55 protein-coding genes and 2 pseudogenes (1 of these 57 only partly in view) are annotated in these 56,754 nt (G+C 59.3%); 29 read left to right on the top strand and 28 right to left on the bottom strand.

Annotated elements, in window-relative coordinates; translation table 11 throughout:
* The 7 genes from IFT60_RS17190 to IFT60_RS17160 form a co-directional block, all read right to left on the bottom strand.
* Positions 1-248 carry the 5' portion of a type II restriction enzyme NmeDI-related protein gene (locus tag IFT60_RS17190; RefSeq protein ID WP_192053741.1) on the bottom strand. The gene continues 1,042 nt to the left of window position 1, outside the view, so the window shows 248 of its 1,290 coding nt (coding positions 1-248); the start codon lies at positions 246-248; the stop codon falls past the left edge of the window.
* Positions 249-1,161: 913 nt separating this feature from the next.
* On the bottom strand, positions 1,162-1,605 hold the full coding sequence (locus IFT60_RS17185) for a YybH family protein (protein ID WP_192053739.1): 444 nt from the start codon (positions 1,603-1,605) through the stop codon (positions 1,162-1,164).
* Positions 1,606-1,771: 166 nt separating this feature from the next.
* Positions 1,772-2,116, bottom strand: a complete 345-nt coding sequence (locus IFT60_RS17180; protein WP_192053737.1) for a copper-binding protein — start codon at positions 2,114-2,116, stop codon at positions 1,772-1,774.
* Between the two features lie 27 nt (positions 2,117-2,143).
* A complete protein-coding gene (locus tag IFT60_RS17175; RefSeq protein WP_192053735.1) occupies positions 2,144-2,587 on the bottom strand; it encodes a DUF411 domain-containing protein in 444 nt (147 codons plus the stop codon).
* Positions 2,588-2,612: 25 nt separating this feature from the next.
* Positions 2,613-4,007, bottom strand: coding sequence for a multicopper oxidase family protein (locus tag IFT60_RS17170; protein ID WP_192053734.1), 1,395 nt, complete (start codon positions 4,005-4,007; stop codon positions 2,613-2,615).
* Between the two features lie 14 nt (positions 4,008-4,021).
* Entirely contained in the window at positions 4,022-5,437 is a 1,416-nt protein-coding gene (locus IFT60_RS17165) for a TolC family protein (protein WP_192053732.1), read from the bottom strand.
* Positions 5,438-5,918: 481 nt separating this feature from the next.
* Positions 5,919-6,428 carry a hypothetical protein gene (locus tag IFT60_RS17160; protein WP_192053730.1) on the bottom strand — a complete coding sequence of 170 codons (510 nt, stop codon included), beginning with the start codon at positions 6,426-6,428 and terminating at the stop codon, positions 5,919-5,921.
* Positions 6,429-6,571: 143 nt separating this feature from the next.
* On the opposite strand from IFT60_RS17160, the gene IFT60_RS17155 reads away from it, so the two are divergent.
* From IFT60_RS17155 to cueR, 4 genes are all read left to right on the top strand, one after another.
* Positions 6,572-6,970, top strand: a complete 399-nt coding sequence (locus IFT60_RS17155; protein ID WP_192053728.1) for a DUF305 domain-containing protein — start codon at positions 6,572-6,574, stop codon at positions 6,968-6,970.
* Between the two features lie 403 nt (positions 6,971-7,373).
* The gene (locus tag IFT60_RS17150) at positions 7,374-7,580 is read left to right on the top strand and encodes a heavy-metal-associated domain-containing protein (protein WP_136222681.1); all 207 of its coding nucleotides are present in this window, start codon (positions 7,374-7,376) and stop codon (positions 7,578-7,580) included.
* A gap of 343 nt (positions 7,581-7,923) precedes the next feature.
* A complete protein-coding gene (locus IFT60_RS17145) occupies positions 7,924-10,416 on the top strand; it encodes a heavy metal translocating P-type ATPase (RefSeq protein WP_192053726.1) in 2,493 nt (830 codons plus the stop codon).
* Positions 10,417-10,977 (top strand): Cu(I)-responsive transcriptional regulator, encoded by a 561-nt coding sequence (gene cueR / locus IFT60_RS17140; protein ID WP_524537868.1) that lies wholly within the window; start codon positions 10,417-10,419, stop codon positions 10,975-10,977.
* A 19-nt stretch (positions 10,978-10,996) separates the two neighbouring features.
* Here cueR and IFT60_RS17135 read toward each other — a convergent pair whose 3' ends face one another.
* On the bottom strand, positions 10,997-11,866 hold the full coding sequence (locus IFT60_RS17135) for a hypothetical protein (RefSeq protein WP_192053724.1): 870 nt from the start codon (positions 11,864-11,866) through the stop codon (positions 10,997-10,999).
* A 795-nt stretch (positions 11,867-12,661) separates the two neighbouring features.
* Here IFT60_RS17135 and IFT60_RS17130 point away from each other — a divergent pair.
* The 9 genes and pseudogenes from IFT60_RS17130 (at position 12,662) to IFT60_RS17095 (ending at position 21,972) form a co-directional block, all read left to right on the top strand.
* Complete coding sequence (locus IFT60_RS17130; protein ID WP_192053722.1) at positions 12,662-13,315, top strand: PEP-CTERM sorting domain-containing protein; 654 nt, start codon at positions 12,662-12,664, stop codon at positions 13,313-13,315.
* A gap of 42 nt (positions 13,316-13,357) precedes the next feature.
* The gene (locus tag IFT60_RS17125) at positions 13,358-14,080 is read left to right on the top strand and encodes a DUF305 domain-containing protein (RefSeq protein WP_192053719.1); all 723 of its coding nucleotides are present in this window, start codon (positions 13,358-13,360) and stop codon (positions 14,078-14,080) included.
* A 107-nt stretch (positions 14,081-14,187) separates the two neighbouring features.
* Positions 14,188-14,360: pseudogene (locus tag IFT60_RS27090) on the top strand (IS3 family transposase); the annotation flags it as partial.
* Between the two features lie 160 nt (positions 14,361-14,520).
* Positions 14,521-14,931, top strand: a complete 411-nt coding sequence (locus IFT60_RS26360) for a hypothetical protein (protein WP_192088017.1) — start codon at positions 14,521-14,523, stop codon at positions 14,929-14,931.
* 75 nt (positions 14,932-15,006) lie between these two features.
* Positions 15,007-16,314 (top strand): TolC family protein, encoded by a 1,308-nt coding sequence (locus IFT60_RS17115; RefSeq protein ID WP_229510949.1) that lies wholly within the window; start codon positions 15,007-15,009, stop codon positions 16,312-16,314.
* A gap of 25 nt (positions 16,315-16,339) precedes the next feature.
* The gene (locus IFT60_RS17110) at positions 16,340-17,896 is read left to right on the top strand and encodes an efflux RND transporter periplasmic adaptor subunit (RefSeq protein ID WP_192053715.1); all 1,557 of its coding nucleotides are present in this window, start codon (positions 16,340-16,342) and stop codon (positions 17,894-17,896) included.
* Positions 17,893-21,069 (top strand): efflux RND transporter permease subunit, encoded by a 3,177-nt coding sequence (locus tag IFT60_RS17105; protein ID WP_192053713.1) that lies wholly within the window; start codon positions 17,893-17,895, stop codon positions 21,067-21,069. The genes IFT60_RS17110 and IFT60_RS17105 overlap by 4 nt, the downstream gene beginning before the upstream one ends.
* Before the next feature lie 122 nt (positions 21,070-21,191).
* The gene (locus tag IFT60_RS17100) at positions 21,192-21,437 is read left to right on the top strand and encodes a hypothetical protein (RefSeq protein WP_192053711.1); all 246 of its coding nucleotides are present in this window, start codon (positions 21,192-21,194) and stop codon (positions 21,435-21,437) included.
* 85 nt (positions 21,438-21,522) lie between these two features.
* Positions 21,523-21,972, top strand: a complete 450-nt coding sequence (locus IFT60_RS17095; protein WP_192053709.1) for a copper-binding protein — start codon at positions 21,523-21,525, stop codon at positions 21,970-21,972.
* A gap of 245 nt (positions 21,973-22,217) precedes the next feature.
* Here IFT60_RS17095 and IFT60_RS17090 read toward each other — a convergent pair whose 3' ends face one another.
* Together IFT60_RS17090 and cadR are read right to left on the bottom strand one after the other, a co-directional pair.
* A complete protein-coding gene (locus IFT60_RS17090; RefSeq protein WP_192053707.1) occupies positions 22,218-24,146 on the bottom strand; it encodes a cytochrome c/FTR1 family iron permease in 1,929 nt (642 codons plus the stop codon).
* 115 nt (positions 24,147-24,261) lie between these two features.
* Positions 24,262-24,690 carry a Cd(II)/Pb(II)-responsive transcriptional regulator gene (gene cadR, locus IFT60_RS17085; RefSeq protein ID WP_192053705.1) on the bottom strand — a complete coding sequence of 143 codons (429 nt, stop codon included), beginning with the start codon at positions 24,688-24,690 and terminating at the stop codon, positions 24,262-24,264.
* Between the two features lie 93 nt (positions 24,691-24,783).
* On the opposite strand from cadR, the gene IFT60_RS17080 reads away from it, so the two are divergent.
* Complete coding sequence (locus IFT60_RS17080; protein WP_192053703.1) at positions 24,784-27,219, top strand: heavy metal translocating P-type ATPase; 2,436 nt, start codon at positions 24,784-24,786, stop codon at positions 27,217-27,219.
* 63 nt (positions 27,220-27,282) lie between these two features.
* On the opposite strand, the gene IFT60_RS26610 is transcribed toward IFT60_RS17080, so the two are convergent.
* Genes IFT60_RS26610 through IFT60_RS17070 form a run of 3 tightly spaced genes read right to left on the bottom strand, consistent with a single transcriptional unit; the run spans position 27,283 to position 28,132 of the window.
* Positions 27,283-27,495, bottom strand: coding sequence for a GDCCVxC domain-containing (seleno)protein (locus IFT60_RS26610; RefSeq protein WP_229510947.1), 213 nt, complete (start codon positions 27,493-27,495; stop codon positions 27,283-27,285).
* A 4-nt stretch (positions 27,496-27,499) separates the two neighbouring features.
* Entirely contained in the window at positions 27,500-27,775 is a 276-nt protein-coding gene (locus IFT60_RS17075; protein WP_192053701.1) for a heavy-metal-associated domain-containing protein, read from the bottom strand.
* Positions 27,776-27,787: 12 nt separating this feature from the next.
* Positions 27,788-28,132 carry a mercuric transporter MerT family protein gene (locus IFT60_RS17070; protein ID WP_192053699.1) on the bottom strand — a complete coding sequence of 115 codons (345 nt, stop codon included), beginning with the start codon at positions 28,130-28,132 and terminating at the stop codon, positions 27,788-27,790.
* 63 nt (positions 28,133-28,195) lie between these two features.
* On the opposite strand from IFT60_RS17070, the gene merR reads away from it, so the two are divergent.
* Positions 28,196-28,618 (top strand): mercury resistance transcriptional regulator MerR, encoded by a 423-nt coding sequence (gene merR / locus IFT60_RS17065; RefSeq protein WP_192053697.1) that lies wholly within the window; start codon positions 28,196-28,198, stop codon positions 28,616-28,618.
* A 166-nt stretch (positions 28,619-28,784) separates the two neighbouring features.
* Here the strand turns inward: merR and IFT60_RS27200 are convergent, their stop codons facing one another.
* The gene (locus IFT60_RS27200; RefSeq protein WP_524537867.1) at positions 28,785-28,913 is read right to left on the bottom strand and encodes a hypothetical protein; all 129 of its coding nucleotides are present in this window, start codon (positions 28,911-28,913) and stop codon (positions 28,785-28,787) included.
* Between the two features lie 355 nt (positions 28,914-29,268).
* On the opposite strand from IFT60_RS27200, the pseudogene IFT60_RS17060 reads away from it, so the two are divergent.
* The 6 genes and pseudogenes from IFT60_RS17060 (at position 29,269) to IFT60_RS27195 (ending at position 35,113) form a co-directional block, all read left to right on the top strand.
* Positions 29,269-31,951, top strand: a pseudogene (locus tag IFT60_RS17060) (heavy metal translocating P-type ATPase).
* Entirely contained in the window at positions 31,948-32,667 is a 720-nt protein-coding gene (locus IFT60_RS17055; protein ID WP_192053695.1) for a ZIP family metal transporter, read from the top strand. The pseudogene IFT60_RS17060 and the gene IFT60_RS17055 overlap by 4 nt, the downstream one beginning before the upstream one ends.
* A gap of 103 nt (positions 32,668-32,770) precedes the next feature.
* Positions 32,771-33,613 (top strand): 3-deoxy-8-phosphooctulonate synthase, encoded by an 843-nt coding sequence (kdsA, locus tag IFT60_RS17050; protein ID WP_192053693.1) that lies wholly within the window; start codon positions 32,771-32,773, stop codon positions 33,611-33,613.
* A 44-nt stretch (positions 33,614-33,657) separates the two neighbouring features.
* Positions 33,658-33,900, top strand: coding sequence for a hypothetical protein (locus IFT60_RS17045; RefSeq protein ID WP_192053691.1), 243 nt, complete (start codon positions 33,658-33,660; stop codon positions 33,898-33,900).
* Positions 33,901-34,182: 282 nt separating this feature from the next.
* Complete coding sequence (locus IFT60_RS27085) at positions 34,183-34,461, top strand: hypothetical protein (protein WP_192053689.1); 279 nt, start codon at positions 34,183-34,185, stop codon at positions 34,459-34,461.
* A gap of 298 nt (positions 34,462-34,759) precedes the next feature.
* Entirely contained in the window at positions 34,760-35,113 is a 354-nt protein-coding gene (locus tag IFT60_RS27195) for a four-helix bundle copper-binding protein (RefSeq protein WP_192088014.1), read from the top strand.
* A gap of 171 nt (positions 35,114-35,284) precedes the next feature.
* Here the strand turns inward: IFT60_RS27195 and IFT60_RS17035 are convergent, their stop codons facing one another.
* The 7 genes from IFT60_RS17035 to IFT60_RS17005 all read right to left on the bottom strand — a co-directional run bounded on the left by IFT60_RS17035 (position 35,285) and on the right by IFT60_RS17005 (position 43,567).
* The gene (locus IFT60_RS17035; protein ID WP_192053686.1) at positions 35,285-35,881 is read right to left on the bottom strand and encodes an SIS domain-containing protein; all 597 of its coding nucleotides are present in this window, start codon (positions 35,879-35,881) and stop codon (positions 35,285-35,287) included.
* Positions 35,878-36,864: a cation diffusion facilitator family transporter gene (locus IFT60_RS17030; RefSeq protein WP_192053684.1), complete on the bottom strand. Its 987-nt coding sequence runs from the start codon at positions 36,862-36,864 to the stop codon at positions 35,878-35,880. Before IFT60_RS17030 ends, IFT60_RS17035 begins: the two co-directional genes overlap by 4 nt.
* 129 nt (positions 36,865-36,993) lie before the next feature.
* Positions 36,994-37,176: a hypothetical protein gene (locus IFT60_RS17025; protein ID WP_192053682.1), complete on the bottom strand. Its 183-nt coding sequence runs from the start codon at positions 37,174-37,176 to the stop codon at positions 36,994-36,996.
* A 22-nt stretch (positions 37,177-37,198) separates the two neighbouring features.
* Complete coding sequence (locus IFT60_RS17020) at positions 37,199-37,528, bottom strand: hypothetical protein (RefSeq protein WP_192053680.1); 330 nt, start codon at positions 37,526-37,528, stop codon at positions 37,199-37,201.
* A 303-nt stretch (positions 37,529-37,831) separates the two neighbouring features.
* On the bottom strand, positions 37,832-40,996 hold the full coding sequence (locus IFT60_RS17015) for a CusA/CzcA family heavy metal efflux RND transporter (RefSeq protein WP_192053678.1): 3,165 nt from the start codon (positions 40,994-40,996) through the stop codon (positions 37,832-37,834).
* Between the two features lie 13 nt (positions 40,997-41,009).
* On the bottom strand, positions 41,010-42,272 hold the full coding sequence (locus IFT60_RS17010; RefSeq protein ID WP_192053676.1) for an efflux RND transporter periplasmic adaptor subunit: 1,263 nt from the start codon (positions 42,270-42,272) through the stop codon (positions 41,010-41,012).
* Complete coding sequence (locus IFT60_RS17005; RefSeq protein ID WP_192053674.1) at positions 42,269-43,567, bottom strand: TolC family protein; 1,299 nt, start codon at positions 43,565-43,567, stop codon at positions 42,269-42,271. The genes IFT60_RS17010 and IFT60_RS17005 overlap by 4 nt, the downstream gene beginning before the upstream one ends.
* A gap of 616 nt (positions 43,568-44,183) precedes the next feature.
* Here IFT60_RS17005 and IFT60_RS17000 point away from each other — a divergent pair.
* Positions 44,184-44,528 carry a YnfA family protein gene (locus tag IFT60_RS17000; RefSeq protein WP_197986375.1) on the top strand — a complete coding sequence of 115 codons (345 nt, stop codon included), beginning with the start codon at positions 44,184-44,186 and terminating at the stop codon, positions 44,526-44,528.
* Between the two features lie 53 nt (positions 44,529-44,581).
* Here the strand turns inward: IFT60_RS17000 and arsH are convergent, their stop codons facing one another.
* The 5 genes from arsH to IFT60_RS16975 all read right to left on the bottom strand — a co-directional run bounded on the left by arsH (position 44,582) and on the right by IFT60_RS16975 (position 47,959).
* A complete protein-coding gene (arsH, locus tag IFT60_RS16995) occupies positions 44,582-45,298 on the bottom strand; it encodes an arsenical resistance protein ArsH (RefSeq protein ID WP_192053672.1) in 717 nt (238 codons plus the stop codon).
* A complete protein-coding gene (gene arsC, locus IFT60_RS16990) occupies positions 45,295-45,717 on the bottom strand; it encodes an arsenate reductase (glutaredoxin) (RefSeq protein ID WP_192053670.1) in 423 nt (140 codons plus the stop codon). The genes arsH and arsC overlap by 4 nt, the downstream gene beginning before the upstream one ends.
* A gap of 16 nt (positions 45,718-45,733) precedes the next feature.
* Positions 45,734-47,014 carry an arsenic transporter gene (arsB, locus tag IFT60_RS16985; RefSeq protein ID WP_192053668.1) on the bottom strand — a complete coding sequence of 427 codons (1,281 nt, stop codon included), beginning with the start codon at positions 47,012-47,014 and terminating at the stop codon, positions 45,734-45,736.
* An 87-nt stretch (positions 47,015-47,101) separates the two neighbouring features.
* Complete coding sequence (locus IFT60_RS16980; RefSeq protein WP_192053666.1) at positions 47,102-47,581, bottom strand: arsenate reductase ArsC; 480 nt, start codon at positions 47,579-47,581, stop codon at positions 47,102-47,104.
* 51 nt (positions 47,582-47,632) lie between these two features.
* On the bottom strand, positions 47,633-47,959 hold the full coding sequence (locus IFT60_RS16975) for an ArsR/SmtB family transcription factor (protein ID WP_192053664.1): 327 nt from the start codon (positions 47,957-47,959) through the stop codon (positions 47,633-47,635).
* Positions 47,960-48,090: 131 nt separating this feature from the next.
* Between IFT60_RS16975 and IFT60_RS16970 the strand changes: the two genes are divergently transcribed.
* From IFT60_RS16970 to IFT60_RS26605, 6 genes are all read left to right on the top strand, one after another.
* Complete coding sequence (locus tag IFT60_RS16970; RefSeq protein WP_229510945.1) at positions 48,091-48,408, top strand: ArsR/SmtB family transcription factor; 318 nt, start codon at positions 48,091-48,093, stop codon at positions 48,406-48,408.
* Between the two features lie 87 nt (positions 48,409-48,495).
* Entirely contained in the window at positions 48,496-49,923 is a 1,428-nt protein-coding gene (locus IFT60_RS16965; protein ID WP_192053661.1) for an FAD-dependent oxidoreductase, read from the top strand.
* Between the two features lie 52 nt (positions 49,924-49,975).
* The gene (locus IFT60_RS16960; protein ID WP_192053659.1) at positions 49,976-51,172 is read left to right on the top strand and encodes an MFS transporter; all 1,197 of its coding nucleotides are present in this window, start codon (positions 49,976-49,978) and stop codon (positions 51,170-51,172) included.
* Positions 51,173-51,677: 505 nt separating this feature from the next.
* Complete coding sequence (locus IFT60_RS16955; protein WP_192053657.1) at positions 51,678-51,875, top strand: hypothetical protein; 198 nt, start codon at positions 51,678-51,680, stop codon at positions 51,873-51,875.
* Between the two features lie 87 nt (positions 51,876-51,962).
* Positions 51,963-52,418 (top strand): hypothetical protein, encoded by a 456-nt coding sequence (locus IFT60_RS16950; protein WP_192053655.1) that lies wholly within the window; start codon positions 51,963-51,965, stop codon positions 52,416-52,418.
* Positions 52,419-52,824: 406 nt separating this feature from the next.
* Entirely contained in the window at positions 52,825-53,295 is a 471-nt protein-coding gene (locus IFT60_RS26605) for a hypothetical protein (protein ID WP_229510943.1), read from the top strand.
* A 343-nt stretch (positions 53,296-53,638) separates the two neighbouring features.
* On the opposite strand, the gene IFT60_RS16940 is transcribed toward IFT60_RS26605, so the two are convergent.
* Complete coding sequence (locus IFT60_RS16940) at positions 53,639-53,878, bottom strand: hypothetical protein (protein WP_192053653.1); 240 nt, start codon at positions 53,876-53,878, stop codon at positions 53,639-53,641.
* A 495-nt stretch (positions 53,879-54,373) separates the two neighbouring features.
* Here IFT60_RS16940 and IFT60_RS16935 point away from each other — a divergent pair, with 495 nt between their 5' ends.
* Entirely contained in the window at positions 54,374-54,613 is a 240-nt protein-coding gene (locus IFT60_RS16935; RefSeq protein WP_192053651.1) for a hypothetical protein, read from the top strand.
* 139 nt (positions 54,614-54,752) lie between these two features.
* Here the strand turns inward: IFT60_RS16935 and IFT60_RS16930 are convergent, their stop codons facing one another.
* Entirely contained in the window at positions 54,753-55,157 is a 405-nt protein-coding gene (locus IFT60_RS16930) for a M48 family metalloprotease (RefSeq protein ID WP_192053649.1), read from the bottom strand.
* Between the last annotated feature and the right edge of the window lie 1,597 nt (positions 55,158-56,754).

Genomic DNA, 56,754 nt, shown 5'->3' with positions numbered 1-56,754 from the left:
AATATCTGGCGCTGTTCAGCAATCGAATGGACGACGGTTTCGAGCGATGAGCCCCGGTAGGCTACGCCAAAGGTATTCTCGCGTATTTCCTTTACAACGACCTGGAGGCCCCTCCGAATCGATCGGAAGTTCTTCAGGCGTTCGTCCCACATGAACCAGGTCTGGTAGGAACCGCCATTGTCTGCCCGCCATTGCTCGATTAACCGCTGCTGTTGGTGTACGGTTGGGGCACCTGTGTCGAGACTCAAAAATGACTCCGGTCGTTCGGTAAATAAAATACATTGTAACGCCGAGCAATGGAAAATGGGGCCGTCAGAGCCTGGACGGTATGGCGCACCGCTCGATTGCCATGAAAATGACATTCACCATTTGTGCGAAAAGCTGGGTAGTCCGCATGCCGCAGGAGCTTCGCTCTCTTGAACGTCCACTTTTTAAGCCAGGGCTGTGCCTTCTCCGCACCTCACTTGCGTTTCTTCCTGCGCCCCGAAGCGGTCCGGATTTCGCGCTGTGCTGGTTGCGAGGACTTGGCTGCTTTCAATATCCTGCGTCTGGTACGCCTTGTATAGACACTGTACACGACGAAACCAGTTACAACGATGGCCAAAATGCCGGCTGCCATGGCAAGCAGCTCCATAACGGAATCCGGAACAATAAGCGTTTCCACTGTTTACCTCTAATATGTTGTGGCGCGAACAGCTATTTTTGCACGCGCATTTCAACTGCGATATCCGTTGCAACGGTTAGCACCTTCTGTCGCCGGGGTAGCAGTAAGTGTTTCGCTGCGGTGGACTGAAAAACGGCCAGGCGTTCAACCCTGCGGGCCCTCACCAAATGTCGAGGAAATGCAAGCGTTCGCCGAACAGCACGCCAACTTCCAATGGCACCTGCTCTTGGTCCGAGGAACCAGCGCAACCTGGCATGTGCAGCGGGCTCGTACATGAAGCAGTGCGGAAAGGGCTGCTGCGCACCTAACCGGATATCGGTGCACTCGAGTTCTACGTGTGCGGTCCGCCGGGGATGCTGTCGGCTACCCGGACGATGCTGCATTCTCTCGGGGTGGACGACGCCAATGTAGCGTACGACGACTTCAAGATATAGGTGCGTCAGTGCCCGGGGCGCTCCCGATCGGTCCCGAGGGGCACGATCGGGGCATGGCCCGCTTTACTTTGCTTTTCGGGAGGACCAGTGCACATGGACGATCGACCATGCGCCGTCCTTTTTCTGTAGAACGGCCGTTTCAGTCCCGAGCATGCGGATAGCCGTACCGCGCAGGTTGCCAGTCGTCTCGGTTTCTTGCCACACGATCGCTGTGTTGCCGTCGACGCGCTCGCTTTGCTTGAGTACCTTGCGCGTCGAGTTCTTCGCAAACTCCATGTCGCCCCCGAGGTGGTGGCCCGCGTACTCCTCGCGGGAGCGTTCTACATGACCGGCCTCGTAGATGGCGATGTCGGCTGCCAGCAGGCCGGTAGCCCGGGCCTTGTCTCCTGCGACGAGGGCATCATGGAAGGCCGCAAGCGCCTCGGTGGGCGAGGCGGCAAGGGTGCCTGCCGATGCACCCGTCATCGCGGCGGCCAGAAAGAGTCCTGTTGTCGTTTTTTTAATCATTTTCGTTCCTTGTAGTGAGGAGACGGCTCGACGCCGTTGGCGTCGAAACCGGACCGGGGGGGTTGCGGCCACCCGCACCGCAACCAGCCTGAAGCCTCCGTCCGCAGGCACGCGTGCGGAATGCTCCGCACTTCCGCCTGCTCGGCCGTTGGCCCTGCCTCGTCGATTACTGCGCTTTCTGCAGCTGGACAATCGTGAACGCCCCATTGACGCGCTCAGCTGCGAAGGTGACCTTGTCGCCGGCCTTTACCTGGTCCAGCATCGCCGCGTCCTTCGTGCGAAATGCCATGGTCATACCCGGCATGTTCAGGTTCGTGATGTCACCGTGACGAAGCGTGATTTTTCCCGCCTCCTTGTCGACCTTTTTCACTTCAGCGTCCACCAGCGTCGGCGCTGCCGCCTGCTGGCCGGCATGGGCCTCGTGGCCGCCGTGCGCGTGTTCCTGCGCGGAGGCGGCTGCTGCGCCAGCTGCCATGACGAGAGCGATTGCGAGTTTGGAAATTGCGTTCATGTCGATTCCTTTCGTGGTTGGGTTTGGTCAGTTGTAATGCTTGTATACAGACGTACGGCCGCCGGCCTGCACCAGCAGAACGTCGTACGGATCCTTGCGCGAACCTTCCATGCCGGGCGAGCCAAGCGGCATCGCGGGTACCGCCAATCCTTTGGCTTTTGGTTTTTCCGCGAGCAGCCGTTTGATCTCGGACGCCGGCACATGGCCTTCGATGGCATAGCCGCCCACCATTCCGGTATGGCAGGAACCAAGCGCGTCCGGAATGCCGCCGCGCTCGCGGTAGTCCGAAGGATTCGCAACGTTGGCCACACGGGTCTTGATGCCGTTCGCTTCGAGGTGCTTGACCCATTCCTCGCAGCAGCCGCAGTACTCGCTCTTGTAGACGTCGATGACAGGGGCCGCCGCCATGGCGGCCGCCGGGATGCACAAGGCCGCAGCCAGTGCGGCGCGGTTAAGGATTCGTCGAATCATCGGATTGCTCCTTTTCGTGATGTGATCAGTGGTGTCCCTGGTGGCCGGCCGGCTTGCGCACGGTCACCTCGACCTCCGGCCCCTTGCCCGCGGCGGGCATTGCCTGGCCGCCGGCCGAGCCGCTACGCACTACGGCCGGTGCCTCGCCTTTCCATTCGTAGGCCACGGTGCCTGCCGGATGCTTGTACCAGCCGGGGTCCTTGTAATCGCCCGGCTTCTGGTCCTTGCGAACCTTGAGCACTGTGAACATGCCGCCCATCTCGACACCGCCGAAAGGCCCTTGGCCAGTCATCATCGGCAGTGTGTTGTCCGGAATCGGCATTTCCATTTCGCCCATCGATCCCCCCTTGTCGCCCATGACCATGTAGTCCGGCACGAGCTTCGAAATCTTTTCCGCGACGCCGCGATGGTCCACACCGATCATGTTCGGCACGCTGTGTCCCATCGCGTTCATCGTGTGGTGCGACTTGTGGCAGTGGAAGGCCCAGTCCCCCAAGTCGGTTGCGACGAATTCGATCGCGCGCATCTGCCCGACCGCGATATCGGTGGTGACCTCGGGCCAGCGCGACTCCGGCCGGGTCCAGCCGCCATCGGTGCCCGTCACCTCGAACTCGTGGCCGTGCAGGTGGATCGGGTGGTTCGTCATCGTCAGATTGCCTGCGCGGATGCGCACGCGATCTCCCTGGCGCACGTTCATCGTGTCGACGCCGGGAAAGGCGCGACTGTTGATCGTCCATAGGTTGAAGTCCGTCATCTCATTGACCCGCGGCGTGTAGCTGCCCGGCTCGATGTCATACGCGTTAAGCAGGAAGACGAAGTCGCGGTCGACCGCATGCTGGCGCGGATCCTTGGGGTGTGTGACCCAGAACCCCATCATTCCCATTGCCATCTGCACCATTTCATCGGCGTGCGGGTGGTACATGAAGGTGCCGGGCCGGCGGGCGACGAACTCATAAACGAAGGTTTTACCTGGCTGAATGCCTGGCTGATTCAACCCGGTGACACCGTCCATGCCGTTTGGCAGCCGCTGTCCGTGCCAGTGGATGCTGGTGTGCTCGGGCAGGCGGTTGGTCACGAAAATACGTACCCGGTCGCCCTCGACCACTTCGATGGTCGGACCCGGGCTCTGGCCGTTGTAGCCCCACAGGTTCGCTTTCATGCCGGGGGCAATTTCGCGCACCACCGGCTCGGCGATGAGGTGGAACTCCTTGACACCGTTATTCATACGCCAGGGCAGGGTCCAGCCGTTCAGGGTGACGACCGGGTTGTAGGGGCGTCCGTTTGGCGGCACCAGCGGCGGCTGGGTCGCCGCACTGCTCATGCTTGGCGCTTCCGGCAGCGTGGCGGCGCCGGCGCGGGTTACGAGGCCGGCACCAACCAGTGCTGCGGCGCCGCTGAAGAAATCTCGACGAGAACTCATTTGCTAATCCTTGTTTAATGTTCGGGTGCGGCTTCGGCGGCGCTCGATGCGCCGAGCGATACCGACGCCCCGCCGCTGCCGTTGATGGCTGCTTGCAGGTCGGTCTCGGCAAGCCAATAATCGCGCTGGGCCTGGATCGCTGCATTCACGCCCGTGACCTGGGTACGGGCATCGGCCAGCAGCTCGAACACGCTCGCGAGCATGCCGTTGTAGCGAAGCAGGGTCTCCTCCGAGATTTTTTTCTGCAGGGGGACGACCTCGTCGCGGTACTGCTTGCTCAGGTCATAGGTGGTCCGGTAGGCCGAATAGGCTTCCCGCACCTGCGAGCGTGCCACCGTTGCGGTATGCGCTGTGCGGTGTACGGCCTGCATGTACAGCGATTGCGCCTTGGCGACACGTGCGCCGCCCCAGTCGAAGATCGGCAGCACGAGCTCGACCTCATAGCCGTTCTCGCGCGGGGAACCCGATTTGCTGGTGTTGGCATAACCGGCGTCGAGCACGTTGATAAAGCCCGTTGCTTTCGTCAGACCGAGCGCGCGGGCAGTCGATTCGGTGTCGAGTCTGGACAGGCGCACGTCGAGGCGTTGCTCCATGGCCAGCGATTCGATATTGGCGGCTTCGCGGGGAGCCGCAGGCAGATCCGGCAGGCGCTCGGGTAACTGGAATGCCGTATGCTCGCCCCATACCCCCATGAGGCGGGCAAGCTGTTCGCGCGCGGCGGTCGCATTGTGCCGCGCCCGTGCAAGTTGAGCCGTCGCCTCGGCCGAGAAGGCCTGTTCGCGTGCCTGGTCCAGCGCACTCAGGTTGCCAACCCTGGCCATGCGCTGGGCCAGTTCGGCGCTTGCCTGCGCAGCCTCGCGTACCTGGTCGGCATAGCGTGCCGACTGGCTTGCCGCGACTGCCGTGAACCAGGCCTTGCGCGTGTCCGCGGCCAGGTTAACGGCATCAAGGGCGGCGACCAGCTTGGCACCTTCGAAGCGGCGGGCCTCTATATCGCGGCGGATCGGGATGGTCACCAGGCCGACGAGATCGAACATCACACTGCGTTCGATCTCGGTTTCCCCGCCACCCGACATGCGACTGAAGCTGAAACTCGGATTGCTCATCCGGCCAGCCTGGACCAGATCGGCCTCGGCCACACCCAGTCCGGCGAGCGACGCGCGCAGGCCGCGGTTGTTAAGCAGCGCGATGCGCACCGCATCGTCTGCAGAAAGAGGAGACTTCATGAGCCGGGCGAGTTCTTCTCGCGCCGGATCGGCGTTCCCGGTGGCTTTCGGCAAGCGCACATCTTGCCCCGTGCGTTCCTTGGTAAGGGCGGATACTGAATCGAGGCCGCCGTCCTGCGAGAACGTTGCGCAACCGCTCAAGACCAGTACCAGGGCGCTCGCAGCGATGGCGCGGAGTGGGGGAAGAGAGGACTGTTTTGTCATTATTGTCGCCTTCGCTTAATGGTGTTTGCTGTGATCGACAGGCGCTGGCTGGGGGGGCGGGCCATCCGGCGAGCCGGCGTGCACAGGCGCAGTTGCGGCGCCTTTGTCCCCGGACTGTTCTGCCTGCGGCGCGCCATGTCCGGCATGCCCGGACGGAGCCGCCAGGGCGTCGTTCGCCGCACGCCATGCCTTGTCAGGCGTTGGTTGTGCGTCCTGGGTCGGCTGCGCCGGGCGGGCGATTGCCGACTCGTACGCGATCGCTGGCGCGGCCGCATGCGGATCGGAAGGGTCAGGCGCAGGGAGGGATTGCTGGGCCAGCGCACCAAGGGGCGCAGCCAGCAGGACGCCAAAAGCGGCGGCCAAAAGTTTCTGATTCATTGTCAGTCCTCAAAATCGGCAACTGGGGCGTGCGTGTGCACGCGTGTACGCGCAAGATGCATGACCGGCGCCAATGGGATGGCGCGGCCAGCTCTTGTTTCGATTAAGCGGATTGACGCCGGGGAGGGCGTTGAGGACCGTCCGGGATAAATCCCGGGACCATCGCCATTGGCGACGCGAGGAAGACATCGGAGCCGTCGAAGCCAGGGACGGCGAGGAGGGCCGACGGCGGCGCTACCGCGCCGGCACAGAGCGCAGAGCATGCGCTGCAGGATGAATGAGCCTGCTTCTCGAACTTCGCAGGCTGAGCGTGCGTATCCGATCCGCTGTCGCCACTCGCATGGGCGCCGTGATGGGCGTGCATCTCAATGCCTGCGCCAGGGTGGGCAGCATCGATGCGCTCGACCTTATGGCTGACCTGGCTGGAATCCGGCGCGCATGACATCCCGACGCTGGCAGCAACTGCATGCAGCGGGAGTATGGCCATCAGGAGCCAAATCAGGAATGTCTTGAGCGAGCGGTTCATGGATGTGCCGAGTATAGCACGGCTGTTTTTGCCCGGAAACGGCTTAAGCCTGGCTAAAGTTTTCTGCTGATATTGAACTGAAGACATCGCTCCTGCGAACGGATCCCCATCATTGTTCGTCAACGCACGGTGTGACTTGCAGCATCTACCCACAATGAACGGATACCAGTTTCAAATGCCGGTATGGAAGAGTCATCATTCTTAAGGAGAACTATATGAAACAGTCTAAGTTGAGCACTTCCCTGTTCTCGGGCGTCTTCGCCGTCCTTATCGGGGTGTCGGGTAGCGCGCTTGCGCAAACGGGAGAGCATGCGCAGCATGGCACCGCGACCTCGGGAGCGGCTGCCGGGGCCCAGCAACACGAAATGGCCGGTCACGAAATGATGCAGACGATGCAGGAGATGCATCAGAAAATGTCGGCGATGCAAATGACGGGCGACCCTGACCACAACTTCGCAATGATGATGCGCGCGCACCACCAGGCCGGCGTCGACATGGCAAACGCCGAGATCAAGAACGGCAAGGACAAGCAAATGCTGCAGGCAGCAAAGAAGGTCGTTGCCGACCAAACCAAGGAAATCAAGAAGCTTGATCAGTGGATGGAAAAGCATAAAGCGTCGGGCAAGTAAGCGCAGGCACGCGGCCTGTCAGTCGACGGGCCGCCGCTAGCGCGGAGGCATCAGCGATCAATCGGTGCACCTTTGACATGCCGCTACGACCGGTATAAGGCCGGGCGTCCTGAGAAGCGGAACCCGGGATCGGCACAGAGACTGCAAGCGTGCGCTACGTCATCTCCAGTTTCGTAGTGTTCCGCCGCACAGGCAGCATGAACGCCGTATGCATCTCGAACATACACCTTGAGCTCGTCCAAATTGTCCGCACCTGGATGTGGAGGGCTGTTGTCGTCTTCCGGGTCCAAACCTTCCCGCCAGCACGGCAGAACACCATTCATAAAACGCCAAAGAATGTACTTGACCTTCCAACCATGGGAAGGATTAAAGTGGACCTGCAGTTAACCAATGGAGGTATCAAATGTACGAATTGCAAGTTGAAGGCATGACCTGTGGCGGTTGCGCCAATAGCGTCAAGAAGTCGGTGCAAGCAGTCGACAGCGCTGCAAAGGTGGAAGTTGACCTGGGCAGCAAAAAGGTCCGGATCGACACCACGCTCGGTATCGATCAGGTCAAGGCGGCCGTGGTGCAGGCGGGGTATCCCGTGACTGCGAGCACAACCGCATAACGCAAGAAGGGAGATAGCGATTCCGGCACGCCCAGTCCGTGCCGGATCCTGCTCCAAGGACCAATTTCGGCAGATCGTGGCGCAGCCATATGCCGTTATTGTTCTATGCACGGCACCTGCGCCTAGCGAGTCCGGAGCAGGCTTGCCTGCATTGGTTCAGCTGGGAGACCGCGCCGCTACCGGCAGCACGAGACACTGCGTTCGTCCGGCCATATAGCCTAGTGTACTGACACTGGATCAGCCCCGAAGCCACACTCAAAAAATCTTACGGAGTCTACTTGACCTTCCCATGATGGTAAGGGGCATCGTGTCTTCATGTTGAGGAAAAGGTAGAGGACCACACATGGACATTTCGAACAAAACGGTGCTTGGCACGAACATATCACCCATCAGTTTGCCAATCGAGGGGATGACGTGCGCATCCTGTGTTGGCCGCGTCGAGGCAGCCCTCCGAAAGGTGCACGGTGTCGGCAGCGTCGCCGTTAACCTCGCTACCGAACGGGCGGAGGTACGGCCGAGCGGACACGGTTCAGTCGACCGTGCTGCTCTTGTGCAGGCAATCGAAAAGGCCGGATACGATGTTCCTGCGCAGACAATCGAGCTGTCCGTCGAGGGTATGACTTGCGCATCGTGCGTGGGGCGAGTCGAGCGTGCACTGCAGGCTGTGCCAGGCGTCAGCCAGGCCACGGTCAATCTGGCCACCGAGCGTGCCACGGTGCGCGGCGTCGCGGCGACCGAAGCGCTGCTGGCCGCAATCGGCAAGGCTGGCTATGAAGCCAGGAACCTCGATTCCGGTACCGTTTCCGGCGATGACAACGCCGAAGCGAGGAAAGATGCTGAACGAGTGGCGCTCAAGCGCGACCTGCTGATCGCCTCCGCCCTGGCACTGCCGGTCTTCATCCTTGAGATGGGCTCGCACTTGCTACCGTCCATGCACCACTGGGTGATGGAGAACGTCGGACAAGGATTGAGCTGGCAACTGCAGTTCGTGCTGACGACGCTGGTATTGCTCGTGCCCGGCCGCCGCTTCTATGCCAAGGGGCTCCCCGCACTGCTGCGGCTGGCACCAGACATGAATTCGCTCGTGGCGGTCGGCACACTGGCCGCGTATGCGTATTCGGTTGTCGCCACTTTCATGCCACACCTGCTGCCGGCAGGTACGGTGAACGTGTATTACGAAGCGGCGGCCGTGATCGTGGCACTCATCCTGCTGGGAAGATTCCTGGAGGCGCAGGCAAAGGGGCGCACTTCGCAGGCCATCCAGAGGTTGGTTGGCTTGCAGGCAAAAGTGGCCCACGTCGTACGCGGCGGCCGCGCCACCGACATACCTGTCGCGGAAGTTGTCGTCGGCGATGTGCTCGAGGTACGCCCGGGAGAACGGATTCCGGTCGATGGCGAAGTCGTCGAGGGCGTCAGCTATGTCGACGAATCCATGATCACAGGCGAACCGGTCCCGGTAAAGAAAGCGCGCGGCGATGGGGTCGTGGGTGGCACCGTCAACCAGAAGGGCGCCCTGTCCCTGCGCGCCACCGCAGTCGGTGGACAAACTGTACTCGCTCAAATCATTCGCCTGGTGGAACAGGCGCAGGCCTCGAAGTTGCCAATCCAGGCGGTCGTCGACAAGGTAACCATGTGGTTCGTGCCGGCAGTGATGGCTGCCGCCTTGACCACCTTCCTGGTCTGGCTAGCGTTCGGCCCATCTCCAGCGCTGAGCTTCGCCCTGGTGAACGCCGTGGCGGTCCTGATTATTGCCTGCCCTTGCGCGATGGGATTGGCAACGCCGACCTCGATCATGGTCGGTACCGGGCGCGGGGCAGAGCTGGGCGTCCTGTTTCGAAAGGGAGAGGCATTGCAGATTCTGAAAGACGCCAGGGTAGTGGCGCTGGACAAGACCGGGACGTTGACCGAAGGGCGGCCGGCCCTGACGGATCTGGAGGTTGGCGCCGGCTTTGAGCGCACTCATGTGCTGGCACGCATCGCCGCGGTCGAGTCGCGCTCGGAACATCCGATTGCCCGTGCAATCGTCGAGGCGACTGAGAAAGAGGGGATCGACATCCCGGCCATTACGCAGTTCGAATCCATCACAGGCATGGGAGTGCGGGCGCTGGTGGATGGCATTCGCGTAGAAGTGGGTGCCGACCGCTACATGCGCTTGCTTGGCCTGGACGTGGAAAGCATCGAGCAAACGGCCCAGAGGCTGGGGGCGGAAGGAAAGTCACCACTGTATGCTGCAATCGATGGTCGCCTGGCCGCGATTGTCGCCGTGGCCGATCCAATCAAGCCGGGCACCCCCATCGCCATCGCTGCCTTGCACCAATTGGGCCTGAAGGTCGCCATGGTCACCGGAGATAACAGGCGCACCGCCAACGCAATCGCGGCGCGCCTGGGCATTGACGAGGTTGTCGCAGAAGTGCTGCCTGCCGGGAAGGTCGAGGCGATTCAGAGACTCAGGGACGCATATGGTCCCGTCGCGTTCGTAGGTGATGGCATCAACGATGCACCGGCTCTGGCCGAAGCCGACGTCGGCCTGGCAATTGGAACCGGTACCGATGTCGCGGTAGAAGCAGCGGACGTAGTACTCATGTCAGGCAGTCTGCAGGGCGTCCCCAATGCGATCGCCCTGTCAAAAGCAACGATCGGCAACATCCGCCAAAACCTGTTCTGGGCCTTTGCCTACAACACCGCCCTTGTCCCGGTTGCGGCAGGTATCCTGTACCCGGCATACGGCGTACTCCTGTCACCCGTGTTTGCCGCCGGCGCGATGGCCTTGTCCAGCGTATTCGTTCTCGGTAACGCGTTGCGGCTGCGCGGCTTCAAGCCGCCATTACACGAATGAATGAAATGGGAGAAATACATGAATATCGGTGAGGCATCGAACGCATCCAGGGTTTCAGCCAAGATGATCCGCTACTACGAAGAGATCAAACTGATTCCGCATCCGGCACGCACCGACTCTGGCTACCGGGCTTATACCTCGGTCGACGTGCATCGCCTGCGTTTTATTCGGCGTGCACGGGACCTCGGCTTCCCGGTAACGGAAATCGTGGAACTGCTCAGCTTGTGGGACGACCGATCGCGCAAAAGCGCTGACGTCAAGCGCCTTGCGCAAGGACATATCGCTGACCTTGAAGAGCGGATCAGAAATTTACGTCTGATGGCCGATACCTTGCAGACCCTGAGCGACTGTTGCGCAGGCGACGAGCGGCCGGATTGTCCGATCCTCGCCACCTTGGGGGACAGGGCCGAAGAGCAGGGGCCTGCGGCAAGCCTCGCGCGGACGCCCGCTGGGAAGGACCTGGTTCAGACACAAGGGCGCCGGAATTGCTGCCCCGGCCGCACCCACGGCAGGGAAAGGAATAAAAAAAGCGAGGCAGAATCGCCTCGCTCAACCCTTTAGTTACAGGCTTCCCGGAGAATCAATGGCTGTCCCAGTACTGGCGGCGGTGGTCGCAGCTCGGGCAGCTGGCCACCGCCTCGTTGGTCCAGAACACGTGGGTAAGCGTGACGGAGCCGTCGTCATTGTGGCGCTGATACGTGGAGGCGCGGCCGTTGGCGGACTGCTTCATCAATGCACCCCAGCTGTTCGGATCGTCGCTGATGTCAACGTTAGCGCCGCCTTTCGCCGCCGGACCGACCGTCCCTGGTGTCGCGGCGACCGTGCTGGTCGAGTCGAGGTGCGAGTAAATGCTGTTCAGCAAGGAAAAGTCGTGCGCGTTAGGCTTCGTGCTCACGGTGCTGGTGGCATACGCTCCGGTATTGGAGAAATAGTCCATGCACGAGTTCTGCGAACTGCCGTCCTCCGACTGGTGCCCCAGGCCAAAGGTGTGGGCCACCTCCTGACACATCACGTGCTCGCGTTCGTTGACGTTGTTGTACGTGGCCGCGTTGAAGTACGTATCGTTCATCTTGGCCGTGCCTTGCGTGATGTGGTCGCCGTTGATGTTGATCGACGCCAGGCCAAGCCAGCCGTTGTTCCCGTAGCTGGCATTGCAGACCTGGGTGGTGCCGGGCACCATTTTGCAGGTTCTGGCTGAAGTGCCGCCGGCTACGATGGCAGTGAGGACTGGAGTGTTGCCCGCATTCCAGTCGTTGGACGACTGATTCAGGCGCGCCGTCCAGGCGGACGTCGTCAGGTTATTACCGAGCTTCAGGGTGAACTGAGGCGTTGAGCGTGCCCAGTGGTAGCTGCCCCATGCATGGTTAGCGAGGGCGACATGACTCGCCGATACGCCTGCAGCGCCGATAGCAATTGCGAGTGCCAGGCGCTTGAATATCTTTTTCCGCATTACAATTTCCTCTCATTTTTATGGACGAATTGAAAATACATACATCAAGATACTGCTCAGGCAGAATATCCATCTAGAAGCAGATATTCAAACGGCACTTGAGATATTTGTTTTTTTGCCACATTTCCCGATCGTCGGCGCGGTGCGGCCTTCGATAGGTCACGCCGCCTGCTTCGTACTGGCTGAAGGAGCGAGACTCACTGCGGTACGGCTCACTGAACCCGGATGCATATTGGTAGGAGCCGTTGACTATCGGTATCGTGCGCGACGCGCTCCGCGGCCCTGTTAAAGTTTTTGCATGGTCGCGCTCCTACGCAAAATTTTCTTGTGTTCGTTGTTTCTCACGGTCGCATATCACGGTTATGCGAACGCAGTCGTTACGTGCCAGACGATGCAGGTCGAGCCAGGCGCGGATGGCGGTGATTGCCCCGAAATGAAAGGTAAGGCTGCCGCAACCGAAGACGACTGTTGCTGCCGGGGCGAACAGCTTTGTTGTTCAAGCGCGGTCGTTCCCTACGCGCCCATTCCCTCCCTCCCGTTACTGAGCGCGCCATCGATCCCTCCGGACCAATGGCGCCCGTTGCAGTCCCAGTTTTCCAGCTACATCCCTCCAGTTCTTGATCCACCCCCTCGTGCCTGACCCGGGAGGGAATTTCGCCACCTGAGCCGTAACCGGTCTGGTCTGCGTCTCGCTCCAACCGAACACAATTTCGACCGACAACGCTGCAAGTTCACCGCTCCGTATGCGTGGATTCGCCGGCGTTCGCCTGAACGATTTATTTATTGGGGTAGAACATGAAACGAATACCTGCTTCACTCAAGCAGCCGCTTCTGGCCGCACTAATTTTTTCGCTTGCTCTTACGGCTCGGGCCGACATCATCGTCTTCACCGACGAATCCCTGTTCTTGACCGCTTTGTCCGGATCCGTCGTCGACAGCTTTGATGACCTCGTACCAGAGGAACTTGGAACGCCGCTGACGCGGCTGGCCGGCGCCTACCGGTACCAGGTTTCTACCGGCCCCGGCGATGGCGGATTTTTTCCTGTTCTGAATGGCAGCGACGTCTATCTGGCCCCGACCCTTGCCGCTGACGTGGTCACGTTCAGCGGCTTTGGCCCTGGCGTTTTTGGTTTCGGCGGCAGCTTCTTCGCCACCGATGCCTACGGCGGATACATCCCGGACAGGTCGATCGAACTGACAGCAATGAACGGCACCGATATCGCGACTTACACCCTGACTGGATCGTCCCCATCCTCTTTCCTTGGGTTCCTGTCGTCGAGCCGGCTCACGGAGATCGCGATGCGAACCACGAACGAGCAAGGGAACGTCTACTGGGCAACTGCGAACAATGTTGTCGTGGCCGTTCCCGAACCATCTACCTACGCCATGTTCGGCGCCGGTATTGCCGTGCTCGCCGCCAGACGCCGGCGACACGCTTCCCGTACTTGAATCGAAACCCCGTTGTCATTCATACCATTCAAGGAGCAAAACATGAAAACCGCAATCAAGAAGATGAACTCTCGTTCTGTCGTGGCAGTGTCCCGCGCTTGTGCGCGTGGCGCTGTATTGGGCTTGGGCTTGCTTGCCGCCACTGTCGGCGTGGCGCATGCAGACGGTCCGGGACGAGGCAGTACCGCGCAGTTCGAAAAAAATTACCTGGTCTTCATTATCAACCATCATTATTCGGCGCTGCGCATGACCGAACTCGCCGCTGGTACCGATCCAATGCGTGACGCTCAAGTCGTTGCGCCGCAAGAGGGCACATCGCCAACGCCAGGGTTCGGCGCAACGCCACCCAAAGCGAGCGATGACGAAATCAGGTCGATGGCGCGGATGGCAAACCGTGAACAACGTGAGGAAATCGGTCGTGCTCAGCGCTTTCTGCGCGAATGGTATGGGATTCAATATCAGCCCCAACTTACCCCGGATGGGCGCCGAATGATTGCAATGCTCGAGGGGACGGCCGCCGGGGCCCAGTTCAACCAGGTTTTCCTGCGATCCTTCAGTAATCACCACCTGAGTGCACTGGCACCGAGCTTGCACTGCACGGTCAAGAGCGACCTTAGCCACGACGGGCTCCGCCGGTACTGCGAGAACATTGTCATCGTTCAGAAGAACGGTATCAACGATATGCGGGAGATGCTCTGCAAGAACTTTTCTGACTGCGGATTTATCCCGCTGACGGGCGACAAGCGTAAGGACAACGAGTTTTAAGCACAAAGCCAGGCTGGGATCCCGACGAGGGGTGCCGGCCTGCTTGATTCCTGGTTTCCTGTTCGTCATCGTGCGATCGGCGATCGGCGATCGCCCTGTGCGTGAACGTGTCGATACAATATATCGAGTGCCTGCCAAAAACCGGCATCGAGCCTTTTGGGAGCAGCAAAGGTGATAGCTCGACAATACCTTGGTCGAGACAATCAACAAGCTCTGCAAGGCTGAATCGATCCACCGCTGTGCTCCCTGGAACACCCGTGAGTCTGTCGAGCTGGCTAGTCGGAAAGGGTTTCGTGGTCTGACAGGCCGCTGAACCGATTAGATTTTCACCATTGTTTAGTACAACCTAAACTGAGCATCCCTGAAATGGATGCGTTACACATTTTCGCAGTTTAAGGTTGGCATAATTGACAACGACAGTAGACGGCCCTAGACTGCCCGTGACCATGAGACTTCCTCGCACATACAGACTGATTGCCGCAACAGTGGTGCTGTTCAGCATACTGTTCATGCAGCTTGCTGTGTCGGCATATGCATGCCCCGTGCTGAAGCCGGGGCATGACGCTCAGTCGACCTCGTCTGTGCATGTGACGCAAGCCGAAATGGTCGCATGCGAGGACATGGATATGGAACAGCCCAGCCTGTGCCATGCTTCCCACCAGACTGACAAGCAATCGCTCGACAAGCCTGCGACGCCACCCCCAATGCCCTTCGTGGCCGTCGGGTACGGGCTTCCGGTAAGCCTGAACACCTTGACCTTCCAGCCGCCCCGTGGCGCGCCTGTTCCCTCCTTCCTCGCCTACGCGACGGCGCCGCCGATAGCCGTTCGCAACTGCTGCTACCGCATTTGATTTTCCAGTTTGCTTGACTCCTCATCGCTGCACTCCTGTTGCCGGCGGTGTTACTCAATGCATTCTGGAGGTTTCATGTCGTCCCCACGTTTCATTGCGCCGCGCATGGCGCATCGTTCGGCCGCCCGGTCTTTTCGCGTAGTCTTACTTGTTGTATCGATTGTCACGGGCAATGGTGTGTTTGCCGCCGAGACGCCGTTGACCCTGGCCGAAGCCCAGCGGCACGCGGTCGAGCGATCGCGCATGCTGGCAGCCAAAGACTACGCTGCCCAGTCCTCACGGGAAATGTCGGTCGTAGCTGGCCAGCTCCCCGATCCGGTGCTGAAGCTCGGTATCGATAACCTTCCAATCAATGGACAAGACCGCTTCAGCTTGACGCAAGACTTCATGACGATGCGTCGCGTTGGTGTGATGCAAGAGCTGACGCGATCCGACAAACGTCGGCTGCGTGCCGAACGATTTGAGCGCGAAGCAGAAAAATCGATTGCGGAAAAGGCGGCTACGACCGCGGCAATCGAACGCGAGACCGCGCTGGCCTGGCTGGACCGTTTCTACGCCGAAGCCATGTTGACCGCACTTGCAGAACAGATCGATCAGGCGAAGCTGGAAATTCAAGCGGCGGAGTCAGCTTATCGGGGCGGTCGCGGTAGCCAGGCTGACATCTTCAGTTCACGCAGCGCACTGGCGGGGTTGGAAGACAAGGCAAGCGATATCAATCGCCGCATCGGCAACGCCAAAATCGCACTGGCACGGTGGATCGGCGACGCGGCGCAACAGCCGTTGGGCGACAAGCCGGCGGTCGATACCATCCGCCTAGACGAGGCCACACTCGACACCCAGCTTAACCATCACCCGGAACTTGCAGTGCTGGCCAGGCAGGAAGACATTGCAGTCAGTGAAGCGAATCTTGCAAGGGCCAACAAGAAAGCGGACTGGAGCGTCGAGGTCGCAGTACAAAAACGCGGCCCAGGCTATTCGGACATGCTGTCGGTCGGCCTTTCGGTGCCCCTGCAGTGGGACCAGAAAAACCGCCAGGACCGCGAACTGTCTTCGAAGCTGGCCCAGGTCGAACAGGCGAAGGCCGAGCGCGAAGATACCTTGCGTGCCCATGTTGCGGAAGTGCGTGCCATGTTGAACGAGTGGCATACGAACAGGCAGCGACAAACCCGCTATGAGGAAGAACTGACTCCTCTGGCCAACTCACGAACAACAGCCATCGCTGCCGCCTACCGGGGCGGAAAGGCCGCGCTGGCCGACATCCTCGCTGCCCGGCGCAGCGAAATCGACGTACGCCTGCAGGCTTTACAGCTCGCGCAGGAAACCGACCGCCTGTGGGCGCAACTGAATTTTCTCTTTCCCCGAAATGGCGGCTCCGCGCATTAAAACGCCGGGCGGACAAGGATTTTAAATGGATACTAAAAAGCTGACGATTGCCCTGCTCGTGGCAATTGCCGTGGGTGCTGGCGGCTACGGCCTGTACAAGTTCGGCATGCATCGAGGGATGGGTATGGCAAACGCCCCACAAGCGGCCACTACCCAGGGAACAAGTGTGAACCAGGCGCAGGGACGCAAGGTGTTGTACTGGCATGACCCGATGGTTCCAGGCCAGAAATTCGATAAACCGGGCAAGTCGCCCTTCATGGACATGGAACTGGTGCCCGTGTACGCGGACGAGGCTGGCGACGAGGGCAAGATCAGCATCAGTCCTCGAGTCGAACAGAACCTTGGCGTACGTACCGCCGAAGTCACGAAGAACAGGCTCGCCTCCAGCGTGGAAGCCGTCGGCAACGTGGCCTACAACGAGCGTGACGTCGCCGTGGTACAGGCGCGCAGTAACGGCTATGTCGAACGGCTCTTCGTGCGTGCAGCGCTCGACCCGGTAAAAAAGGGACAGCCTCTCGCGGCACTGTATGTGCCCGACTGGGTCGCGGCGCAGGAAGAATACCTGACTGTGCGCCAGATGAGAGGCCCCGGCACGGATGAACTGGTGGAAGGGGCGCGGCAGCGTATGCGTTTGGCGGGCATGACGGATGCGCAGATCCTTAGTGTCGAGTCCAGCGGCAAGGTGCAGGCCCGCTTGACCGTCAGCTCGCCGATCAATGGCGTCGTCGGAGAACTGACTGTCCGTGAAGGGATGACGATCGCATCGGGTGCGCCCATGTTCCGGATCAATGGGCTCGGCACTGTCTGGGTCAACGCCGAGCTGCCCGAAGCTGCGTCGGCGGCGGTACGTCCAGGCGCCCGGGTGGAAGCCCGCACACCTGCGCTGCCTGGCACGCTATTGCAAGGCAAGGTCAGCGCTATCCTGCCCGAAGTCGAAGCTGCAACGCGCACGCTGAAGGCACGTGTCGAACTGGCCAATCCTGGACAGCGACTGGTGCCAGGCATGTTCGCGACCGTGACTTTCACACCAGCGGCTAGCGCGGAGACCTTGACGGTGCCGACGGAAGCAGTGATCCAGACCGGTACGCGCAGTGTCGTCATGCTTGAACAAGGCCAGGGCAAATTCATGCCCGTCGATGTACAGATCGGCCGTGAGAGCAACGGCCAGACCGAAATCCTCAAAGGTCTTGACGTCGGGCAAAAAGTTGTTGTTTCGGGCCAATTCCTGATCGATTCCGAAGCCAGCCTGCGAGGCACCACGAACCGGCTGAGCGGGCCTGCGCCAGCGGGCGACGCCAAGCCAAGCTCTGGGCCGACGACGCATCGTGCCCACGGCAAGGTGGAAAATATCAACAAGGATGAAATCACGTTTTCTCACGATCCGATCCCAAGCATGAAGTGGCCGGCGATGACAATGGGGTTCAAGGTCCCGGCAGGAGGTGTACCGAAAAATCTGGCGGTCGGCGACACGGTGGACTTCGCGTTCCAACAGACCAAGGACGGAGCGTTCCAGATCACCAGCATTTCCCCTGCCGGCCCGTCGATGCAGGGCATGAGCGGAATGGGAGACACCAGGAAATGATCGCCAAACTTATTCGCTGGTCGATCCTCAATCGCTTCCTGGTCCTGCTTGCCACAGTCGGGATCACGGCCTGGGGCATCTACGCGCTGCAGCGTACTCCGCTCGACGCACTCCCCGACTTGTCCGACGTGCAGGTGATCATCCGCACCTCCTATCCGGGCCAGGCGCCGCAAATTGTCGAGAACCAGGTCACCTATCCGCTGACGACGACGATGCTGTCCGTACCTGGCGCGAAAACGGTGCGCGGCTATTCCTTCTTTGGCGACTCCTTCGTCTACATCCTGTTCGAGGATGGGACCGACCCCTACTGGGCGCGTTCGCGCGTGCTGGAATATTTGAATCAGGTGCAGTCGCGCCTGCCGCCACAGGCGAAAACCGCACTCGGTCCGGACGCCAGTGGCGTTGGCTGGGTGTACGAGTACGCCCTGGTCGACCGCAGCGGCAAGATGGACCTGTCGCAGCTGCGCGCGTTCCAGGACTGGTTCCTCAAGTACGAGCTCAAGACGGTGCCGAATGTGTCGGAAGTCGCAAGCCTGGGCGGCATGGTTCGTCAATACCAGATCGTTCTCGATCCCGACAAGCTGCGGGCCTACAACATCTCGCATAACGTCATCATTGATGCCGTGCAAAAGGCCAACCAGGAGGCCGGCGGCTCGGTGCTCGAGCTGGGCGAAGCCGAATACATGGTGCGTGCGAGCGGTTACCTGCAATCGCTGGATGACTTCCGCAAGATTCCACTGACAACCTCGGCGGCGGGTGTTTCCGTCCGGCTGGGTGACGTCGCGCGCATCCAACTGGGGCCGGAAATGCGGCGCGGCATTTCCGAACTGAACGGGGAGGGCGAAGTGGCCGGCGGCGTCATCGTCATGCGCTCCGGGAAAAATGCGCTGGAAACCATCGATGCGGTGAAAGCCAAACTGGCGGACCTCAAGCCGAGCTTGCCGCCCGGCGTGGAGATCGTGCCGACCTATGACCGCTCGCACCTGATCCAGCGGGCTGTCGACAACCTGCGAGACAAACTGGTCGAAGAATTCATCGTCGTCGGGCTGGTCTGCGCGATCTTCCTGTTCCATCTGCGCTCCGCGCTGGTCGCAATTGTGACACTGCCGATCGGTATCCTGATCGCCTTTATCGTCATGCATTACCAGGGCGTGAACGCCAACATCATGTCGCTCGGCGGTATCGCGATCGCGGTAGGCGCGATGGTCGACGCCGCCGTGGTCATGATCGAGAACGCACACAAGCATATCGAGGCGTGGAATCACAGTCATCCCGGAGCAAAACTTGAGGGAGAAGCCCGCTGGCGGGTCATCGGAGACGCAGCCGCCGAAGTTGGCCCGGCACTGTTCTTTTCGCTGCTGATCATCGTGCTGTCGTTCATTCCGGTGTTCACGCTGGAGGCGCAGGAAGGACGGCTGTTCTCCCCACTTGCCTTCACGAAGACCTATTCCATGGCAGCGGCCGCGGGCCTCGCCGTGACCTTGATCCCGGTCCTGATGGGCTACCTCATCCGTGGACGGATTCCTGATGAACAGAAGAACCCGCTGAATCGCTTCCTGATCGCTGTCTACCGGCCCTTGCTCGATGGCGTGCTGCGCTTTCCAAAGGCGACCCTGGTCGCTGCCGCCGTGATCGCCGTCATCACCGTCTGGCCGATGACGCGGCTCGGTGGCGAATTCATGCCGCCTCTCGACGAAGGCGACCTCCTGTACATGCCGTCGGCGCTGCCAGGGCTTTCGGTGGGCAAGGTGTCGCAGCTGTTGCAGCAGACGGACCGCCTGATCAAGACGGTACCGGAAGTGCAAAGCGTCTTCGGCAAGGCTGGGCGGGCCGAGACGGCCACCGATCCTGCACCACTCGAGATGTTCGAGACCACGATCCAGTTCAAGCCTCGGGATCAATGGCGGCCGGGAATGACCACGGATAAGCTGGTCGAGGAACTGGACCGCGTGGTGAAAGTGCCAGGGCTTTCCAACATCTGGGTGCCGCCGATCCGAAACCGCATCGACATGCTGGCCACCGGCATCAAGAGTCCGGTCGGTGTCAAGGTGGCCGGTACAAGCCTGCAGGAGATCGACCGCGTTGCCGCGGAAATTGAACGGATCGTCAAGACGGTCCCAGGCGTGTCTTCGGCACTTGCCGAACGCCTCAACGGCGGACGTTATATCGACGTCAATATCAACCGTGACCAGGCAGCCCGCTACGGCTTGAATATCGCCGATGTGCAGAGTGTCGTATCCGCGGCGATTGGAGGCGACAACATCGGCGAGACTGTCGAAGGCCTGCAGCGCTTCCCGATCAATGTCCGCTATCCGCGCGAAATCCGGGATTCGGTCGAAAACCTCCGCCAGTTACCGGTCCTGACGCCGCGCGGCGCTCAGATTCGCCTGGGAGATGTAGCGGCGATCCGCATCAATGACGGCCCACCCATGCTCAGAAGCGAAAATGCACGGCTATCCGGCTGGGTGTACGTCGACATCCGGGGGCGCGACATGAACTCGGTGGTGCGGGACATGCAGCAGGCTGTCGCCAAGGAGGTCAAGCTGCAGCCTGGCTACTCGATTTCCTGGTCGGGTCAGTTCGAATACCTGGAACGCGCCAGCGCGAAGCTCAAGGTTGTCGTACCAGCGACGCTACTGGTGATCTTCGTCCTCCTGTACCTGACATTCAAGCGCTTTGACGAAGCCGTCCTGATCATGGCCACCTTGCCGTTCGCACTGGCCGGCGGGATCTGGCTGCTCTGGATCCTCGGGCATCACCTTTCGGTCGCCAGCGCGGTCGGCTTCATTGCGCTTGCCGGCGTGGCGGCCGAGTTCGGGGTGATTATGCTGCTCTACCTGAAGCATGCCTGGGAAGCCCGCCTGGCTGCCGGGAGGTCATCCGAAGCTGATTTGCTGGATGCCATTCGGGAAGGGGCGGTACAGCGCGTGAGGCCGAAGGCCATGACTGTGGCGGTGATCATCGCAGGCTTGGTACCCATCATGATCGCGTCTGGTACCGGCTCGGAGATCATGCAACGTATCGCCGCGCCGATGGTTGGCGGCATGTTGTCGGCGCCATTGCTGTCGATGTTTGTGGTTCCGGCTGTCTACCAGTTGATGCGCCGTCGCGAATTAAGAAAAGAAAACGCCGCGGAACCCGCGCACCAGGAGGCCCGTTATGAAACCACATGAGGTACCACTGCACGGTGGTTCAAGGGCAGCTCTATCGGCAGTGCCGGAGCGCAGGAGATCAACGCTCTGTCGCAGCCAGGTTGTGCCGAGTTCAATTTTCGCAGTCGTTCAAGGAGTCAATCATGAAGAAATTTCTTGTCACCGTAGTCAGCGCGATGTCATTCGCTGCCACTCTGCCGGCGTTCGCTGGTCCCGATTGGCAAATCATCGAGCACGGACGCAAAGTCAAGGCAGAGCGCATGCGGCAGGAACAAGCTCGGCGCGCCCAGGAAAACCCGAAACAGTCGGGTAGCAAAACCGGCAAGGAACAAATGATGAAGGAGTGCATAGAAATGATGAACAAGTCAAAAGAGCAGCCTGAGCATTAACGAACTCGTCACCTAATCTTGTCGCAACAACGTGTCGCTCCATCGGGAACGCACGACTTTATTTATTAATGTAAGGAGAAATCTCATGAAACGCATTGCCCAACTGACCTTTATTTCTGCCCTGTCTATCTCAGGGGCCACGTTCGCCCAGTCGGGCGATATGAAGGGTATGGAGATGAAAAATGGTTGCATGGACATGAACGATATGAAAGGCATGGACATGAAGGATATGAAAAACATGAACATGCAGGAATGTAAGAACATGATGAAGGAACACACTGCCGACAGCAAAGCTCAGGGCGCGCACAAGCAAGGCACTGTGCACAAGACATCAGCCGTGGTTAAGGCGGTGGATCCGGCTAACGGCAAGGTGACACTTGATCATGACCAGGTAAAGACCCTAAATTGGCCTGCAATGACAATGACTTTCGGCGTCAAGGAGAAGTCCTTGCTCGACAAGCTTGCAGTCGGCAAGAAAGTGGACGTTGAATTCACCCAGCAAGGATCGAACTACGTCGTTTCAGCCGTCAAATAAAGAGGCATACGGGTTTTCAGCACGTGCACTATTCGTCAGCGCAGTGACAAACCGGGTTGCGACGCCTGCGGGCCTGCAGGCGTGCCGGCGTCGCTGTGCTGATGCTGAATGGGCTGTGGCGATTCACTGTCTTAACTGCAATGCTGCCCTCAAAAGACGGGTGCAAGAAAAACCGAGAGGCGCATTCACGGCAGCCATCGCACGTTGCGCGTTAGCCTGCAGGTGTGTTCCTGGTACCAAGAGGACTATTTGCGGGCTTTTACCAGATTAAACCCAAAGCCGAGTCCAGCTGCCAGCAGCAACACCAGCTGTGCCCCATAGGTCTGCATCGTCGGATAAAGCCCGATGACGGGCATGCGCGGTCCGGTCGTCGGAGTGGCCGTCAGCCACCCGGCTTCCTGCAGCCCGGCGATTCCTTTTCCGACCAGGACGACTGCCAGGGCGGCCACCAATACCGAACTGAACGAGAAGAACTTACCGATTGGCATGCGGGCACTGGTGCGCAGGAAGACGGCAGCGATTACCGCCAGCAGGACAAGGCCCGTAGCGAAGCCGCCTAGCAGTGCGGGGCCGTTACCGTCGGCCGCAAGTGCGGAATAGAACAGGACGGTTTCGAAGACTTCCCGGTAGACGGAAATGAAGGCAAGGGCGAACAAGGCCCACGCCGAGCGTTTCTCCATCGCTGCCGTGAGGTGCTGCTTCAGGTAAGCCTGCCACTGTCCAGCCTGGCCCTTCTGGTGCATCCAGAGGCCGACCGACAGCAGCACCGCCGCTGCGAAAAGCGAGGACAGGCCTTCGGTGACTTCGCGGCTCGCGCCGCTGATGCTGACGACGTAGGTGGCGACCAGCCACGTCAGTACGCCAGCTGCCAGTGCGGAGGTCCAGCCGGCATGCACATAACGCAGCGCCTGGGGCCGCTCGGCCTTGCGCAGGAAGGCAACCATCGCGATCACGATCAACAGGGCTTCAACGCCTTCGCGCAGGAGGATGGTCAAGGCGCCCACGAATGCCGTCGTGGCGTCGGTCCGGTCTGGGCCAGTGACAGACTCGACACGTACGAAGTATTCGTCGAGCTGCCCGGCGTACCCGGATGCCCGTTCGACGTCGCCCTTTGCAACCGCGCCCCGGTATAGTTGCATCGTCCGTTCCACATCGACGAGCAATTGGCGGTTGGTCGCGTCGAGGGTCGCTTCGAGCGGTTCAAAGCCGTCCAGGTACGCCGACAAGGCGAGCTTCGTGGCATTAACGCCCTGGCCGTTCTTTAATGCATTCAAGCTGTCCTGCAGCAGCTTGCGCGCCAGGGCGATGCCCGTGCGTTCCTGCTGCTCCCTGATGATTTCCGGGTGGGCGCGCGCATATGCCATGGCCGCGCGTGCGGTCGCCGGCGGCAATCGTTTTGCCAGTTCTTCTTCAGTTGTCGTCACAAGCGCGCTAATGTCCGGCAGTGCCGAATACAGGGCTTTATCCCGTTCAAACGCAGTCTCACCGGCTTTGATATCCGGTTCCGCGAAGGACAGTCGTCCGACATGAAACGCCAGCGACCAGCGGTCGTGCTCGGACAGGTTGGTAAAGGCGGGCATCGACGTTCCGTGAACGCCTTGGCTGATCACCTGATACAGGGCCATGAGTGAACGGGAACGGGCCCGTTCCTGATCGGTGAACGCGATTGGCTTGGGTTCGAGCCGGCTTGCAATCGGGCCATCACCCGCGCCGCCAACCCCGTGGCATGCAGCGCATTGCGCCTGGTAGAGGGTGGCGCCACGGGACAAGTCTGGCATGCTGCGCGGCGCAACAGGGAACGGGTACGCCTGAAGAAGTAGCCGTTTCGCGTCACGCGCGAGTTCGCCGACACGTTGCGGTGTGTCCTTTTTTTCGACCGCCTGCTTCAGGCGTGTGGCGGCCGTGCTCAACTCCGCCTGCAAAGGATGCGCCGGCAGTGCCGACACCTGGCTTTGCGCGCGCACGGTAAACTCCTTCATTTCTCCGTACTCGACCGCGCTGACGACCGATCCGTGCTGGACCGCGCCCGGGTAGTCAACCGCGACATAATCGAGCAACTGCCAAAGCTGCCGGGCTTCAGTTTCCGAAGACTTGGTATCTGCGTGCGCAGCGCCGATCGCGCAGCCAAAGAACAATGCGAGGGAAGCGAACCAACGCCAGACAGAGGAATTCATATGGAGACACTTGTGTTCGTATTGGGTGAGCCTGGCATTTAACACCCTGTAGCTGCTTCAGGGTCAAGTCTTTCCGCTATATTTTTTGGGCTGATGCTCATCGCTCAGGGCGAAGTCAGCCGATCGACGGGGCAGGTGGAAGAGGTGCGCATGGGTCAGCGCCGAGCGCCTGCAGGATTTTGCAGGTGCTCGTGCTGTCGGTGGCGAGGCACTGGCTCCTGAGTTCCCGGAGCTGTGCTTCCAATGCCGACAATGCGGAAATACGTTCGACTACATGCCCGATGTGTTTATCGAGCAAGGCATTAACGCCGATGCAGTTCCGTTCCGGATGGGCGCGAAAATCCAGCAGCATCCGGATCTCATCGAGCGTCATGTCCAAGGCACGGCAGTGCCGAATGAACAGCAGAAGTTCAGCGTGACTCTCGGTATAGGCGCGATAGTTGTTTGGCAAGCGTTCTGGCGGAGGAAGCAAGCCGCTATGCTCGTAATAGCGGATCGTTTCGACCGGGCAGGCTGAGCGCTTGGCAAGTTCGCCAATTTTCATGTAGCGGTTCCGATATGTTAATTTAGTGCTTGACCCTGTATCTACTTCAGGGTGTTCAATACGTGACTATACACAGTTTCCCAAGGAGTCGACATGTCGGAATGCCAGACCAAATCGTGTTGCGCGCAAACGGAGCCAGCCGCATTGGTAAATGACTTGTCTTCAGCCCATACCCGCTCGCTGGTCATTCGCATCGACCAAATGGATTGTCCGACCGAAGAGGGGCTACTGCGCCAGGCACTGGGGCGTCTGCCCGGGGTCGGAGAACTTTCATTCAATCTTGTACAGCGCAGGCTGCAGGTCGCGCACAGTCTCGCCGACCCCGAGTCCATTCTGGCAGCGGTACGTGCGGTTGGCATGGATCCCGTGGTCGAAAGCGCTTCTGACACCGGCGCGGCGCTTCCCGGCACCGTGTTCCGGATCGAGAACATGGATTGTCCTACGGAAGAATCTCTCATCCGCGGGAAGCTGTCGACCATGCCCCAAGTCGAACAGCTCGAATTCAATCTTGTCCAGCGCCGCCTGAGCGTCAGGCACACCGGGCCGGTGGCGGGCATCCAGGACGCGCTTGCCTCGATCGGCATGCAAGCCGTTGTCATCACTGCCGGGCAGGAAAGCGCCACGACGGCAGCTCCCGCTTCCCGGAAGCGACAGCAGGCGATGCTCGCGTTTGGACTGGCTGCGGCGGTAGGTGCAGAGATCGTCGCGTGGACGACAGGCGATGAGAACTGGTGGCCAGTCATCCTGCTGTCGGTACTTGCACTCGCGATGACGGGCCTGGGCGTCTACAAAAAAGGCTGGATCGCGCTCAAGAACCGCAACCTCAACATCAATGCCCTGATGTCGATCGCGGTCACCGGCTCCGTGCTGATCGGTCAGTGGCCCGAGGCGGCAATGGTCATGGTCCTGTTCGCGGTAGCCGAGGTGATCGAGGCGCGTTCGCTCGACCGGGCGAGAAACGCGATCCAGGGCCTTGTGGGTTTGACGCCGGACAGGCTCAGCATTCGCCAGGAGGACGGCAGCTGGGCCGAACAGGAAGCGGCCGGCGTCCAAATCGGTGCACTGGCACGCGTCGCACCGGGCGAAAGAATTGCCCTTGACGGAGAAGTTACGTCCGGCCAGTCCTCGATCAACCAGGCACCGATCACGGGCGAGAGCATGCCGGTACCCAAAATCGTCGGGGACAAGGTATTCGCCGGCACGATCAACGAGACCGGATCCTTTGAATACCGTGTCACCGCCGGGCACAGCAACTCGACGCTGTCGCGCATCATCCGGGCGGTCGAGGAGGCGCAGGGTAGTCGCGCGCCTACCCAACGCTTCGTCGACCGCTTTTCGAGCATCTATACGCCGGCCGTGTTCGCCATTGCACTGGCCGTGGCCTTTGTTCCGCCACTGTTAATAGGCGCCGAATGGATGCCGTGGATTTACAAGGCGCTCGTACTACTGGTGATCGCCTGCCCCTGTGCGCTGGTAATCTCCACCCCGGTCACGGTCGTCAGCGGCCTGGCCGCCGCGGCGCGAGCCGGCATCCTCATCAAAGGTGGCGTTTACCTGGAGCAGGGCGGCAAATTGCGCTCCCTCGCGCTGGACAAAACTGGCACGATCACCCAGGGCAAGCCAGTAGTGACCGACGTCCTGCCCCTGCAAGGCGATGCGCAAGTCAACCTGCAGCTCGCGGCAGCGCTTGCGGACCGCTCAGACCATCCGGTATCGACCGCGGTCAGCCGCCATTGGCAAGCTTCAGACCTCAAGCTCGCGCTCGCGTCGGTAAACGAATTCGAGGCGCTGGCTGGACGAGGCACCAAAGGGCAGATCGGCGGCAAATGGTACTACCTGGGTAATCACCGACTAGTGGAAGAGCTCGGCATTTGCAGCGCGGAGACGGAAGCAGTCCTGTCCAGGCTGGAGGGTGAAGGCAAGACGGCGGTTGTCCTGTGCGACGCCACGGCCCCGCTGCTTGTCATCGGCGTGGCCGATACGATCCGTGAAACCAGCCGCGAAGCGATCGCCCAGCTGCATCAGCTGGGAATTCGAACCATCATGCTGACCGGCGACAATGCGGTGACAGCCGCGGCGATCGCACGGCAGGTCGGCATCGACGACGCGCGCGGCAACCTCCTACCCGAGGATAAGCTCGCCGCCATTAATGACGAAATTGCCCGATTCGGCACCGTCGGCATGGTAGGCGACGGCATCAACGATGCGCCGGCGCTCGTGAAGGCCGATATTGGATTTGCGATGGGTGCGGCGGGTACCGATACCGCCATTGAAACCGCTGACGTCGCGCTCATGGATGACGACCTGCGCAAGGTTGCGCAGTTCATCCGCTTGAGCAGAAAGACGGCAGCCATCCTTAAGCAAAATATTCTCGCCGCCCTGCTGATCAAGGCAGTGTTCCTGGTCCTGGCCATCACCGGCTCGGCCACCTTATGGATGGCCGTGTTCGCAGACATGGGAGCGAGCCTGCTCGTGGTCTTCAACGGGCTGCGGCTGCTTAAGGCGGGAGACGCCCGCAACCGGGGCTAGCATTCCTGGGCAGGTCTGGAGCGCGTCCACAGCGCGCTTTCAATCTGCCCAAGCTTTTGCCTCTTAGCCGCAGCAAGGACGCTCAAGCTGAATGGGAGGGCATTTCACCGTGCCATATGAGCAAAAGACACAACAGTCGCCAGGCTTCGGCCGCAACACGGCGGCGCAAGTTTCGCATTTATAGAAAAACTGGCATGCGTCAGTGGGCATGGTTTCTTGCTTGCTTCCTTCGCAGTGCGGGCAAGTCAGGACCGATTCAAGTATTGCGCCAGTCATCGCGTCACTTCCTGACAGTCGACGGAAAGCCTGCATCCGTCGTTGCTTTGGTCAACATCGAGGCATTGGCTTTGTCGGTATCCATGTGCACGGTGGCCGTCTTCTGCTCTAAATCGACTTTCACGTCACTCACCCCGGCAACTTGCTCGAGCGCCTTCTTGACGGTGATCGGGCACGTGGCACAGGTCATGTTCTGCACGTTTAACGTGAGCTTTTCTGGCGTGCCGGCCAAGGCCGACCCAGCCAGCAGGAGAGCAGCAATCAATATGGAACCACGCATCAGGTAATCCTTTCAATAAAAGATTGGGGCGTAAAGGGGCATTGTCAGCAATAGCATTACAGGAACAGCGACGAGCCAGAACATGATGCGCTGATTCCTGACGACACGGCCGGTGGCACAGGCTTCATCAGGGGCGCAAGCGCGTCGACGCAGGTACAAATTGTAGAAAGCAGCGCCCAGAAACAGCACTGTCAGCGCGGTGAAATAAGGGCTATAAGGTTCGAAGGCGATCAAGCGAGACGCCCAGCCGCCGCCGACACCCAGCAACAGGAGGAGGAGCGGACCGGCGCAACATGCCGAGGCGCCAAGCGCCGCCAACACTCCTGCGACGAGCGATCCCTTTGTTCCAAATGCCATGCCTGCTCCAATTCTGTTGTGCGAAACAGGATAAACTCCGTACACAACTACGGAGTCAAGTGCATGCCTGAGAAAATGACGATCAGTCGCCTGGCCGGTGCCGCGGGCGTGAATGTGGAGACGGTCCGGTTCTATCAGCGAAGTGGCTTGATTGAGGAGCCGGCGCGGCCGTGTAGTGGCTACCGTACCTATGGGGCAGAGGACGTACGCCGGATTCGATTCATCAAGCGGGCACAGCTTCTTGGCTTTACGCTCGATGAAGTTGCGAACTTGCTCAAGCTGGAGGGGGCACAGACCTGTGTCGAAACGCGCGGCCTGGCGGTCAAAAAGCTTGCCATGGTAGAGGAAAAATTGAGCGATCTACTTGCGATGAAAACAGCGCTCGCTTCAATGGTGGCTCGCTGCGACAGCGAGCATTCCCGCGCACGCTGTCCGATAATCCAGGCACTGATCGATGACGCATCTGTCCTGCATTTTCAGCAATGATCGGACACTGGCACGCCCTTTATTCCATCGTTGAATCGATGTAGCGCGGTTTGCTATTTGGGCGGCGAGTAGTTTTCTAGTACGTGAGCTCGTTCGACCAGTTCAATCAGGATATGGATGAACTTGATATGCAGTGCCTGCACCGGGTTCGCATACCGTCCTGCGCTCATAGGTAAAACTCTCCGAGACCGGTTTGCTGCTCCGAGACTCTGTGATCCCACAGTTTCTTCTCGCGCTTGCACGTCACGCGCGCCAGGCCAAGGCGCTTGCCCGCGGCGAGCGCGGTGCTGCGCAACTCGGCAAAGCAATGTCGATGCTCACTACCGAGGTGCCACGACGATTTCGGCGCCCTGCACTTGCTGCATTGTCATCTCGACCAGGCCCGGGGCTTAGTCGGCATTCCTTCCACTTTGCCCGGTGTCTTGACGGCCGTTTCCTCAGCATCTTCCGACTCTCCCAGTGCGGCAGGAGCGTCCTTCTTCCGGAAGACGAAGGCGAGCCCAAGGACAACCGATGGGAGCAGTGCCTGGTACCTGCGTACCATAACGGTCGACCGGGTTGTCGCTTTTCAATTCCGCCTCGGTGCGTTGGCATACGGACGATATCCAGTATCGGCATTATTCTGGAATTTCCCAGGAACGAGAGGTCATATGGAACAATCGGAACGAGTGCGGCTTGAATTGCCGTTGATCCTGCCCGAAGTGGATGATGCGCACGATCCTTGCATCGACCGGCTCGTCGGCCTGCTGACAGGCCGTCCGGGAGTGGAACGTGTTCATATAAAGAAACAAGAGGGATCGCCGCCCCTGCTGTGCCTGCACTATGACCCGTCCCTCATCACAGTGGCGCGGCTCCGTGAACTAGTCAGTGCTGTCGGTGCGCAGCTTACCGAAAAGTTCGCCCACTACGTCGGCTGCGCGCCTGCGCCGCTCCACTCGCGCAGCGCGCGGCTCTTTTCGCAGCGTTTGCGGCAGGTCCCAGGCGTGCTGGAGGCCGAGGTATCTGCCTCTGGCAGGATTCGTATCGAATACGAGCGCGCCACCGTGGCGCGAACGCGGCTGGAAGAGCTGGTCGGCGCCCTTGGTACGGAACTGACCGACACGGGCGCGGAAATGGAACGCGCTCACGATCACGGCCGCGGATCCAAAAGCGGGGTCGAGCATATAGGCGATCGAGAGCACGATCACGGTCACGCCGGTCACGACCACGCGCATGGGCAAAAGGGTGCGCATGCGGGGCACAAACATGCGCACGATGACAAGGGCGGTCACGCAGGACACACGCATGCGCATGGCGGCGTGTTCGGCGAACATACCGAACTCATTTTTGCCCTCATCGCCGGCGTCTGCGTGCTGGCTGGCTGGCTGCTCGATCGCGCCGATGCCGGTCCCGACTGGCTGCCGCAGGCTTTGTATGTTAACGCCTACTTCTTTGGAGGCTACTTTACCGTCAAGGAAGCGCTCGAGAACCTGCTCGCGCGTCGCTTCGAAATCGATACGCTGATGCTGGTCGCCGCCGCCGGCGCGGCCGCATTGGGAAACTGGGCGGAAGGCGGATTATTACTATTCCTTTTCAGCCTCGGTCACTCGCTGGAACATTTTGCGATGGGGCGCGCGCGGCAAGCAATTGAGGCTCTTGCCAAGCTGGCTCCGGAAACGGCAGTGCGCAAGCGTGGCGAGGAGCTGGAAGAGGTTCCCGTGGCTTCTCTCGCACCAGGCGACGTCGTGCTGGTAAAGCCGAATGAACGCTTGCCCGCCGACGGCGTCGTCGTCAAAGGTACATCCAGCGTCAACCAGGCGCCGGTGACCGGCGAGAGTATCCCGGTCGACAAGTCGCCGGTCCAGGATGGGGCTAGCGCGATTACCGCGTTCGACCGAGTCGATGCAGCCAACCGCGTATTCGCCGGCACCATCAACGGCGCCGGCGCGATGGAAGTCATGGTTGCGCGCCTGGCGTCGCAGTCGACCATGGCCCGCGTCGTGCAGATGGTGGCGGAAGCCGAGGCACAGCGTTCGCCCACCCAGCAATTCACCGACAAGTTCGAACGGGTGTTCGTCCCGGTCATCCTTGCGCTCGTGGGATTGCTAATGCTCGCCTTCCTGGTGATCGACGAGCCGTTTTCGGCCAGCTTCTACCGCGCGATGGCGGTGCTGGTAGCCGCGAGCCCGTGTGCACTGGCGATCTCGGTGCCGAGTGCCGTGCTGTCGGGCGTGGCACGGGCTGGGCGCAGCGGCGTGCTGGTAAAAGGGGGCGGCCCGCTGGAAAACCTCGGCAGCCTCAATTCGATTGCCTTCGACAAGACCGGCACCTTGACCGAAGGGCGGCCGAAGCTGACGGACGTGATCGCGGCGAGTGGTGCAAACGAGGACGAATTGCTGGCCTTGGTCGTGGCGGTCGAGTCGCATAGCGACCACCCGCTGGCATCGGCGCTCGTCAAGGGCGGGCGTGACCGGCTCAAATCCGTCACTGTTGCGGTCCGTGCCGACGATGTGCGTGGCCTCACCGCCCGCGGTGTCCAGGCAACGGTCGATGGCGAGACTGTCTATATTGCCAAGCCCGTACTGTTCAGCGAGCTGGACGGCATGCTGCTGCCACCCGAATTAGCCGCTGCCAACGAGAAGCTGGTGCAGTCGGGGCGCACCACGATGATCGTCAGGAAGGGCTCGCGCTTCCTGGGGGTCATCGGCGTCATGGACACGCCGCGTGCGGCGGCGCCCGGCGTGATGGCGCAATTGCGGGAGCTTGGCATCGAACGCCTGGTGATGATCTCGGGCTGACAATCAGCAGGTGGCGGATGCCGTCGCGCGCACGGTGGGCCTGACCGAAGCCAAGGGCGACCTGATGCCAGAACAGAAAGTCGAGGCAATCAAGGCTTTGCGCGAACGCCACGGCAAGGTCGCCATGGTCGGCGACGGCGTCAACGATGCGCCCGCGATGGCGAACGCGACCGTCGGCATTGCGATGGGCGCGGCCGGCTCGGACGTCGCACTCGAGGCCGCCGATGTTGCATTGATGAGCGACGATCTCAGCCAACTGCCGTTCGCGGTCGGCCTGTCGCGTCGCACCAGGCGCGTGATCAAGCAGAATTTGTGGGTAAGCCTGGGCGTGGTCGCCGTCCTGATTCCGGCGACGATCTTCGGCCTGAATATCGGCACTGCCGTCCTGTTCCATGAAGGCTCTACTATTCTGGTGGTGATTAATGCCTTACGCCTGCTCGCCTACCCGGACGTGGTGAGTCAAACCGTCGACACAACCGTAGCGGCAGGTTTGGACGAGAGCCCAGTTCAATCCAAGGATCTCCGTCACACCGGCTCGAAGGAGGCATCATTGTGACAGCCACCTTGTCGAAAGTGATGATGTATGCGGCGCTCCCTGCCGTCGCCACCCTGGCCGGCGCTATGCTCGCGCTCATCAAGCAACCTGGCGCCGGCTTGCGCAGCGCGGTTCAACATTTTGCCGCGGGTACGGTCTTCAGCGTCCTGGCTGTCGAGTTGTTGCCGGACCTGATGCATCGGCGCCTGCCTTGGCCCACCTTAATCGGATTCTCGCTCGGCGTCGCCTTCATGCTTGGATTGAAATGGTGGAGCGAGAGAGGCGGAGACGCCGAGGAAGGTCGCGATCCGCGCGCGCTGCTCACCGCGATGGGCGTCGACGTTGTCCTCGACGGCGCATTGATCGGGCTATCGTTCGCGGCGGGAGAGAAGCAAGGCCTGCTGCTAACGATTGGCTTGGTACTAGAACTGTTTTTTCTTGGCGCCTCATGCGCGACTTCATTGCGTACGGTCGGCCAGACATCGATCAGGATCGGCGTTACTGCCGGGATCCTCGGTATCGGGCTGCTGGCAGGGGCCGGGGCCGGCGCCGTCATACTCAACAGCGTGACCCCGGTGTTTATCGACGCTTTACTGGCGTTCGGCGTGGCCGCATTGCTTTATTTGGTCACCGAGGAGTTATTGGTGGAAGCTCACGAAGGCAAGGAAACACCGGGCCAGACGGCAATGTTCTTCCTCGGGTTCATCCTGCTCTTTATGATCGATATGTTTATATGAGCTAAAGGCGAGAGCCAAATAAAGCAATTGTCCTGCCGCGCGGTGCCTTTGAATCGCCGGCGTGAGCATCTGTGAAGTGTTGTCGCATCAAGGAAAAAAAACGATGATCAAAATTGCTGAGCGTTTGAAGATTGGAAACGATGCTCCGTTAGTGGTGTTCGGGGGAATTAATGTACTCGAATCGTTGGACCTAGCGCTCCGTACCTGCGAAGAATTCGTCCGGGTGACTGACAAGTTGGGTATTCCCTACGTGTTCAAGGCCAGCTTCGACAAAGCGAACCGATCATCGATACATTCGTTCCGCGGCCCTGGACTTGAGGCCGGTATGCGTATGTTGGAGAAAGTCAAAACGACCTTTGGGGTCCCGCTTCTCACGGATATTCACGAACCGGCGCAGGCTGCCGTCGTCGCAGAAACCGTCGACGTGCTGCAGTTGCCTGCGTTTCTAGCGAGGCAGACCGACATCGTTATTGCGCTGGCAAAAACGGGGCGGGTTATCAATATCAAGAAGCCTCAGTTTCTCAGTCCAACCCAGACGGCCCATATTGTCGAAAAATTCAAGGAAGCCGGCAACGATCAGGTCATGTTGTGCGACCGCGGCACCTGCTTCGGATACGACAACCTCGTCGTCGACATGCTCGGTTTCGGTGTCATGAAGAAGGCCTGCCCCGGCATACCACTTGTTTTCGACGTAACCCATGCACTGCAGCAGCGTGACCCGATGAGTTCGACCTCTGGAGGGAGGCGTGGGCAAATCGTGGAGTTAGCCCGTGCTGGTGTCGCCGTGGGCCTCGGCGGAATTTTCCTGGAAGCCCACCCCGATCCGGATTCCGCAAAATGCGATGGGCCCAGCGCCTTGCCCCTCGACGTCCTCGAAGCATTTCTTTCGCAACTGAAGGCAATGGACGACCTAATAAAGTCCTTGCAACCAATTGAAATCGCGTAGATCGATAGTGATACTTTCATCCCATTCGGATTTTGGAGAATTTGATGGCAACAAAAAAACGTGCGCAAGTCCCCGCTCCGTCGCCAGACGATCCCAAGCGTCCTGAGAGCGAAACCGACGTCGAGACGACGCGCGGCATGAACGTCGATGCCGATGTCGAGCGCGTCGATAGCGATGCATCTCCCGTGATCGACAGCGTCGAAGATTCCGAGGGCTCGGCAAACCGCGTCGATATCGAAAGCGGGGGCGAAACGGATGCGGGCGATGTCGAGCGGGGACCGGCGTGATCGGAAGGGTTTGCAATTCCATGCCGAATCAACCGGGCCACCATACTGCGGGACAAAGGGCGGTTTCGTCAGCGCATCCCGCGACTGCACCAGTACCGGGGGGCGCGGCTTCGCGCGCAAGCCAGCCCGTGGTCCAGTCCACGCCTCCCCATGCATGAAGATCAGTGCCGTCACCTTTCGCCGATTGGGAAGGAGAGATCCGCGGCCGTTTGGCTGCGATGCAGTGCACGCGCAGTCATCGCTCCGGGATAAAATCGAGCAAATTGATTTTTGGCGTGCAAGATGATTCGCCTGTATTTGCTCTATTTCTTGACGTTCCTCGCAGAGATGGTCGGAGGGGTCATACCCATTTTCTGGCTGCATCATCGGGTTACGGCAATCTTTCTCCTTCCAGCGGCCGTCGCCGGATCGATATTCTTTTACCTGCTCCACCGGCATGCGGCACCCCGCCAAAAGGTATATACCGTTTACGCCGCTCTCTATCTGGCGGCAGTCATGTTGTACTTTCTCTTGGGCGAACAAGTCTCACATCCCCGGATATTCACCAGTCGCCATATCTAGGATATGCGGTTGCGACGCTGGTTCCCATCCTGCCATATACGCTTGCATCCACCCGGTTCCGATCCGCGTTTTAGGTAGCAGACCGCTCCGGCTAAATGTAACGGTGACGGCTTTGCTTTCGTGAACACAATCGAGCACAAAACGACGATGACAACTTGAGCCGCAAGAAACGAAAACCGCTTTTACCTTCTTTAGGCGATGAGGCAACTTGCAATTCCGCGCGTAATTATTAGGTGTAGGTCTAACCTTGTGAACGCGTGAGAATCACTCTGTTTTTGAACCCGCTAAGGAGGACCATATGCAAACTACGACGAGTCACGAGAACAACCTGCAGGCCTGTATCGAGGCATGTGAAGAAGCCATCCATGCCGCCCAAGCATGTGCTGCGGCCGACATTCGCGAGGGTGGGGGGGCCAATTGTGCATTGATCAATCTCGATTGCGCCGATATTTGCAGCGCAACCATGAATGCGTTGGCTCGCGGATCGGAGCATCACGGCGACTTCTGTACGCTCTGTGCGCATATTTGCAGGGCCTGCGCAGCGGCATGTGCACCGCATGCTGACAAGCATGCACATTGCGCCGCATGTAAAGCAGCGTGCGAAGCCTGTGCAGCTGCATGCGACAAACATGCCCGTGAGCGTGATATGTAAGAAGCCAGGCGCTATGCACTTTGAGCCGGTGCATACACGGAAACCCGGACCAACCCGGTCGATGCCTATCGGAAGAAACCGATCGTGGTCGCCCGGGTTCCCAGGCACGGAAACGATGGTCTGGGACATGCGCCCACAACCCCTGGCTCACGCTGCGACATTGGTTCCGGCTTACCCCTTTGGCGGATAGTTCGCCGGTTGCAGACTACGTTCCACTAGCTCGATCAAAATATGGATGACCTTGATATGCAGTTCCTGAACCCGGTCAGCATATCGTCCTGCGCTCGTGCAGATGGTTACGTCGACAAATTGCTCGAGCTGCGATCCCGGCCGTCCAGTCAATCCAACGACCTTCATTCCTTTTGCGCGGGCGGCCTGCGCGCCAAGAAGAACCGATGGGCTGCTACCGCTTGTGCTGATCGCGAAAAGAATGTCGCCGGCAGCACCGTTGCCCTCAACAAAACGAGCAAACACCTGCTCGTATCCATAATCGTTGGCGACACAACTGATATAGCTTGGGTCGCTGATCGCCACCGCCGCCATGGCGGGGCGGTTTTCGCGAAACCTTCCTGACAGTTCTTCAGCCAAGTGCATCGCGTCGCACATCGAGCCACCATTTCCGCAAGAGATGACCCGTCGGCCATTGCCAAGTGCATCAATCAAGAGGGCCGCGCCCGCCTCGATATTGCCGAGCTGGGCACTATCGTTAATGAGGCTGTCAAGCGCAGAGCGTGCTTCGATCAGATTGTTCCGAATATGGTCGATCATTGCTTTTCTCCTTCGTGTTCTTCGTGTCCGGAATGCTCGGCGTGATCGATGTGGTCGGCGTGCTCTTTATTGTCAGCCGGGACAAAGCGATGCTCCTCCAGTGCTTCCTCGCAGGGGCTCGTTTCGATCTGGATGGTGCAGTGGTGGATGTCGTACTTCTCCGCGACGAGCTGGCGGATGGTCGTTAAGAGGGCTTGCGGATCGGTGACATCCTCACGCTGCACGACGTGTACTGTCAGGCTGGATTTTCCACTCGTAATCGACCAGACATGCAGGTCGTGCACACTGGCTACACCCGGCACGGCCGCAATCACCTCCTTGACCTCGCCGATGCCAAGTCCTTCAGGCGCGCCTTCAAGCAGCACATTCATGCTTGCCTTGAGCAGGGTCCAGGTGCGTGGCAAGACCCACAGCCCGATACCTACGGCGATAGCCGAATCAACCCAACCCCAGCCGGTGTATCGAATCACAAGGGCGCCAATAATGACACCGATCGAGCCCAGCATATCGCTCCACACTTCGAGGTAGGCGCCCTTGATGTTCAGGCTACTGTCTTTGCCACTCGACAGCAACCTCATACTGATGAGGTTCACGACGAGTCCAAAGGCGGCCACGTAGAGCATTGTTCCTGACTCGATTTCGGGCGGATTATTTAGACGTTGGTAGGCTTCGTACAGGATATAAATCGCCACTAAAAAAAGCAGTATGGCGTTGAAGGCAGCCGCGAGAATCTCGAAGCGGTAGTAGCCAAATGTGCGCGAGGTGTCTGCCGGCCGCCTACCAATGCGAATCGCGGCAAGTGAGATTGCCAGTGCCGCGGTGTCGGTAAACATATGCGCCGCATCGGAGATCAGTGCGAGGCTGTTGGTGAGGATGCCCCCGACGATTTCGGCGATGAGAAACGCCGTTGTAAGAATGAGCGCGATCCAGAGCGGGCGCTCGCTCTGGCCAGGCTGTGCTGCATGCGAATGTCCTGAACCCATCGTTTTTCCCTTACATGGTAATTATGGCGGTCCTGCCGGATACGAAAATGCATCCGTTCATGTGGCCTAGATGTGTGACTTTTTACTTGATGGACTAACGTCTGCTTGCTTGGGCTTGGCGGACGTCCATTACTTTCGCTTTGCTTTGCGTTTCGTGCGCTTGTGAGGGGTATTTACCTTCGGACTGTCCCGATCCTTATACTTCAGCCATCCAAGGAACAGCATCACGACCCCAAACAGGACCAGTGCTGCGATACCAAATAATTTGCTGACCTGGTCCAGTGATTCTATCGGCAGTTGTAAAAGCTTCATTTGTTCTCCTTTCCATAACGCTTTAGTCTAGTGCCCGCGCCAGGCAGACAAGGGTGCGTACACCAAGCATCAAAATAATCGCAAGGCCGACGATTGCATCGAGCTTTCCTCCATCAACCAAAAGCGCGCCGCCAGCGACACACAGGACAAGCGCACTCGGTACTGCTGACAACAGGGCGTCTGCTTTATCAATGTACCTGCCCGGATTGACAGAGCGGCGGACCAAAGCCGCACTAGTCAGGCAGCCAAGCACCCCAGGCATCGCAAAGCCAAGCACTGCAATTGCATTGAGATGCTTGGCATGAAACATACCGTGCGCGCCACGTGAAGCAACATAGACAGCAAGGCTCATGCAGCAAGTCCAGAGGGCGACTTGCCCGATTGAGAACATGATGTTGTCGCGTGGAGTCTGGGGTTGTTCATTCCTTTGCTCAGCGGTTAGCAGTCGAATTCCGATTGTGGCTAGATGGTGGGAAGCTGCCCCCATCAGGACAACACTTTCCAGAAAAACCCCACCAATGGTGCAACTGACCAAGGCCGCTCCGTGCGCAGTCAGGTCCAGTCTTGTCAGACTGCGCGTGCATAGGCTCGCGCGGTTCCGGCTCATTTCGTTCTCCTCAGCCGGGCCGCTCGATTTCTTCGCGGCCCGGCTAGCTCAATGCACCAGGATTTTTTCCGGCTCCGCCGGGACCTCATCGCTATCCTTGCGATGAACCAGGCGGTAAAGCAGTGGAAGAACGAGGAGAGTCAGCGCAGTTGAAGAAAGAATACCGCCGATAACCACCGTCGCTAGAGGCCTCTGTACTTCCGCACCCGTGCCGGTCGCGATTGCCATCGGCACGAAGCCCAGCGACGCTACCAGCGCCGTCATCAGCACAGGGCGCAGCCGTGTCAATGCCCCATGTGTAATCGCCCGGTCGAGCCCCATGCCCTCTTCGCGCAAGGTCCGGATATACGAGATCATCACTAGACCGTTCAGGACCGCCACGCCGGAAAGCGCAATGAATCCGACCGCAGCCGATATCGACATTGGAATGCCACGCAAAGCCAGGGCGATGACACCGCCGGTCAGGGCGAACGGGATGCCTGTAAAGACAAGTAAGCCGTCTTTAACGTTGTTGAACATCATGAACAAGAGTACGAACACAATGAAGAGGGCTAAGGGAACAACGACTTGCAGGCGCGCGGTAGCAGACTGCAATTGCTCGAAAGTACCGCCCCAGCTTGTCCAGTAACCAGCAGGCACTTTGACCTGTTTTTGGATGGCGGCTGCCGCCTCCGGCACAAAGCTGCCGATATCGCGCCCGCGAACGTTTGCACTGACGACGATGCGGCGTTTTCCGTTCTCGCGGCTGATCTGGTTCGGACCTGGCGCGAAATCGAGAGTGGCTACCTCACCGAGCGGAATGTAGGTCGCCGCGGCGCCGTCCTTGCTAGGAAGCGAGACAGGCAGCTGCCTGAGCGCATCGAGATCGGTGCGTAGCGTTTCCGGCAGTCGAACGACGATGTCGAAACGCCGATCTCCCTCGAACATGGTTCCGGCCTCGCGTCCACCTGTTGCAATCGACAGAGCTTCTTGCACGTCGCCGATATTCAGTCCATAGCGCGCAGTTTTTTCCCTATCAATGTTCACAGTCAGCATCGGCAGGCCACCGGTCTGCTCTACCTTCACTTCCGCCGCACCAGGAATTCGCTGAAGCACTTCCGCGATTTCCTTGCCTGTAGTAGCAAGCACATCCATGTCGTCGCCAAAGATCTTGACTGCGACATCACTGCGCACGCCGGAGATCAGCTCGTTGAAACGCAGTTGGATTGGCTGCGAAAATTCATAGGCATTGCCCGCGTATTTTTCCGCCTCCTCCTGGATCGCTGTGACCAATTCAGGACGGCTCTTCTTTGGCGCCGGCCAGTCCGATTCGGGCTTGAGCATGATGTAACCATCCGAGATATTCGGCGGCATCGGATCGGATGCAATCTCGGCAGTACCGGTCCTGGCGAACACCCGATCGATCTCGGGGAATTTCGCCTTGAGTCCCGCTTCCACTTTCTTCTGCATCTCCAGCGATTGGCTCAGGCTGGTACCGGGAATGCGCAGCGACTGGATTGCCAGGTCGCCTTCGCTCAGGCTCGGAATGAATTCACTGCCGAGCCGCGAGACGAGCAAGCCAGAGAGGACCACCAGAACGATCGCACTTGTAACGACCAGCGAGGTGTTGCGGAAGACCCGGTCGAGCATGGGTGCATAGGCCCGCTTTGCCATTTCCATCAGTTTGTTTTCCTTTTCCGCGACGCGTTTGCCAATGAACAGGGCGACTGCGGCTGGAATGAAGGTGATCGACAAAATCATTGCGCCGACCAGGGCGGCCACGACCGCGAAGGCCATCGGATGGAACATCTTCCCTTCGACCCCGGCCAGCGCGAAGATCGGCAGGTACACGACCATGATGATGAGCTGGCCGAAGAGCAGGGGCCGCCGTGCTTCCTTCGCGGCCGAGAAGACCTCGTGGAAGCGCTCGTTGAGGGTCAGTTCACGCTTGTGATGATCCTGTGCATGCGCGAGGCGCCGGACGCAATTCTCGACAATGACGACCGCACCATCGATGATGATGCCGAAGTCGAGTGCACCCAGACTCATCAGGTTCGCACTGACGTTATAAGTCACCATGCCCGTAAACGTAAACAACATCGCCAGCGGAATGACCATCGCGGTGATGATCGCCGCCCGGATGTTGCCGAGAAAGACAAACAGGATGACAATAACGAGTACCGCGCCCTCCAGCAGGTTTTTCTTCACAGTATGGATGGCCTTGTCGACCAGCACCGTGCGGTCGTACACCGGAACTGCCTTGACGCCTTTTGGCAGCGAGCGATTGACGTCGACCATTTTCGCCGCAACTGCCTGCGACACGGTGCGGCTGTTCTCGCCGATGAGCATGAACACGGTCCCCAGCACGACCTCGCGGCCGTTCTCGGTCGCGGCGCCGGTGCGAAGTTCGCGTCCGATATCGACGGTCGCGACGTCACGCACGCGAATTGGCACTCCCTTGACGTTGCTGAGGATGGTGTTGCGAATGTCGTCCAGCGTGCGCACCTGGCCCGGCGCGCGGATCAGGAACTGCTCGCCACGGCGTTCAATATAGCCTGCGCCGACGTTGCTATTGTTCCGGTCAATTGCCCCGACGACATCAGTGAGGGATAAACCGTAGGAGCGCAGTTTTGCCGGGTCGGGGGCGACCAGATATTCCTTGGCAAAACCACCGATGGAGTTAATTTCGGTAACACCCGGCACCTGGCGCAACTGGGGCTTGATGATCCAGTCCTGAATTTCACGCAGGTCGGTCGGGGTGTACAAGCTACCGTCCGGCTTTTTCGCGCCAGGGTCACTTTCAACTGTCCATAGATAAATTTCCCCAAGGCCAGTTGAAATTGGTCCCATCATGGGTACAACCCCACCAGGAAGGTTTTCCTTGGCCTCCTGAATACGCTGGTTGACGAGCTGGCGAGCGAAATAGATGTCCGTTCCATCCTTGAAGATGACGGTTACCTGCGACAAGCCATAGCGCGACAGCGACCGGGTCTCCTGCAGGGCAGGGAGGCCGGCCATGACGGTCTCGATCGGGAAGGTTACGCGCTGCTCGACTTCGAGAGGCGAATATCCGGCTGCGGACGTATTGATCTGGACCTGGACATTGGTAATGTCCGGGACCGCGTCGATAGGAAGTTTTTGGTAGTTGTAAACACCGACAGCGGCCATTGCAATTACAGCCAGCATGACGAGCCATCGGTGCTCAATGGCAAAGCGAATTATTCGTTCAAACATGTCAGTTCCTCGTTCAGTCTTCGTGCTCGGCGCTGCCCTTGCCCTGCTCGGCCTTCACAACGTAACTTCCCGTTGCAACGTATTCCGCGCCAGCACTTAATCCACCAACGATTTCCGTGATCTTCCCATCGCTCGCGCCAATCGTGACGGGTTGCGCCTGGAAGCCCTCGGCCGCCTTGACGAACACAACGGTCTTGCCCTCGATCGTCTGAACAGCATCGGCCGCAACGGTCACAGTGGCGTTTTTGCTGCCACGCACGAGCGAAACGTTGACGAACAGGCCAGGACGCCAGGCGAGGCCCGGGTTATCGATGACCACGCGGGCTGTCGCGGTCCGGGTCTGTTCACCAAGCAGGCTGCCGACGTAGCTCACTTTTCCGGTGACGGATTCGGTGCCGGAGGCAGGCCGGATGGTCACGTTCTGGCCGACACGAACGAAGGGGAGGTCCTTCGCGCTTACCACGATCTCGACCCATACTTTCGACAAGTCGGACAGAATGAAGGCGTTCGCATCTTCCTTGACGGCCTCACCCTGGGCCAGGTGCTTTTCAACCACTACCGCGTTGAAGGGGGCCCGCAATTCGTAACGATTGATGGCGCCCGACGAGGAACCGGCGCCAAGTGCCGTGAGTTTCGAGCGCGCCGACTGAGCTTCAATCTGAGCCTCGCGGTATGCCTGTTCAGCCTGAAGGTAATCTTGCTGTGCAGAGATTTTGTCTTCCCACAGCTTCTTCTCGCGTTCGTAGGTCACCCGTGCAAATCCGAGACGCTTGTCAGCGGCCAGAGCAGTGCTTCGCAGTTCGGCAAGTTCCGCGCTTGCGATAACAGCCAACGGTTGGCCCTTCTTGACGTTCTCGCCGAGCGAGGCGAAGACAGACTCGACGACACCTGCGACGCGAGGAACGACGTGTGCCGTCCGGTCTTCGTTAAAGCGCACTTCGCCCGGCAAGATCACGGCGGTATCGACAGAGGCCGCCGCCGCCCGGGTAGTCAGGATGCCGGCTCCTTGAATTTGCTGGGGCGTCATCTTGACAAAGCCTGGCTTGTCGTCCGCATGGCCCCCTTCCTTGGCGTCAGCCTGGCCTCCTTCCTTGGTTTCGGCATGGCTGCCTTCCTTGGAAGCCGACTTTTCCGTCGTCTCCTCTGCGTGTTCGCCTGCGCCTTCAGCAGCAGGAGCATCTTTTTTCCAAAAGATAATTGCCAGGGCGAGGACAATTCCAACCGCAACGACAGCCAGTACGGAGAAGATAGACTTTTTATCGATGTTGAACTTCATGGGGCGATCCTGTTATTTGGGGTGCTGTCGGCGTCGACGAACCGGCCGAGATCTGCCGCGGCGCGGTAGCGGTCGAACTGCGTCTGGATATACTGGGTGCGGATTTGCAGGAGCGTTCGCTGGGCGTCGAGAACATCGAGGAAGCTGAACTTGCCCGCTTCAAACCCTGTGACGGCCGCATCGAACACACGCTGCGCCCTTGGCAAAACGTCATCACGCATGGTGCGTACCTGTTCGCGGTAAAGCTGCGTACGCTGGTAAGCACTGGCCAGGGACTGATTCAGGCGCAGCCTTTCGGCCTCCAGCTCGGTTCGGGCCTTTTCCGCGCGGCTCAGGGATGCCTGGAGGCTGCCCTGGTTACGGTTAAAGAGTGGAAGCGGTACCGAAACGCCGAGCACGGTTTGCGATCGCCCAATTTCGTCATCCTTTTTGCTACCGACGATCAGGGTGACATCAGGAATGCGCTGGGAGCGATCGACGCCCACCTGGGCTTCTTCGCGCTCCACCTGCAATCGGGCGCGCCGCATCTGCGGTGAGGAGTCCAGCCGCTGTTGAAGTTCGTTCAGCGACGGCACGGGCGCCAGCTCGAGCCCTGGGGCTACCAGGGGACGGGAAACGGCGACAGTCTCGCCCCAATACGCTGCCAGTGTCAGCAGCGCGATGGACAACTCGCTCTGCGCTTGGGAAAGTTCAAGGCGAGCCGTTGAGAGCGCGACTCCTGAGCGGTCCTGTTCGACAGGCGAGACACGTCCTGCGGCAACCCGCCTTTCCGCAGCAAACGATGCCTTGCTCGCTACATCGAGTGATACCTGTGCTATCTGGACCCGTTCCTGCGCGCTTAGCGCGTCAAAATAGGCGGCGGTGACTTCAGCTCGCAGGTCCGTACGCGCAACACTCAGGTTTCCAACTGCGAGGCTGCGCTCACGTTCAGCAAGGTTTATCCGGGCGGAACGCTTGCCTCCAAGCTCGAGCACCTGGCTTAGCTGAACCGTTTGCGTCCGGGTGCCGCGTTGCGTGCCTTCACGGACAAACGAGACTTCCGGATTACGAAATAGCCCCGCCTGACGCCGCGCGCCTTCCGCAATGGCTACATCGAGTGCAGTCGCGCGCAGCCCGGCGTTCGCAGCGAGCGCCTTGGCAACTGCTTCTTCGAGCGTCAGTGCGACGCCCGTGGACGGGTTTTGCTGCTGGGTAGTGGGTCCAGAGACCAGGGGCTGCGCGGTCAACTGCGCAGCACTCGGGAACGCCTGTGCGAAAAGCACGGCCGCCCCGAGGAATAAATACTTGGGATGCATGAATAACTCCGGTTGTTGAAAACGAAGACTATTCAGCGACGATGCGTATTGGAACCCCTCTCAGGGCTCCACATAAATGATGAGTAATTTATACGATCTGCCGCCGAATCAAACGGCGGAGATCCACTGCGGGCGCTCGGGGGGGGCCGAGTAGGAGGATGTGTAGTGTGGCGAGACAGACAGTGGCGCGACGCGGACCGGCTTCAGGATCGCTACCGTTGCCGGGAGAGCGTCGAAGGACAAAGGAGCGTGAGCACAGGACGAGCAGTGCGAATGCATCACTGTCTTTTTCGGCGTACCAGAGGGTTTGTCCTTGCCGTTGAACGCGAACTTATCTGCGTCGGAGTCCGACGAGTGGTGCCCGAAATGCTGGGCGGCGCGACCGGATTCATGCTCACAATAGGCACTGATCGCGCCCCAGCTTAGCTGAAGAGCGAGGATTGTCAGGACAAGGTAGATGAAGCGTCGTGCAGCCATGGGGGAAAAGTATAGCACGGTGCATCGGTCACCCTCGTTCTGATAGGTTCAAACTCGTCATCTGCAGCACATTGCGGCAGGCTGGTGAGCGAGCGCAGCAGAACGGTGCGCAGCTATAATGATGCAATGCTGCTATTGGATGAGAACTAGATTGATACTGAGAACTACACTGCTTTTTGTTGCCACCGCCATCGCTGAAATCGTCGGCTGTTTCCTGCCTTACCTTTGGCTGCGCAAGGGTGGCTCGATTTGGCTGCTTGCCCCGGCTGCGGCCAGTCTCGCGATTTTTGTCTGGTTACTTACTCTGCATCCAGCGGCTAGCGGGCGGGTGTACGCAGCCTACGGCGGCGTCTACGTCGCGACCGCCCTGGTCTGGCTCAGATTCGTCGATGGGGTCAAGTTATCGACGCTGGACTGGGCAGGGGCGGCAGTTGCCTTGTTCGGCATGGCGATCATTGTCTCTGGGTGGAGCAAGGGAAGCTGAAACAGCTGTATCGAAGGAGACCAGGGCGGGAGGCGCCGGATTTCCTGCACGATTCAGATTTTTTGTATTTGGCGATCAATTGCTTTCTGAGCGCGCTCGTTACGTTCGCTATACCTGTCTGTCAGGTAGTCCGTGCGACCGCGAGTTAGCAGCGTGAACTTGAACAGCTCCTCCATGACATCGACCACGCGGTCGTAGTATGCCGAGGGACGCATGCGCCCTTCATCATCGAACTCCTTGTAGGCCATTGGTACCGAAGACTGGTTCGGGATCGTGAGCATGCGCATCCAGCGTCCCATCAGTCGCAGAGTGTTGACCACGTTAAACGATTGAGAACCGCCACAAACCTGCATGACTGCCAGCGTGCGCCCCTGGCTCGGACGGATCGCGCCCATTTCGAGCGGTATCCAGTCGATCTGGTTCTTCATCACCCCAGTGATCGCACCATGACGCTCCGGGCTGCACCAGACCTGGCCCTCCGACCACAGGCACAGCTCGCGCAGTTCAACCACTTTTGGATGGGTCTCCGGCACGCTGCCGACCATTGGCAACTCCATCGGATCGAAGATCTTCACTTCGGCGCCGAACTGCTCGAGGATTCGCGCCGCCTCGTGCGTAAGAAAGCGGCTGAAGGAACGCTCGCGCAGGGAGCCGTAGAGCATCAAGATCCGTGGAGGGTGGTTCATGTCGCCAACCGGTGCGAGTTTTTCGAAGGTCGGCATGTCCAGCAGTTCCGGCTGGACGTTGGGCAGGTTCGGGATCTTGTTCATTTGATTCGCTTACCTTCCGCATCGACGACAGCCTCGCCGTCCTCTTTCGTGAAGGCGCCTTGCTGCGGCGCAGGCAGAATATCCAGCACGACTTCCGACGGGCGGCACAAGCGGACGCCAGCGGACGTCACCACGAATGGGCGGTTGATCAATATCGGGTGCGCGAGCATCGCATCGATCAGCTGCTCGTCGGTCGTGGCTGGATCGTCCAGGCCGAGCTCGACGAAGGGCGTGCCTTTCTCGCGCACGGCCTCGCGCACCGACAGGCCTGCCCGCGAGATAAGGTCAGCGAGCGTCGTACGGCCGGGCGGGTTCCTCAGGTACTCGATGACGGTCGGCTCGATACCGGCATTGCGAATCAGGCCCAGCGTGTTGCGCGAAGTGCCGCATTCCGGGTTGTGATAGATGGTGACGTTCATTGTTCTGGAGCCTTTCTTAGCTCAGGCGCAGGGCAAGGGCGCACAGGGTAACGAAGAGGATCGGCAGCGTCAGCACGATACCTACGCGGAAATAGTAGCCCCACGCAATATGGATGTTCTTCGCGTCAAGCACGTGCAGCCAGAGCAGGGTGGCCAGACTGCCGATCGGGGTGATTTTCGGGCCGAGGTCGGCGCCGATGACGTTTGCGTAAATCATCGCCTCGCGGATCACGCCCGTAGTGGTGGTGGCGTCGATCGCCAAGGCACCCACCAGCACGGTCGGCATGTTGTTCATGATCGAGGACAGGATCGCAGTGATGAAGCCCGTACCGAGCGCTGCGCCCCAGACTCCGTACTGGGCGCACCCGTTCAGCAGCCCGGTCAGGTAGTTTGTCAGGCCTGCGTTGCGGAGTCCATACACGACCAGGTACATGCCCAGCGAGAATACGACAACCTGCCACGGGGCACCGCGCAGCACCTCGCGTGTCGAGATGCGGTGGCCACGTGCAGCGACCGCCAGCAGCAGGGCCGCGCCAACCGCCGCCACGGCGCTTATCGGGACGCCCATGTCGTCGAGCCAGAAAAAGCCCACCAACAGCATGGTCAGGACCCACCAACCGGTAACGAAGGTCGCTCGATCATGGATCGCCTCGTCAGGGCGCTTCAATTGCGCTAGGTCGTAGTTCGCCGGGATGTCCTTGCGGAAGAACCAGGTAAGTGCCGCAAGCGTTGCTGCCACCGACACCAGGTTGACCGGCACCATTACCGCGGCGTAGCGCGCGAAGCTGATGTTGAAATAGTCAGCCGATACGATGTTGACGAGATTCGACACGACGAGCGGCAGACTGGCTGTATCCGCGATGAAGCCGGCTGCCATGACAAAGGCCAGTGTGGCCTTTGGCGAGAAGCGTAGCGCAACGAGCATCGCGATCACGATGGGCGTCAGGATCAGCGCCGCACCGTCGTTGGCGAACAGCGCAGCCACCGCGGCGCCGAGCAGGACCAGCAGGATGAACAGGCGCCGGCCATTGCCTTTGCCCCAACGTGCAACGTGAAGGGCAGCCCATTCGAAGAAGCCCGCCTTGTCGAGTAGCAGGCTGATGATGATCACGGCAACGAAAGCACCAGTCGCATTCCAGACGATGTTCCACACTACCGGAATGTCGGCGACGTGAATGACGCCGGCCAACAGGGCAACGACGGCGCCGGCGGTAGCACTCCAGCCGATGCCGAGGCCGCGGGGCTGCCAGATGACCAAAATAAGTGTGGCAAGGAAAATCAGGAACGCGATAAGCACAAAGGGTCCTAGTGAGTCGTTAATTGGACGCCGCGGCCTGCGCAGCGTCGAAATCTGGTGCGTACATCAGGGCAGCGGGTCTCTTGATTACGGCAGCAGGGTGCCGATACGATCGAGCTCAGCCTTGAATCTGGCCTTGTCGGCTTTCAGCTCGTCGAGCGGCAATGCCAGGAAGGCTTGCATGCGGGCCAGGATGATCTCGTAGGTCCGCTCGAATGCTGCTTCAATTTCCTCGTCGGTGCCGACGACGTGACTCGGATCTTCCAGGCCCCAGTGCGTGCGCAGGACCGGGCCGAGGTACGCAGGACAGGTTTCGCCGGCGGCACTGCTGCAGACGGTGACGACGATGTCTGGCGTGACGGGAAGTTCGTCCCACGACTTGCTGTAGTAGCCTTCGGTCGAAATCCCTTTACGGTTCAGGAGTGCGACAGCGCGCGGATGCAACCACCCTGTCGGTTGGCTGCCCGCGCTGATCGCCTTCAGGCCTTCCGGGGCGAGATGGTTGAAGGTGCCCTCGCTGAGGACGGAGCGGCAGGAGTTGCCAGTGCAGAGAAACAGTACGTTCATGTGGTTTGTGGTCGGGTCAAAGTGTCAAATTGGGACGATACGTGGCCGGCATCATTGCGCCTTGCATACACTGCCGGCGGCCGCGTCGCAGGGCACGCCGCCGCAGCAGTTCTCGGTCAGGAACCCGATCAGCCCGTTCATTGTTTCGACGTTCGCCGAATAAATCACGAAGCGTCCGTCCTGCCGGGAAGAGAGGAGTCCGGCATGCGACAGCTCTTTCAGGTGGAACGACAGTGACGAGGACGGGATGTCCAGGTGCTCGGCAATTTTGCTCGCCGCGAGACCTGCGGGCCCAGCCTGTACGAGCAGCCGAAATACCGCCAGACGGCTTTCCTGTGCCAAGGCGGCGAGCGCTGCAAGTATTGCTTTGGTATCCATGGCTTTCCAATCATGTGCAAGATGTCAGGATCATACACGCTAGATGCGACATTTCCAAGAATGTCGAAATCTGTTGACAGCTTCATGACAAGGGTTTTATTCTTTGTTCGTCGATTGACGAATTACGAAGGATGGATATGACGACCTGCTGTGCTCCGAAGGACGGGATCGCCGCGCCCACGATTAACGCTGATGAGCTGGCGATGCTATGCAAGGCGCTCGCGCATCCGGCACGGGTCCAGCTGCTGAACTACCTTTCGGCTTACGGTGCCTGCTACTTCGGCAGCCTGGCTGATGTCCTGCCGCTGGCCGCGTCGACGATTTCGCAGCATGTCAGCGTGCTCAAGCAGGCAGGACTCATTATTGGTTCGGCCGACGAGCAGCGCGTCTGCTATTGCGTGAATACGGACCGGTTGGCCCAGCTGAAACAGATGATCGGCAATCTCTAAAAATTTTTTGCCTCATTGTTCGTAATTCGACGAACTACTAATTAGATCCTTAACCACAGCAGCAAACTTGATGAACTGGGAGACACCATGGACAACATCCTCAACAAAAGCCTTCCTGTAGCGGTGCTTGGCGCAGGACCTGTCGGCCTGGCCGCGGCCGCCCACCTGGTCGCGCGCGGCTTCACCCCGCTGATCCTGGAGGCGGGTGCGCAGGTGGCGAGCAACCTGGCGAGCTATCGCCATGTTCGCCTGTTTTCGCCATGGCAGTACAACGTCGACAAGGCAGCCCGCCAATTGCTCGTGGCAGCCAGCTGGCAGGTACCGGATCCGGAAGCCTTGCCGACGGCTGGAGAAATCCTCGACGGGTACCTGCTGCCTCTTGCAGCCCTTCCCGCGATCGCCGAGAACCTCAGGCTCTCCCACCGTGTGGTCGCAATCACCCGGGCCGGATTCGACAAGGTGAAGACGCGAGGTCGCGAGAGCGCCCCGTTTGTTATCCGCGCGGCGACGCCTGAAGGCGAGCGCGAGTACCTAGCCAGTGCCGTGATCGATGCCACCGGTACCTGGTCGCAAGCTAATCCGCTCGGTGCCAACGGGTTGCAGGCGCGAGGCGAAGTCGCACTGCGCGACCGGATCGCCTATGGCATGCCGGACGTGCTGGGAGCCGGGCGGCAACGCTACGCCGGCCGGCGTGTACTGGTTGTCGGGGCCGGACACTCGGCTGCGGGATCCCTGCTGGCACTAGCGACGCTCGCCGAGCAGGTACCGGGCACACATCTGGTCTGGGCCATTCGCGGACGTCAGAGCGCGAAGCTGTTCGGTGGCGGCGATGCCGACGGCCTGCCGGCACGCGGACAGTTGGGCATGCGGCTGAAGGCGCTGCAGCAATCCGGCCGGCTGGAGTTACACCAGGATTTCCGGATTCAGTCGCTGCTGGAGGAGGCTGGCCGTATTACCGTGCGCGGCGAAGCCGGCGCCGCAGACATCGATGGCGTCGACGAGATCATCGCCGCCACCGGCGCCCGCCCGAACCTGGAGATCACGCGCGAACTGCGGGTGCGCCACGATCCCTGGTTGGAGAGCACCGACCTGCTGGCACCGTTGATCGACCCGAACGAACATAGCTGCGGCACGGTGCGGCCGCACGGCCACCGCGAGCTGGCGCATCCAGAACACAGATATTATGCCGTTGGCGCGAAGAGCTACGGGCGGGCACCAAACTTCCTGATGGCGACCGGGTATGAGCAGGTGCGCTCGGTGGTCGCCGCCCTGGCTGGCGACATGCTTGCCGCTGACGACGTGCAGCTGGAACTGCCGGAAACCGGTGTCTGCAGCACCCGGCAAGCGTACGACAGGGAACCGGTGGCATCCGCTTGCTGTGGCGGGCCGGCGCCGAGCCAGGAAACGGCGTGCTGCGTTGCAGATGCAGAGACGAAGGAGCAAGGGAAGGGCGGATGTGGCTGCCCCTCGCTGCCGAAGCTTGCGCCATCGGCCAGGCCGGCATGCTGCGCCTAAGCGATGTCGATTCCGGTGGTGCCGTGCGCCGCCTGCTCATGAACGAGGACATATGACTACCCAGTGGCGCGCCATCGGCATCCTTGCTTGTACCCAGATTGTGTCCTGGGGGTCGCTGTACTACGCGTTCAGCATCCTTGCGCCGAGTATCCAGCGTGAGCTCGGGTGGAGCCCGACACTCGTTTTCGGCGCCTATTCATGGAGCCTACTGATCGCCGGCCTGGTGGCGACGCCGATCGGCATCCTGCTCGATCGCCACGGTGGACAGATGGTCATGGGCGCGGGCTCGGTCGTGTGCGCCATCGGTTTTTTCCTGCTGAGCGAGAGCCGCAGCCCGGCCGCTTATATCACGGCCTGGACGATTCTCGGCCTTGCGATGGGCCTGACGCTGTACGAGGCGGCGTTTGCCACGATTAACCGAAGGTTCGCAAGCGCTGGACGGCAGGCAATATCGACCTTGACCCTGTTCGCAGGCTTCGCCAGCACCATATTCTGGCCGCTGACGCAGGCATTGAATATGTCTGTTGGCTGGCGCGACAGCTACCTATGGTTCAGCGCCTTGCAGCTGCTGATTTGCCTGCCGCTGCACCTGCTGCTGGGCCGTGAGCAGCCATTGTCACGGTGTCCGGTCGCTGTAGCGCAACGCGGCCATACCTTTGCCGAGGCAGTGCGCCATCCGGCGTTCTGGAAGCTGGCGATGGCGTTCTCGGCCAATATTTTCGTTTTCTCCGCGTTGTCCGTTCACCTGATCCCGCTGCTGCACGGACTAGGGCACAGCGCTCGCGTAGCAATCCTGGTCGCCATGCTTATCGGCCCCATGCAGGTAGCCGGCCGTATCCTGGAGCGGACAGTCGCCCGTGACACGACGCCGCAAACCGTCGGGAAGTTCTGTTTCAGCACACTACCTGCCGCTCTTATTGCAGTTCTCTGGTTTGGAACCCAGGCGTGGGCGGTTGCGGTCTTCTGCATCTTGTATGGCCTCAGCAACGGCATCATCACGATCGTTCGCGGCACCTTGCCGCAAGCGATGTTCGGCAGCGAAAACTACGGCGCCATTTCCGGTGCATTGGCTGGCCCGGCGCTGCTGGCAAAAGCGAGCGGGCCGATTATCGCAGCGTGGGTACTTGGGCAGGGTGGGACGCCGACTCTGCTGCTCGGAGTGCTGTTTGGCGTCGCCGTCGCGTCTGTCAGCCTCTATTTCGCCGCAATCAGGGGGGAGGCGCCGCGGGCAATAACGAACTCAGCGTAAGGGACTCATTTGCCGATGAATATCGGACATCCAAAGAATTCCGCGAGTGGTATGCAGGCCAAGGGTACCCCTTGTGTAAAGTGTGAGAACAAGCATGGGGCTTACAACGGTGGGAAGGTCAAGAGCTTCTCGAGCGGGCGAATCAAGCTGTTCGGTGGCTTCGGCTTCTGGGGTATGGGGGTGGCAATGATGGAGGGCCTACTGAATCGCCTGCTCGCACCGCCCGGCTACATCGTGCCAACCGACGCTGAGCCAAAGTATTCCTGACAACTGAGCAGTCGAGCCATCTCGGCCTGACTCGCTAGTCTCCGCGAGAGCCGGAGCAGTCAACGTGTGCGAGTCAAGAACGTAGGGCTACATGTCTGTTATATGTGTGATGATTGATGAGGTACAGTACGCTGCTCCGCAATAGAAAATGTTGTTCACAAGCACTTTTTTACTGATTCTAGGCTAGGGTTCAAGTGGTATACTGAATGCTAGCGATACAAACCGCCAAGGAGGCACCATGTTTGCATTCAGCCCGGTCTTCTCTCGTGAAGACGTGCGTCGCGTCGGGGAGAAGATGAACAGCAACTCGACCCCCCAACTTTCTGATCGAACCAGAAAACTTCTTACTACTGTCCAGTTCTCAAGCGGCGATCTTGTCAAAGCAACATCGGGCGCTGCACTTGAAAATTCGTTGGAACAACAGAAGGGCAAGTAACATTTGCATTACCTTTATCCACTTCTGGTTTCTGGTCCCAACGATGTTCCAGGCGCGCTAGCTTACTTCGTATATAAACGAAGCAAAGTGGATTGGCGTAACAAATTCGTCCTTGATCATGGTCGTCAACCTTCTCCGGACGAGGAAGAGGAATTTGTCAGGATCTTGTCGCTCCCAGAAAGTGTAGCGAGCTTCAAGCAGCGAGGGGAACAACTTGCTACGCTGTTTGCGAACAAGCTGCTTGAAGAAAAAATGGCAGCTCTTGCTGCCGAAGTTGTGCAGTCTGAACTAGCGACCAAATTTACTTCGCTCGAGTCCCAACTTGCATCGTCCATGACTCGTATTGAGGCCCGGTTCGACGAAAAGAAAACACTTGGCGGCTGGTTACGCGATATCGGCACCTCATTGATTTCTGGCTTCGGCTTGATCATCATTCTTGGTGCCGCAGCGCTGGGGTATGCCATGCTCAGCAAGATGAACTCCTCACTGGAGGAGGCTTCTGGGGTTGGTACACCCAAGGAGCAAGCGGCTGCAGCGAAATAGGCGCGTATTGGCCGGGATTTCCGAGCACCTCCCATACCGTACGATACCGATGGTCCCAGCGCAGCCTTTGCTTATCTATCTTAGCTTCTTCAATAACGACGAAGTAGGCAGTTCAGTTAAGGGTGTCAGGTAGTGCATTTCAGCCACTGCAAGTACCCCCCGGAGACAACGGCCCTACGCCAAACAAGTCAATGCGACTTTCGCGCGCGAAAGTGTATAGCTTGAGATTTCAATGTCGCTACATGTCATTTCTCGCTCTCGCGTGTCTTAAGAATACAAATTCGTGGCCTACCTAGGAGAAATGTGCATTATCTTCCGCGCCTGAACATGGCTGTACAGTCAGCGCTATCTTGGAGCCGGTAGGCAAACAGCTCGGAGAATGTCGCAACATTTCAGAGGTCAGAAAATGAGCTTACAAGACGCCGTAGACGTGCTGAGCGACCAAGCCGCTGGCCGACTAGTGCAGAGCCGATCCCAGCTGATTTCGGCCGCCCTCTCTCTAGAAACAGCAGGTCTCGACACAACCAGCAGGGATATCCTTGACGCAGCAGCAGGACTCAATTTGCTTGCAAGGGGAGGCGACCTACTGCTTGATCAAAAGGGACAAGAGCGCGCGGCCCATTTGGCGATGGTTGTCGCGGCACTGTATTGGCGTGCCCAGCGCGGCTATACAGGCCGAGACGGTGTGATCGTGTTTTTCGGCGGCAACGTGCAAGGCTGGGTAGATGGGTTACGCAATCCCGAACATTGGCGACCTGGATCTATCGCCGTGAATGAACTAGGCGATTCTTGGATAGCGACCGGTGGAAACGAACAGAATGGCGCCAAAAGTTGGGAGCCCGAATGGACCGATGGTCGTCGCCTTACGACCAGCTAACTGGTCATAATCCAGTGAAGGAAATTCATTGGAGCACTGAATCGCAACATCCTATCATTGGGCCACCTAAGGTGTGAACTGCGGCAAGCCATGCGCCCGCGTATACCGCAACCACGCGCGCGGTAAACGTCGCAGTCAAACATCTCCATGTCGGGCGTAAGCATGAGAATGCCCCGCGGGGCATGCCGTTGCTGATAGCTGCTCGCCAGGCGATGCCAATACTGCGGTCACTGGCTCGTTCTACCAACGCATATCCTGGATCCGAAGCATGCTCGGGAAAACGCCTCAGGGGCCAGTCGAGGGAGGCGAGCGGCGATGCAAAGTCGCATAATCCGGTGCCAGTTCAACTGTCAGCGTCATCGTTAACAACTTGGACGTACCAAGACTGCACCGTGCATTCTTTCGTTGTATTGTCGAGTTCAAAGCCACTGATCGTCATGCAACCGTCCCCAATCCAACGCACCACTGCATCGCGCAGGCGGGGCAGCACGTCTGCACCGACCTTTATATCGCGTAGAACAGCATAGGTCATGCTGCGGCGGAAGTCCCGGTCATGCTGTTCGGTCAAGGTAAGATAGCCCATGTGTACAGGCTGGGCTGTTATAGACCGATGGCGGGGGACGGGTCTGCCATCTTCGAATAGCTGAGCGACACGAACGAACATGACATACATGATGCTGTATAAAAACACAGTATAGCAGATGCCTGATTGTTAAAGAATTTGGGGCAAGGCAATCGCGGCCAGGCACACAAGCCACACGCCTACTATCGTTCTCCCCGATCTATGCTCCGTTCATGGACAGCGCCGAAAACTGCAAGGCCATCTGGTAAAGTTGACCATCAACGGTACAAACACGTATAGTTTTCGTGGCTTGCTTTATAATTCCTGTTTTACAACTTTTTGTGGCATCCACTTCGATACTGCCTTTAACAAATCATGCTTAGAACCGAACAGAAGGCAGCGATTCGTCAGGCCTTTGAGATGGGTTTTCGGACACGCGCATTGCCCGGGTATTGAAGATACAACATCTGGACTCAGCTCATCTACAAGGGTATGTGTATCTGCCAAATTGCCAGGATGTATGACGTCACCGAGAAGAGCGTCAAGGTCCTGCTCTGGAAAAACCGTGACATATCCCTGGTCGAAGCAAAGGCCCAAGTGTTGGAGCTCCGGGAAGAAAACCAGTTACTCGAGTTGGGAGACGGTATCCCAAGCCTCGGTCAGCTCGGTCTTCAGTTCACACCGATCTCGCCGGAAGAAAAACCTACGGAAGAGGCGCTTGGCGACCAAGAGACTGAGGGACGAAAGGCCGGGTAGTAAACCTGCTCGACTTTCGCGCGCGAAAGTCGGCGTGATCTCCAAACATACCAGGTTCCTGCAACGACCGATCATCCTGGCACCCACCGTTGCCCCACGACGCGGCTCTCGATCAACTGGCGTGACTGCCAATCACTGTTCATTGCCGGGAGCGGCTCCACACCTCGCTTAAGCGCATGTTGGGATGTGGATGGTGACCTCCTTTTTCCTGGCACCCTTTCAGGAACTCGTTCCGGTGGCGCGCAATAGTTTCTTTCATTGCCTCGCAGCCCACGAGTCGGACGGCAATCCGATCCGCATCGAGCTCGCGTGCTGCCGCGCCGCTATCGGGCCAGCGCGTCCAGAAACGGTAGGCGTCCAGTCGCACCACATGGCCGACCTCGTGGGCAAGAATAAAGCGTATATCGTTATCGCTGAATTTTTCGGAATCGAGCATCGCGGGGGAGACGATGATGACGGCATTACCGAAGAACGCGCCCGCCGCCGCCGGGGCACTGCAGATGAAGAAAGTCGCTTTCGAGATTGCAGCGGTATTCGGAAGCATTCTCGGCTCAGAACCCTTGACTGCCGCGTGAACGCGTCGTTCGTAGTATGAGTACCCGTACTTATTCCAACGAGCGCTTCCCAAATGGCACACTTCCTCGCAAGGATCTCGGGGAGCGTCAGCGAGCAGTTAAACGAATCTCCGCCCCTTCCAAATAATTTCTATGCTCAGGAAAAATCCGCAAACAGCCGAATAAGTCGGGAGTTAGCTATGAACTATGTGATTGGAGCCCGATGCGCAGCGGCCGCCTACGACGGCGTGGTCAAGCGGTGGCGGCGCTGGCTAATCGAAAACCTCACCTCCATAGCCTTGGCGGGGGCGAGACGAGTCGAGCTGGAGTCCGTGAGCGGCAGACCGGAGTGTTTGGCCAGTCGATCGCTTCTTCACTCTTGAAGCAGTATGGCAAAGCGGAGCGAAGTGGTGGCGGTCGAGTCGGAAAAATCACGCTGCCCCGAGGACGTGGCGCGGGAAGTGAAATCATTCATAGGCGATATGCGAATGCAATTAAGTCTGTATAAGTACCAGTACTGATACTTCCCAGGTTATGACGCAATCGGATCCTGAACGTCGCAATGCTACCGACAACTGACCAAAGTGGGAGCGGCGCCTGAGGGAAAATTCGCCATTGTCTCTGCTTTTATCGAGTCTGCCTGATGGGCTTATCGGGGATAAACTATAGAATATCCGGCTAAGAGGTCACGCTGGCGCGCTACCTGGCAGCTGTTCATCTTCAACGCGACATCTGGCACCGCAATTCGTTCCCTGCGGCGTAACCGCCGGCAGGCGGTCAAGGGCGATCTGCATCGTCAACCCTGTTGTGGCATGAGAACCCGGGATTCACTTATATCGCCAAGTATACAGTTCGTTTCGTCCGCAAGAGGCACGTACGCGTCATCCCGAGCGGCGTCGAGTGCGCCGGGCAGGACAGTAAGGAGTCCAGTGGTGATGGCTTAGGACATTCTGTAGCAAATCTTGTTTCGCCGACATTTTAGCGCTCTTGCGCAATGTGACTCCGAAGTTCAGGCTCTACAGCAGATCCTGAGCGAGCTGGTGCCTTGCGGTGTCGCCGTCCACGGGCATGCCAGACTGACCGGGGCACTAAGTCGCACTGATCCTTTTGGGAAACACCGGAAGTATCCACGGGGGAAGAAGCGTGGGGTAAATCCGGAAATCACCGTTTGTCCGTAGGGGATGGTAGACACCGTCTCTGCAAAGGCAATAGTTTGACGGGGATTTTTAACAATCATAAAACCAGCTAGTCCCGAGCTGCGGTTTTTTTATTTCTTGCGTCGAATCCCCGGCTGAGTACCAGCTAGCTCGCCGATGAGCGAGCGAAGTGCCCCGGTACAAATTTGACATTATAGAGGCAATGACGTATCCAGCATCCGCTATGTCAGCTGCTCAACGTATTACATTATATTACTTGCTCGCGAATTGAGTAAGATAAACTCGACAATACTATTGGTAATGTCGAGTTGCAAGGTTGAGTGCTTAATACGATGCTCAAAAAAAGAAAACGCCCACTAGGGTAATGCCGTTCAGTTAAGGTCCTTCTTCAGGACGCGAACGGTGTAACGCTGAGGCAAGGCCTTGACGG

Source organism: Massilia sp. CFBP 13721, assembly GCF_014842025.1.
In the GTDB taxonomy this organism is placed as follows: domain Bacteria; phylum Pseudomonadota; class Gammaproteobacteria; order Burkholderiales; family Burkholderiaceae_D; genus Telluria.
This window is presented reverse-complemented; position numbering and strand designations above follow the sequence as displayed.

Bases quoted from the DNA above. Each gene is read 5' to 3' on its own strand.
- IFT60_RS16980 (WP_192053666.1), bottom strand. From the start codon at position 47,581: ATGAACGTACTGTTTCTCTGCACTGGCAACTCCTGCCGCTCCGTCCTC.
- IFT60_RS16955 (WP_192053657.1), top strand. From the start codon at position 51,678: ATGTTTGCATTCAGCCCGGTCTTCTCTCGTGAAGACGTGCGTCGCGTC.
- IFT60_RS17165 (WP_192053732.1), bottom strand. From the start codon at position 5,437: ATGACAAAACAGTCCTCTCTTCCCCCACTCCGCGCCATCGCTGCGAGC.
- IFT60_RS16930 (WP_192053649.1), bottom strand. From the start codon at position 55,157: ATGCTTCCGAATACCGCTGCAATCTCGAAAGCGACTTTCTTCATCTGC.
- IFT60_RS17070 (WP_192053699.1), bottom strand. From the start codon at position 28,132: ATGGCATTTGGAACAAAGGGATCGCTCGTCGCAGGAGTGTTGGCGGCG.
- cadR (WP_192053705.1), bottom strand. From the start codon at position 24,690: ATGAAAATTGGCGAACTTGCCAAGCGCTCAGCCTGCCCGGTCGAAACG.
- IFT60_RS17015 (WP_192053678.1), bottom strand. From the start codon at position 40,996: ATGTTTGAACGAATAATTCGCTTTGCCATTGAGCACCGATGGCTCGTC.
- IFT60_RS17110 (WP_192053715.1), top strand. From the start codon at position 16,340: ATGGATACTAAAAAGCTGACGATTGCCCTGCTCGTGGCAATTGCCGTG.
- IFT60_RS17090 (WP_192053707.1), bottom strand. From the start codon at position 24,146: ATGAATTCCTCTGTCTGGCGTTGGTTCGCTTCCCTCGCATTGTTCTTT.
- IFT60_RS17180 (WP_192053737.1), bottom strand. From the start codon at position 2,116: ATGAACGCAATTTCCAAACTCGCAATCGCTCTCGTCATGGCAGCTGGC.
- IFT60_RS17035 (WP_192053686.1), bottom strand. From the start codon at position 35,881: ATGATCGACCATATTCGGAACAATCTGATCGAAGCACGCTCTGCGCTT.
- IFT60_RS17170 (WP_192053734.1), bottom strand. From the start codon at position 4,007: ATGAGTTCTCGTCGAGATTTCTTCAGCGGCGCCGCAGCACTGGTTGGT.
- IFT60_RS26610 (WP_229510947.1), bottom strand. From the start codon at position 27,495: ATGACTGGCGCAATACTTGAATCGGTCCTGACTTGCCCGCACTGCGAA.
- IFT60_RS16960 (WP_192053659.1), top strand. From the start codon at position 49,976: ATGACTACCCAGTGGCGCGCCATCGGCATCCTTGCTTGTACCCAGATT.
- IFT60_RS17045 (WP_192053691.1), top strand. From the start codon at position 33,658: ATGGCAACAAAAAAACGTGCGCAAGTCCCCGCTCCGTCGCCAGACGAT.
- IFT60_RS17135 (WP_192053724.1), bottom strand. From the start codon at position 11,866: ATGCGGAAAAAGATATTCAAGCGCCTGGCACTCGCAATTGCTATCGGC.
- IFT60_RS17130 (WP_192053722.1), top strand. From the start codon at position 12,662: ATGAAACGAATACCTGCTTCACTCAAGCAGCCGCTTCTGGCCGCACTA.
- IFT60_RS17080 (WP_192053703.1), top strand. From the start codon at position 24,784: ATGTCGGAATGCCAGACCAAATCGTGTTGCGCGCAAACGGAGCCAGCC.
- IFT60_RS17030 (WP_192053684.1), bottom strand. From the start codon at position 36,864: ATGGGTTCAGGACATTCGCATGCAGCACAGCCTGGCCAGAGCGAGCGC.
- IFT60_RS17075 (WP_192053701.1), bottom strand. From the start codon at position 27,775: ATGCGTGGTTCCATATTGATTGCTGCTCTCCTGCTGGCTGGGTCGGCC.
- IFT60_RS16940 (WP_192053653.1), bottom strand. From the start codon at position 53,878: ATGGGCTATCTTACCTTGACCGAACAGCATGACCGGGACTTCCGCCGC.
- IFT60_RS16970 (WP_229510945.1), top strand. From the start codon at position 48,091: ATGGATATGACGACCTGCTGTGCTCCGAAGGACGGGATCGCCGCGCCC.
- IFT60_RS17025 (WP_192053682.1), bottom strand. From the start codon at position 37,176: ATGAAGCTTTTACAACTGCCGATAGAATCACTGGACCAGGTCAGCAAA.
- IFT60_RS27085 (WP_192053689.1), top strand. From the start codon at position 34,183: ATGATTCGCCTGTATTTGCTCTATTTCTTGACGTTCCTCGCAGAGATG.
- IFT60_RS17115 (WP_229510949.1), top strand. From the start codon at position 15,007: ATGTCGTCCCCACGTTTCATTGCGCCGCGCATGGCGCATCGTTCGGCC.
- IFT60_RS17125 (WP_192053719.1), top strand. From the start codon at position 13,358: ATGAAAACCGCAATCAAGAAGATGAACTCTCGTTCTGTCGTGGCAGTG.
- arsH (WP_192053672.1), bottom strand. From the start codon at position 45,298: ATGAACAAGATCCCGAACCTGCCCAACGTCCAGCCGGAACTGCTGGAC.
- IFT60_RS17100 (WP_192053711.1), top strand. From the start codon at position 21,192: ATGAAGAAATTTCTTGTCACCGTAGTCAGCGCGATGTCATTCGCTGCC.
- merR (WP_192053697.1), top strand. From the start codon at position 28,196: ATGCCTGAGAAAATGACGATCAGTCGCCTGGCCGGTGCCGCGGGCGTG.
- IFT60_RS17145 (WP_192053726.1), top strand. From the start codon at position 7,924: ATGGACATTTCGAACAAAACGGTGCTTGGCACGAACATATCACCCATC.
- kdsA (WP_192053693.1), top strand. From the start codon at position 32,771: ATGATCAAAATTGCTGAGCGTTTGAAGATTGGAAACGATGCTCCGTTA.
- IFT60_RS17175 (WP_192053735.1), bottom strand. From the start codon at position 2,587: ATGATTCGACGAATCCTTAACCGCGCCGCACTGGCTGCGGCCTTGTGC.
- IFT60_RS27195 (WP_192088014.1), top strand. From the start codon at position 34,760: ATGCAAACTACGACGAGTCACGAGAACAACCTGCAGGCCTGTATCGAG.
- IFT60_RS17160 (WP_192053730.1), bottom strand. From the start codon at position 6,428: ATGTCTTCAGTTCAATATCAGCAGAAAACTTTAGCCAGGCTTAAGCCG.
- IFT60_RS17010 (WP_192053676.1), bottom strand. From the start codon at position 42,272: ATGAAGTTCAACATCGATAAAAAGTCTATCTTCTCCGTACTGGCTGTC.
- IFT60_RS17150 (WP_136222681.1), top strand. From the start codon at position 7,374: ATGTACGAATTGCAAGTTGAAGGCATGACCTGTGGCGGTTGCGCCAAT.
- IFT60_RS17105 (WP_192053713.1), top strand. From the start codon at position 17,893: ATGATCGCCAAACTTATTCGCTGGTCGATCCTCAATCGCTTCCTGGTC.
- IFT60_RS16935 (WP_192053651.1), top strand. From the start codon at position 54,374: ATGTATGACGTCACCGAGAAGAGCGTCAAGGTCCTGCTCTGGAAAAAC.
- IFT60_RS17185 (WP_192053739.1), bottom strand. From the start codon at position 1,605: ATGATTAAAAAAACGACAACAGGACTCTTTCTGGCCGCCGCGATGACG.
- IFT60_RS17000 (WP_197986375.1), top strand. From the start codon at position 44,184: ATGAGAACTAGATTGATACTGAGAACTACACTGCTTTTTGTTGCCACC.
- IFT60_RS17095 (WP_192053709.1), top strand. From the start codon at position 21,523: ATGAAACGCATTGCCCAACTGACCTTTATTTCTGCCCTGTCTATCTCA.
- IFT60_RS26605 (WP_229510943.1), top strand. From the start codon at position 52,825: ATGAGCTTACAAGACGCCGTAGACGTGCTGAGCGACCAAGCCGCTGGC.
- IFT60_RS16975 (WP_192053664.1), bottom strand. From the start codon at position 47,959: ATGGATACCAAAGCAATACTTGCAGCGCTCGCCGCCTTGGCACAGGAA.
- arsC (WP_192053670.1), bottom strand. From the start codon at position 45,717: ATGAACGTCACCATCTATCACAACCCGGAATGCGGCACTTCGCGCAAC.
- IFT60_RS16965 (WP_192053661.1), top strand. From the start codon at position 48,496: ATGGACAACATCCTCAACAAAAGCCTTCCTGTAGCGGTGCTTGGCGCA.
- IFT60_RS17020 (WP_192053680.1), bottom strand. From the start codon at position 37,528: ATGAGCCTTGCTGTCTATGTTGCTTCACGTGGCGCGCACGGTATGTTT.
- cueR (WP_524537868.1), top strand. From the start codon at position 10,417: ATGAAATGGGAGAAATACATGAATATCGGTGAGGCATCGAACGCATCC.
- IFT60_RS17005 (WP_192053674.1), bottom strand. From the start codon at position 43,567: ATGCATCCCAAGTATTTATTCCTCGGGGCGGCCGTGCTTTTCGCACAG.